Origin of the sequence: Gordonia sp. DT219 (assembly GCF_049847065.1) — a bacterium.
Taxonomy (GTDB): domain Bacteria; phylum Actinomycetota; class Actinomycetes; order Mycobacteriales; family Mycobacteriaceae; genus Gordonia.
Window position 1 is genome coordinate 173015 of record NZ_JBNCNR010000001.1, and the last position, 56694, is coordinate 229708.

At 68.0% G+C, this 56694-nt stretch carries 57 protein-coding genes and 1 pseudogene (2 of these 58 only partly in view); 45 read left to right on the forward strand and 13 right to left on the reverse strand.

What is annotated here, in order from left to right; genetic code table 11:
* The 14 genes from rimM to ACPXB3_RS00915 all read left to right on the forward strand — a co-directional run.
* Nucleotides 1-264, forward strand: partial view of a ribosome maturation factor RimM gene (rimM, locus tag ACPXB3_RS00850; protein WP_425703181.1) — the 3' portion only. 327 nt of this gene lie to the left of the window's left edge; 264 of the gene's 591 nt are visible here — the last part of the coding sequence; its start codon lies beyond the left edge, outside the window; the stop codon is at nt 262-264.
* A 2-nt stretch (nt 265-266) separates the two neighbouring features.
* Nucleotides 267-983: a tRNA (guanosine(37)-N1)-methyltransferase TrmD gene (trmD, locus tag ACPXB3_RS00855; protein ID WP_425725971.1), complete on the forward strand. Its 717-nt coding sequence runs from the start codon at nt 267-269 to the stop codon at nt 981-983.
* A 94-nt stretch (nt 984-1077) separates the two neighbouring features.
* Nucleotides 1078-1419 carry a YbaB/EbfC family nucleoid-associated protein gene (locus tag ACPXB3_RS00860; protein WP_425725972.1) on the forward strand — a complete coding sequence of 114 codons (342 nt, stop codon included), beginning with the start codon at nt 1078-1080 and terminating at the stop codon, nt 1417-1419.
* A complete protein-coding gene (locus tag ACPXB3_RS00865; RefSeq protein ID WP_425703187.1) occupies nt 1416-1766 on the forward strand; it encodes a hypothetical protein in 351 nt (116 codons plus the stop codon). Before ACPXB3_RS00860 ends, ACPXB3_RS00865 begins: the two co-directional genes overlap by 4 nt.
* A gap of 7 nt (nt 1767-1773) precedes the next feature.
* The gene (locus ACPXB3_RS00870; RefSeq protein WP_425725974.1) at nt 1774-2871 is read left to right on the forward strand and encodes a hypothetical protein; all 1098 of its coding nucleotides are present in this window, start codon (nt 1774-1776) and stop codon (nt 2869-2871) included.
* Nucleotides 2872-3085: 214 nt separating this feature from the next.
* Nucleotides 3086-3427 (forward strand): 50S ribosomal protein L19, encoded by a 342-nt coding sequence (gene rplS / locus ACPXB3_RS00875; RefSeq protein ID WP_425703191.1) that lies wholly within the window; start codon nt 3086-3088, stop codon nt 3425-3427.
* Between the two features lie 18 nt (nt 3428-3445).
* On the forward strand, nt 3446-4315 hold the full coding sequence (lepB, locus tag ACPXB3_RS00880) for a signal peptidase I (protein WP_425725975.1): 870 nt from the start codon (nt 3446-3448) through the stop codon (nt 4313-4315).
* A gap of 52 nt (nt 4316-4367) precedes the next feature.
* Nucleotides 4368-5105 carry a ribonuclease HII gene (locus ACPXB3_RS00885; protein WP_425703195.1) on the forward strand — a complete coding sequence of 246 codons (738 nt, stop codon included), beginning with the start codon at nt 4368-4370 and terminating at the stop codon, nt 5103-5105.
* Nucleotides 5102-5413 (forward strand): DUF2469 domain-containing protein, encoded by a 312-nt coding sequence (locus ACPXB3_RS00890; RefSeq protein WP_425703197.1) that lies wholly within the window; start codon nt 5102-5104, stop codon nt 5411-5413. The genes ACPXB3_RS00885 and ACPXB3_RS00890 overlap by 4 nt, the downstream gene beginning before the upstream one ends.
* 92 nt (nt 5414-5505) lie before the next feature.
* Nucleotides 5506-5913 (forward strand): YraN family protein, encoded by a 408-nt coding sequence (locus tag ACPXB3_RS00895; protein ID WP_425725977.1) that lies wholly within the window; start codon nt 5506-5508, stop codon nt 5911-5913.
* Nucleotides 5914-5932: 19 nt separating this feature from the next.
* Entirely contained in the window at nt 5933-7447 is a 1515-nt protein-coding gene (locus ACPXB3_RS00900; RefSeq protein WP_425726394.1) for a YifB family Mg chelatase-like AAA ATPase, read from the forward strand.
* The gene (gene dprA / locus ACPXB3_RS00905) at nt 7444-8568 is read left to right on the forward strand and encodes a DNA-processing protein DprA (RefSeq protein WP_425725979.1); all 1125 of its coding nucleotides are present in this window, start codon (nt 7444-7446) and stop codon (nt 8566-8568) included. Before ACPXB3_RS00900 ends, dprA begins: the two co-directional genes overlap by 4 nt.
* A gap of 85 nt (nt 8569-8653) precedes the next feature.
* Nucleotides 8654-9547, forward strand: a complete 894-nt coding sequence (locus ACPXB3_RS00910) for a siderophore-interacting protein (RefSeq protein ID WP_425725981.1) — start codon at nt 8654-8656, stop codon at nt 9545-9547.
* 98 nt (nt 9548-9645) lie between these two features.
* The gene (locus tag ACPXB3_RS00915) at nt 9646-10638 is read left to right on the forward strand and encodes a tyrosine recombinase XerC (RefSeq protein WP_425725983.1); all 993 of its coding nucleotides are present in this window, start codon (nt 9646-9648) and stop codon (nt 10636-10638) included.
* Between the two features lie 60 nt (nt 10639-10698).
* Here ACPXB3_RS00915 and ACPXB3_RS00920 read toward each other — a convergent pair whose 3' ends face one another.
* Complete coding sequence (locus tag ACPXB3_RS00920) at nt 10699-11295, reverse strand: M23 family metallopeptidase (protein ID WP_425725985.1); 597 nt, start codon at nt 11293-11295, stop codon at nt 10699-10701.
* 330 nt (nt 11296-11625) lie between these two features.
* On the opposite strand from ACPXB3_RS00920, the gene rpsB reads away from it, so the two are divergent.
* The 5 genes from rpsB to ACPXB3_RS00945 all read left to right on the forward strand — a co-directional run bounded on the left by rpsB (nt 11626) and on the right by ACPXB3_RS00945 (nt 15993).
* On the forward strand, nt 11626-12540 hold the full coding sequence (gene rpsB, locus ACPXB3_RS00925; protein ID WP_425725987.1) for a 30S ribosomal protein S2: 915 nt from the start codon (nt 11626-11628) through the stop codon (nt 12538-12540).
* A gap of 36 nt (nt 12541-12576) precedes the next feature.
* Nucleotides 12577-13401, forward strand: a complete 825-nt coding sequence (gene tsf / locus ACPXB3_RS00930; RefSeq protein WP_425703226.1) for a translation elongation factor Ts — start codon at nt 12577-12579, stop codon at nt 13399-13401.
* 222 nt (nt 13402-13623) lie between these two features.
* The gene (pyrH, locus tag ACPXB3_RS00935; RefSeq protein WP_425703228.1) at nt 13624-14364 is read left to right on the forward strand and encodes a UMP kinase; all 741 of its coding nucleotides are present in this window, start codon (nt 13624-13626) and stop codon (nt 14362-14364) included.
* Between the two features lie 82 nt (nt 14365-14446).
* On the forward strand, nt 14447-15004 hold the full coding sequence (gene frr, locus ACPXB3_RS00940) for a ribosome recycling factor (protein WP_425703230.1): 558 nt from the start codon (nt 14447-14449) through the stop codon (nt 15002-15004).
* A 53-nt stretch (nt 15005-15057) separates the two neighbouring features.
* Nucleotides 15058-15993: a phosphatidate cytidylyltransferase gene (locus tag ACPXB3_RS00945; RefSeq protein ID WP_425703232.1), complete on the forward strand. Its 936-nt coding sequence runs from the start codon at nt 15058-15060 to the stop codon at nt 15991-15993.
* 28 nt (nt 15994-16021) lie between these two features.
* On the opposite strand, the gene ACPXB3_RS00950 is transcribed toward ACPXB3_RS00945, so the two are convergent.
* Complete coding sequence (locus tag ACPXB3_RS00950; RefSeq protein WP_425725989.1) at nt 16022-16390, reverse strand: LapA family protein; 369 nt, start codon at nt 16388-16390, stop codon at nt 16022-16024.
* A gap of 30 nt (nt 16391-16420) precedes the next feature.
* On the opposite strand from ACPXB3_RS00950, the pseudogene rlmN reads away from it, so the two are divergent.
* A pseudogene (rlmN, locus tag ACPXB3_RS00955) lies at nt 16421-17521 on the forward strand (23S rRNA (adenine(2503)-C(2))-methyltransferase RlmN); the annotation flags it as partial.
* Between the two features lie 203 nt (nt 17522-17724).
* On the opposite strand, the gene ACPXB3_RS00960 reads toward rlmN, so the two are convergent.
* On the reverse strand, nt 17725-17991 hold the full coding sequence (locus tag ACPXB3_RS00960; RefSeq protein WP_425703236.1) for a DUF2631 domain-containing protein: 267 nt from the start codon (nt 17989-17991) through the stop codon (nt 17725-17727).
* A 146-nt stretch (nt 17992-18137) separates the two neighbouring features.
* Here ACPXB3_RS00960 and puuE point away from each other — a divergent pair, with 146 nt between their 5' ends.
* From puuE to ACPXB3_RS00990, 6 genes are all read left to right on the forward strand, one after another.
* Nucleotides 18138-19109 carry an allantoinase PuuE gene (gene puuE, locus ACPXB3_RS00965; protein WP_425703238.1) on the forward strand — a complete coding sequence of 324 codons (972 nt, stop codon included), beginning with the start codon at nt 18138-18140 and terminating at the stop codon, nt 19107-19109.
* Nucleotides 19110-19256: 147 nt separating this feature from the next.
* The gene (gene dxr / locus ACPXB3_RS00970; protein ID WP_425725991.1) at nt 19257-20429 is read left to right on the forward strand and encodes a 1-deoxy-D-xylulose-5-phosphate reductoisomerase; all 1173 of its coding nucleotides are present in this window, start codon (nt 19257-19259) and stop codon (nt 20427-20429) included.
* An 85-nt stretch (nt 20430-20514) separates the two neighbouring features.
* Nucleotides 20515-21747 (forward strand): M50 family metallopeptidase, encoded by a 1233-nt coding sequence (locus ACPXB3_RS00975; RefSeq protein WP_425703242.1) that lies wholly within the window; start codon nt 20515-20517, stop codon nt 21745-21747.
* Nucleotides 21748-21831: 84 nt separating this feature from the next.
* Nucleotides 21832-23010: a flavodoxin-dependent (E)-4-hydroxy-3-methylbut-2-enyl-diphosphate synthase gene (ispG, locus tag ACPXB3_RS00980; RefSeq protein WP_425703244.1), complete on the forward strand. Its 1179-nt coding sequence runs from the start codon at nt 21832-21834 to the stop codon at nt 23008-23010.
* A gap of 39 nt (nt 23011-23049) precedes the next feature.
* The gene (locus ACPXB3_RS00985) at nt 23050-23886 is read left to right on the forward strand and encodes a GNAT family N-acetyltransferase (protein ID WP_425703246.1); all 837 of its coding nucleotides are present in this window, start codon (nt 23050-23052) and stop codon (nt 23884-23886) included.
* Nucleotides 23887-23979: 93 nt separating this feature from the next.
* A complete protein-coding gene (locus ACPXB3_RS00990) occupies nt 23980-25809 on the forward strand; it encodes a penicillin-binding transpeptidase domain-containing protein (protein WP_425703248.1) in 1830 nt (609 codons plus the stop codon).
* A gap of 57 nt (nt 25810-25866) precedes the next feature.
* Here ACPXB3_RS00990 and ACPXB3_RS00995 read toward each other — a convergent pair whose 3' ends face one another.
* The 3 genes from ACPXB3_RS00995 to ACPXB3_RS01005 are packed head-to-tail and all read right to left on the reverse strand — an operon-like array spanning nt 25867 to nt 28825.
* Nucleotides 25867-26655, reverse strand: a complete 789-nt coding sequence (locus ACPXB3_RS00995; protein ID WP_425725993.1) for a heme ABC transporter ATP-binding protein — start codon at nt 26653-26655, stop codon at nt 25867-25869.
* Nucleotides 26656-26657: 2 nt separating this feature from the next.
* Nucleotides 26658-27740 carry a FecCD family ABC transporter permease gene (locus ACPXB3_RS01000; protein WP_425703251.1) on the reverse strand — a complete coding sequence of 361 codons (1083 nt, stop codon included), beginning with the start codon at nt 27738-27740 and terminating at the stop codon, nt 26658-26660.
* Nucleotides 27737-28825, reverse strand: coding sequence for a heme/hemin ABC transporter substrate-binding protein (locus ACPXB3_RS01005; RefSeq protein WP_425725995.1), 1089 nt, complete (start codon nt 28823-28825; stop codon nt 27737-27739). The genes ACPXB3_RS01000 and ACPXB3_RS01005 overlap by 4 nt, the downstream gene beginning before the upstream one ends.
* A gap of 82 nt (nt 28826-28907) precedes the next feature.
* On the opposite strand from ACPXB3_RS01005, the gene map reads away from it, so the two are divergent.
* Nucleotides 28908-29771 carry a type I methionyl aminopeptidase gene (gene map, locus ACPXB3_RS01010; RefSeq protein ID WP_425703255.1) on the forward strand — a complete coding sequence of 288 codons (864 nt, stop codon included), beginning with the start codon at nt 28908-28910 and terminating at the stop codon, nt 29769-29771.
* Between the two features lie 5 nt (nt 29772-29776).
* Here the strand turns inward: map and ACPXB3_RS01015 are convergent, their stop codons facing one another.
* Nucleotides 29777-30496 (reverse strand): SDR family oxidoreductase, encoded by a 720-nt coding sequence (locus tag ACPXB3_RS01015; protein ID WP_425703257.1) that lies wholly within the window; start codon nt 30494-30496, stop codon nt 29777-29779.
* A gap of 141 nt (nt 30497-30637) precedes the next feature.
* On the opposite strand from ACPXB3_RS01015, the gene ACPXB3_RS01020 reads away from it, so the two are divergent.
* Nucleotides 30638-32203 carry a cobyric acid synthase gene (locus tag ACPXB3_RS01020; protein WP_425725997.1) on the forward strand — a complete coding sequence of 522 codons (1566 nt, stop codon included), beginning with the start codon at nt 30638-30640 and terminating at the stop codon, nt 32201-32203.
* A gap of 58 nt (nt 32204-32261) precedes the next feature.
* Nucleotides 32262-33065: an alpha/beta fold hydrolase gene (locus tag ACPXB3_RS01025; RefSeq protein WP_425726396.1), complete on the forward strand. Its 804-nt coding sequence runs from the start codon at nt 32262-32264 to the stop codon at nt 33063-33065.
* A gap of 14 nt (nt 33066-33079) precedes the next feature.
* Here ACPXB3_RS01025 and ACPXB3_RS01030 read toward each other — a convergent pair whose 3' ends face one another.
* Nucleotides 33080-34486, reverse strand: coding sequence for a mycothione reductase (locus tag ACPXB3_RS01030; protein WP_425703261.1), 1407 nt, complete (start codon nt 34484-34486; stop codon nt 33080-33082).
* 5 nt (nt 34487-34491) lie between these two features.
* Complete coding sequence (locus ACPXB3_RS01035) at nt 34492-35604, reverse strand: alpha/beta hydrolase (RefSeq protein ID WP_425703263.1); 1113 nt, start codon at nt 35602-35604, stop codon at nt 34492-34494.
* Nucleotides 35605-35767: 163 nt separating this feature from the next.
* Between ACPXB3_RS01035 and mqo the strand changes: the two genes are divergently transcribed.
* The 7 genes from mqo (at nt 35768) to ACPXB3_RS01070 (ending at nt 44566) form a co-directional block, all read left to right on the forward strand.
* Nucleotides 35768-37291, forward strand: a complete 1524-nt coding sequence (gene mqo / locus ACPXB3_RS01040; RefSeq protein ID WP_425703265.1) for a malate dehydrogenase (quinone) — start codon at nt 35768-35770, stop codon at nt 37289-37291.
* A 50-nt stretch (nt 37292-37341) separates the two neighbouring features.
* Nucleotides 37342-37860 carry a GNAT family N-acetyltransferase gene (locus ACPXB3_RS01045; protein ID WP_425703267.1) on the forward strand — a complete coding sequence of 173 codons (519 nt, stop codon included), beginning with the start codon at nt 37342-37344 and terminating at the stop codon, nt 37858-37860.
* Entirely contained in the window at nt 37857-39869 is a 2013-nt protein-coding gene (locus ACPXB3_RS01050) for a VWA domain-containing protein (RefSeq protein ID WP_425703269.1), read from the forward strand. The genes ACPXB3_RS01045 and ACPXB3_RS01050 overlap by 4 nt, the downstream gene beginning before the upstream one ends.
* Nucleotides 39870-39905: 36 nt before the next feature.
* Complete coding sequence (gene cobO, locus ACPXB3_RS01055; RefSeq protein WP_425703270.1) at nt 39906-40523, forward strand: cob(I)yrinic acid a,c-diamide adenosyltransferase; 618 nt, start codon at nt 39906-39908, stop codon at nt 40521-40523.
* 4 nt (nt 40524-40527) lie between these two features.
* The gene (locus ACPXB3_RS01060) at nt 40528-42009 is read left to right on the forward strand and encodes a cobyrinate a,c-diamide synthase (protein ID WP_425703272.1); all 1482 of its coding nucleotides are present in this window, start codon (nt 40528-40530) and stop codon (nt 42007-42009) included.
* Nucleotides 41996-43651, forward strand: coding sequence for a GAF domain-containing protein (locus ACPXB3_RS01065; protein WP_425703274.1), 1656 nt, complete (start codon nt 41996-41998; stop codon nt 43649-43651). Before ACPXB3_RS01060 ends, ACPXB3_RS01065 begins: the two co-directional genes overlap by 14 nt.
* A 183-nt stretch (nt 43652-43834) precedes the next feature.
* Nucleotides 43835-44566, forward strand: a complete 732-nt coding sequence (locus tag ACPXB3_RS01070; protein ID WP_425703276.1) for an alpha/beta hydrolase — start codon at nt 43835-43837, stop codon at nt 44564-44566.
* Between the two features lie 97 nt (nt 44567-44663).
* Here the strand turns inward: ACPXB3_RS01070 and ACPXB3_RS01075 are convergent, their stop codons facing one another.
* Complete coding sequence (locus ACPXB3_RS01075; RefSeq protein WP_425703278.1) at nt 44664-45377, reverse strand: response regulator; 714 nt, start codon at nt 45375-45377, stop codon at nt 44664-44666.
* Between the two features lie 155 nt (nt 45378-45532).
* Between ACPXB3_RS01075 and ACPXB3_RS01080 the strand changes: the two genes are divergently transcribed.
* The 4 genes from ACPXB3_RS01080 to ACPXB3_RS01095 all read left to right on the forward strand — a co-directional run bounded on the left by ACPXB3_RS01080 (nt 45533) and on the right by ACPXB3_RS01095 (nt 49807).
* A complete protein-coding gene (locus ACPXB3_RS01080; RefSeq protein WP_425703280.1) occupies nt 45533-46531 on the forward strand; it encodes an acyl-ACP desaturase in 999 nt (332 codons plus the stop codon).
* Nucleotides 46528-46869, forward strand: coding sequence for a hypothetical protein (locus ACPXB3_RS01085; protein ID WP_425703282.1), 342 nt, complete (start codon nt 46528-46530; stop codon nt 46867-46869). Before ACPXB3_RS01080 ends, ACPXB3_RS01085 begins: the two co-directional genes overlap by 4 nt.
* A 40-nt stretch (nt 46870-46909) precedes the next feature.
* On the forward strand, nt 46910-48190 hold the full coding sequence (gene cobA, locus ACPXB3_RS01090) for a uroporphyrinogen-III C-methyltransferase (protein ID WP_425703284.1): 1281 nt from the start codon (nt 46910-46912) through the stop codon (nt 48188-48190).
* 84 nt (nt 48191-48274) lie between these two features.
* On the forward strand, nt 48275-49807 hold the full coding sequence (locus ACPXB3_RS01095; RefSeq protein ID WP_425703286.1) for a DHA2 family efflux MFS transporter permease subunit: 1533 nt from the start codon (nt 48275-48277) through the stop codon (nt 49805-49807).
* Nucleotides 49808-49825: 18 nt separating this feature from the next.
* Here ACPXB3_RS01095 and yaaA read toward each other — a convergent pair whose 3' ends face one another.
* Entirely contained in the window at nt 49826-50566 is a 741-nt protein-coding gene (yaaA, locus tag ACPXB3_RS01100; RefSeq protein WP_425703288.1) for a peroxide stress protein YaaA, read from the reverse strand.
* 82 nt (nt 50567-50648) lie between these two features.
* Here yaaA and ACPXB3_RS01105 point away from each other — a divergent pair, with 82 nt between their 5' ends.
* Nucleotides 50649-52379: a proline--tRNA ligase gene (locus ACPXB3_RS01105; RefSeq protein ID WP_425726398.1), complete on the forward strand. Its 1731-nt coding sequence runs from the start codon at nt 50649-50651 to the stop codon at nt 52377-52379.
* 18 nt (nt 52380-52397) lie between these two features.
* On the opposite strand, the gene ACPXB3_RS01110 is transcribed toward ACPXB3_RS01105, so the two are convergent.
* Both ACPXB3_RS01110 and ACPXB3_RS01115 read right to left on the reverse strand, forming a co-directional pair.
* On the reverse strand, nt 52398-52829 hold the full coding sequence (locus tag ACPXB3_RS01110) for a ferritin-like domain-containing protein (protein ID WP_425703290.1): 432 nt from the start codon (nt 52827-52829) through the stop codon (nt 52398-52400).
* Nucleotides 52826-53389, reverse strand: coding sequence for a hypothetical protein (locus tag ACPXB3_RS01115; protein ID WP_425726000.1), 564 nt, complete (start codon nt 53387-53389; stop codon nt 52826-52828). Before ACPXB3_RS01115 ends, ACPXB3_RS01110 begins: the two co-directional genes overlap by 4 nt.
* A 153-nt stretch (nt 53390-53542) precedes the next feature.
* Here ACPXB3_RS01115 and rimP point away from each other — a divergent pair, with 153 nt between their 5' ends.
* The 4 genes from rimP to infB all read left to right on the forward strand — a co-directional run.
* Nucleotides 53543-54103: a ribosome maturation factor RimP gene (gene rimP / locus ACPXB3_RS01120; RefSeq protein WP_425726002.1), complete on the forward strand. Its 561-nt coding sequence runs from the start codon at nt 53543-53545 to the stop codon at nt 54101-54103.
* A gap of 62 nt (nt 54104-54165) precedes the next feature.
* The gene (gene nusA / locus ACPXB3_RS01125) at nt 54166-55197 is read left to right on the forward strand and encodes a transcription termination factor NusA (protein WP_425703296.1); all 1032 of its coding nucleotides are present in this window, start codon (nt 54166-54168) and stop codon (nt 55195-55197) included.
* 27 nt (nt 55198-55224) lie between these two features.
* Nucleotides 55225-55611, forward strand: a complete 387-nt coding sequence (locus ACPXB3_RS01130) for a YlxR family protein (RefSeq protein WP_425703298.1) — start codon at nt 55225-55227, stop codon at nt 55609-55611.
* Nucleotides 55612-55690: 79 nt separating this feature from the next.
* Nucleotides 55691-56694, forward strand: the 5' portion of a protein-coding gene (gene infB / locus ACPXB3_RS01135; RefSeq protein ID WP_425703300.1) for a translation initiation factor IF-2. 1825 nt of this gene lie beyond the right edge of the window; only the first 1004 of its 2829 coding nucleotides appear in the window; the start codon lies at nt 55691-55693; its stop codon lies beyond the right edge, outside the window.

Sequence of the window (56694 nt, forward strand, 5' to 3'; positions counted from 1 at the left end):
ACCACGATCGACGGCGCCGACGTCGGGATCGTCGACTCCGTGCTGCATCTGCCGGCCAACGACATCCTGCTCGTCCGAACCCCTGATCAACGAGAGATCCTCGTACCGTTCGTGCGCGAGATCGTGCCGACGGTCGGTCTCGACGGGATCGTGATCGACCCACCGGAGGGGCTCATCGACGAACTAGGTGATCACGACGAACTAGGTGATGACTCCGATATCCCGACTGCCGGTACCCCGGCGCCCGACGGCGAGGCGCGCTGACGGTGCGGATCGACATCGTCACGATCTTTCCCGAGTATCTGCAGCCTCTGCGAGTGGCGTTGCTGGGCAAAGCCATTGAGCGTGAACTTCTCGACGTCGAGGTGCATGACCTGCGTGAGTGGACTCATGACGTCCACCGCAGAGTCGACGATTCGCCCTACGGCGGCGGCCCGGGCATGGTGATGAAGCCGGATGTGTGGGGCCCCTGCCTCGACGCGGTGTGTCCCGACGACGCCGTGCTTGTGGTCCCCACCCCGGCCGGCGTCCCGTTCCGGCAGGCCACCGCTGCGCGTTGGAGCGAGCAGACGCATCTGGTATTCGCCTGCGGCCGCTATGAAGGCATCGATCAGCGGGTCTTCGACGATGCCGCACGCCGGGTCCGGGTCGAGGAGGTCTCGCTCGGCGATTTCGTTCTCATCGGTGGTGAGGTCGCCGCGATGGCGATGATCGAGGCCACCGTCCGGTTGATGCCGGGCGTCCTCGGCAATCCCCGCTCCCATCAGGAGGATTCCTTTTCCGACGGACTGCTCGAGGGGCCCAGCTACACCCGGCCCGAGGTGTGGCGAGACCTGCCGGTCCCGCCGGTGCTGCTCTCGGGTGATCATGCGAAGGTCGCCCGCTGGCGCCACGATCAGTCGCTGCAGCGCACCCGCGCACGCCGCCCGGATCTGCTGCCCGATCACGACCCCGGAGAGCGCGGCGCCGGCCCCGACCTGTGAATCGATCTCCGGCGAACACCGCGTTCTGGGGATAAACTCGGGCAATTCGCGCACGCCGCCGACTCGCGGGGCGACGCGACCGGGGGAGGCGGCAGTGGGGAAATTCGATGGTGTTCGTTGGGCCGACATGCTCGACGAGGTCGACCGGCAGCGTGCCGAGATCCGGCGGACGGCCGACGCGCTTGCCGGCCTCACCGCCCGGGCGACGAGCGCGGACCGATCGGTGACGGTCACCGTGAACGCCCGGGGCATGCTCGTCGGGCTCGAGATGGCTCCGGTGGCAATGCGCCGGTACCGAAGTGAGCAACTGTCGGAGATGATCACCGGACTTGTCGCCGCCGCCGATCGCAGCCTGCGGGATCGTCGTGAGGTGCTCCTCAGCGCAGCCGCCGGCGCCGAACCCGGCCTCGCCGACGTGGAAGTCACCGCCCGATGAGCACTGAACTCGGCGGCGTCGATGTCGACGCCCATGCTCTGGACGTGCTCGCTCACCGGCTCCGGGGCCTCGCGCATCGGCTGAGTGATGCCCGTGCCGATCTCGAAGTGCTGCTGGCACAGCTGGATTCGGCGTTGGGGGACGATGTCGGTGCCCAACGGTTCCGCGGCGGTGTCATCGCCACCACCACGGCTCTGGCGGCGTCGGTGACCGCCGCTGCCGAACGTGTCGGCGACCATGCGGTCCTCGTCGGCGATGGTGCGCGTCGCCTCGACGACACCGATGCCCGGGCGGCCCGGCACCTATCGGGTCCCGGCGCAGGCGTCGATGCGTCCGGCACGAGCTGATCGACCCATGGCCGAGCAGAGCCCGAGGGCGCCCGGTGGTGAGGTGTCGGCGTCTCCCGATGCGCGAACGCGCGTCGAGCAATCGGTACCCGGCTGCTGGCCCACCAGCGACGACGAGGCCCTGCGCGCGGTCGCGGCCGGACTCGATGGGCTGGGCCGGCGGGTGCAGGAGATCGCACGCGACATCGAGGCGATGCACCGGGACGTCGAGTGTTCCGTGGGCCGATTCCCGCGGGCAGTCCTCGACGGCCGCGATCGCCTCCTCGGGGCCGGCGCCGAGGGGCTGAGCGGGCTGGTCGACGAGCTGACCGCCATGGCCGCGGGGACCGTCGCCTTCGCCGATCTGACCGTCACCGCCCGGCACCGGGTCGAACTCATCGCCGCCATCGTCGATCGAGACCGATTGCTCGGCGAGATCGGGGCCGCCCTCGGCGACGACACCCTTGCCGTTCGGGCGGCGAGCGCCGGACGACTCGCCTTGACCGCGGCCGGAGACGACTACGCCGAGCAATCCGCCGACACGGCGGCCGCCCACCAGAGCGCGGGCGATCACGACGGGCAGGTCGGCGCGCCGGCGGGGGCCGCGACGAGCGCCATGATGCCGATGGCCGGCTTCGCGGGGATGGGTGCGGCCGCGGCGGGCGCAGGCGCGGCAGGTGGCCGGGCGATCCGCGCCGCGTCTGCGGAGCGGACGCAGATGGGCATCGACGACGACGAACCGCCCGAGCTCACCCGCGCCGAGTGCGATGCGATCATGAGACGCGCCGCCGCGGTGCAGGCGTCGTTGCCCGATGACGTCGCTTCGTGGGTGCAGACCGCCGTCGGCGTCGGAGACGATCGGCAGAACGGGCGGATCGTGGTTGTTGCCACCAGTGATCCGGTGCCGTACCTGCGGGTCGGGATGGTGTTGCGGGCAGCAGAAGAACTCGTCGGTGACGGTCGTGACCCACAGGTCGCGGTCCTGGACCACATGATGCGCGCCGGACTGGTGCCGCTGGCCGTCGCGTCGACGCAGCCGCCGACCCCGGCGGCACGTGCCGCACTTGCCGATGCGGGAATTCGCCCGCTGCTCGCGCCGCGGCAGCGCAATGCCCCGGAGAGGTGATCGGTCGTGGTCCACCGACCGGCGATTTCGTCGCCCAGGGGTGCATCTGGCACAATAGTCGGGTTGCCTGGTGGCGGTCCGTACGGACGCGCCGTCAGTACACGCCATGACTCGGAGCACGAACCGGTCGAACCCCAACCCTGCCTGGGTCAGGCACCGGGTGGGGCCGCCAGGTTCCTCTGTTCACGCCAAGCCAGAACAAGGACCATGACACATGAACATCCTGGACTCTCTCGACAAGCAGTCGTTGCGCGACGATATCCCCGAATTCGGTCCCGGTGACACCCTTGACGTCCACGTCAAGGTCATCGAGGGTGCCAAGGAGCGCGTGCAGATATTCAAGGGCGTCGTGATCCGCCGCCAGGGCGGCGGCATCCGCGAGACCTTCACCGTCCGCAAGGTGTCCTTCGGTGTCGGCGTGGAGCGCACGTTCCCGATCCACAGCCCCAATATCGCCAAGATCGACGTCCTCACCCGTGGTGACGTGCGGCGCGCCAAGCTCTACTACCTGCGTGATCTGCGCGGTAAGGCCGCCAAGATCAAGGAAAAGCGCTGACGCGTCTACCCTGACGACGTGGCTGACACCAATCACGCCGACGCCGGCGACGAGCGTGCCCGCGCGGCCGCCGATGAGTCCGACGAGCCCTCGACGGCGCGACGGCCCTGGCGTACCAAGAGCGACAAACCCGAGAAGAAGAAGGGTTCGCTGCTGCGCGAGACGATCATCATCGTCGTCTGCGTCCTGCTGATCAGCTGGATTCTGCAGACCTTCATCGGTCGGCAGTACGTGATCCCGTCGGAGTCGATGGAATCGACGCTCATCGGCTGCTCCGGATGCACCAATGATCGGATCTTCGTCGACAAGCTGTCGTACACCTTCGGCGATCCCAAACCCGGTGACGTCGTCGTGTTCAAGGTGCCCGACGAGTGGGGTGAGAGCGGGTGGGCGTCACCACGTTCGTCGAATGTGGTGGTGCACCGTCTCCAGGACGCGTTGTCGTGGTTCGGCTTCGCGCCACCCAACGAGAACGACTACGTCAAGCGTGTGATCGCCGTGGGCGGGCAGACCATCGAATGCCGCAACGACGAGGGCGTCGGGGTGAAGGTCGACGGCAAGGCACTGCACGAGTCGTACATCAACATGGATCTACAGCGGCAGAACCTGGCCAACGGCTTCGTCCGGCCGGAGGCGATCACCTCGAGCGGCTCCCTCAACAGTTGTCTCGGAGCCGACTTCGGGCCGATCAAGGTGCCCGCAAATCAGGTCTTCGTGATGGGCGACAACCGTACGCGCTCCTCCGATTCGCGCTATCACATCCAAGATGCCAACGGCGCGAACTACGGTGGCACCGTCCCCGTCGACGACATCCGCGGCAAGACGCAATTCATCATCTATCCGTTCTCACGGATGGGCGGTGTGGACTCGGTCGATCCGCAGCCGTGACCGCCAGTCCGATGAACACCAGCGCCATGTGTATCGCCACCGGGTCGTCGCGATGAGTCGATGGCCCCCACGCGTGCAGGTTCGCCGCGCCGCCGGCTTGCGGACCTTCGAGTTCACCCTGCACCGCGGCGGATTGGGTCCGGTCGCGGGAGTCGACGAGGCCGGCCGTGGAGCCTGCGCCGGACCGTTGGTTGTCGCCGCATGTGTGCTCCGGCCGACGCAGCCGAGTTCCCTCGCCGATCTCGACGACTCCAAGAAGCTCACCGAGATCACCCGGGAGAGGCTCTATCGGGCAGTCACCCGCCACGCGCAGGCATGGTCGGTGGTCGTCGTCGAAGCCGAAGAGATCGATCGCATCGGAATCCACGTCGCCAATATCGAGGGCATGCGACGCGCAGTCGCCGGCCTGGAGGTGGCGCCGGGTTACGTGTTGTCCGACGGATTCGCGGTGCCCGGCCTGACCGTGCCCTCGCTGCCGGTGATCGGCGGCGACGGTGCGGCCGCGTGTATCGCCGCGGCCAGCATCCTCGCCAAGGTGACCCGCGATCGCATGATGGTCACGATGGACGGCGAGTTGCCCGGCTACTCCTTCGGCGTACACAAGGGGTACAGCACCGCGCTGCACATGTCCCGCCTCGACGAGCTGGGACCGTCACCGCAACACCGGATGTCCTACCGGAATGTCGCATCGAGGCGGCTGCGCGCCCCGGCCGAGCCACAAATATCCGTGGGCGGACCCGCCGCTCCCGACACCGACGAGCAGGTGTCCCGCGATAGGCTTACAGGATGAGCGCTGAGGATCTCGAGAAGTACGAAACCGAGATGGAGTTGTCCCTGTATCGCGAATACAAGGACATCGTCGGCCAGTTCACCTATGTGGTCGAGACCGAGCGCCGCTTCTACCTTGCCAACGCCGTCGAACTGGTGCCCCGCAACGCCGAGGGCGAGGTCTACTTCGAACTGCGCATGAACGATGCCTGGGTATGGGACATGTACCGGCCGGCGCGCTTCGTCAAGCAGGTGCGGGTGCTCACCTTCAAGGACGTCAACATCGAAGAACTCGAAAAGCCCGAGCTGCGACTGCCCGACGAACCCTGAGTTGTGCACAGTGTTCCTTGTGTCCACAGCATAGGTCTCCGCGCGGTCTGATCCCGGGTGGCGAGTCGGGGTGACAAGCGATTCTTGTCCCCATGACAGCGGAATCTGTGGGGGACGGGCGTACTCGCTCGCGGCGGGCGGATGTGGGTCGGTTGGGCGAGGATCTCGCGGCCGAGTTCGTCAGTGGTCTGGGTTGGTCGGTCCTGGAGCGCAATTGGCGTAATCGGTACGGAGAGCTCGATCTGATCGCTGTCGACGGTCGGCGGCTGGTCGTGATCGAGGTGAAGACCCGCGCGTCGCGGGTATTCGCCGATCCGGTGGCCGCGGTGACCCACGACAAATTGATGCGGATGCGTCGATTGACCCGGATGTGGTTGGCGCAGCAGCAGATGCGGTGGCCGGAGATCCGGTTCGACATCATCTCCGTCCAGCTCGACCCAGGGCGTCCGTCGGCGGTGGACCGGGCGGAGGTGCGCCACCATGTCGGTATCGTCGAGTGAGGAACTCGTGCCGGCGCGGATGTCGTTGGGACGTACGTACTCGGTGGGCCTGAACGCCTTCGAGGCACACGTGGTCGAAGTCCAGGCAAATGTGGGGCAGGGCCTTCCCGGCGTGACGATCGGTGGCAACGTCGACACGTCCCTGCGGGAGGCGAAGGAACGTCTGCGCGCGGCGATCACCAACTCCGGCTTCGCGTTTCCCGACATGAAGGTGACCGTGAGTCTGTCACCGGCGGATCTGCCCAAACGTGGCTCGTCGCACGACCTCGCGATGTCCGTGGCGATCCTCGCCGCGCGCGAATTGGTGTCACCGGCGAAGCTGCCGTCGACGGTATTGCTCGGTGAGCTCGCACTCGACGGTGGGATCAGACCGGTACACGGGGTGTTGCCCGCGGTGATCGCGGCGCGTAAGGCGGGTTTCACCCGGGCGGTGGTGCCGTTGGCCACGGTCGCCGAGGCGGCCTTGGTGACGGGTATGGAGGTCGGCGGAGCACGTAATCTGGCCGAGGTGGTCCGCTGGCTGGCCGGAGCGACCGTACTCGACACAGTCGACGACTCCGCGACGGGGCCACCGATTGTCGAGGTGCCCGACATGGCCGACGTGGTCGGTCAGAGTCAGGCGCGCCACGCCCTCGAAATCGCCGCTGCCGGAGGCCATCACTTACTGATGACAGGTCCGCCGGGCATCGGGAAGACGATGTTGGCGCGGCGGTTGCCGGGCATTCTGCCGCCCTTGGACAGCGAAGAATCGCTCGAGGTCACCGCCATCCATTCCATCGCGGGTGTACTCGCCCCTGGTGCGCCGCTGGTCACCGACCCGCCGTTCATCGATCCGCACCACACGACCTCGACCACCGCGCTCCTCGGCGGCGGAACCGGGATGGCACGGCCGGGTGCGGTGTCGCTGGCACACCGTGGGGTGCTGTTCCTCGACGAATGTGCCGAGATGGGTGCCAAGGTTCTCGACTCGCTGCGCCAGCCACTCGAGGAGGGCGAGGTGCGAGTCACGCGGCGCGACGGAGTCGCGAAATATCCTGCTCGGTTTCAACTGATCCTCGCCGCCAACCCGTGCCCGTGTGCCCCGGTCCGTGACGTGCAGTGCGTCTGCAGTGCGGTGGTGCGTCGCCGCTACCTGGGCAAGTTGTCGGGCCCGCTGATGGATCGGGTCGACATCCGGGTGCGGATGGATCCGCCAGGCAATGCCGCATTGGCCACCGAGACCGGCGAATCGAGTGTGACCGTTCGCGAACGGGTCACCGAGGCACGGGGTGCGGCGGCCGAACGATGGCGGGAGTACGGGTGGCGCACCAATTCCGAAGTGCCGGGTCCGGTGTTGCGCAGGCGCTTCCGGTTGCCCCCGCACGTCGTGGCGCCGGTGGAGGCGAGCCTGCGAGAAGGCCGGCTCACGGCGCGCGGCGCCGACCGCGCACTTCGGCTCGCGTGGACGCTGACCGACCTGGCCGGGGGCGTGGCACCCACCGAAACCGAAGTGGCCCAAGCACTTCTCTACCGCGACCGGGGGACCTATCGATGATGACCGACACCGAACGACGTGCGTGGGCATATCTCGCCCGCGTTGCCGAGCCACCGTGCGTTTCGCTGACCGCACTGATCGCCGAGATCGGGGCCGTCGATGCCGCCGCAGCCATCGCCCGGCAACAGGTGCCGCGTGGCCACGAGTCGGTGTTGCGGGCGACGCGGGCACGTGCCGCCGAGGACCGGTCGGCGTCGGATCTCGAGGTCGCGCACCGATGTGGAGCGCGTCTGATCACTCCCGACGACGACGAATGGCCGGGCTTTTCGCTGCTCGCACTGGCACAGGCCGACACCGGTGAGCGAGGCGGCGTGCCGCTGGCGTTGTGGGCTCGGGGCCCCGCGCGCGTCGATGATCTCGCGGCCGCCTCGATCGCACTCGTCGGCTCGCGGGCCGCCTCCTCGTACGGCGAACACGTGACCGGACTGCTCGCCGGAGAACTCGTCGACCACGGCTGGGGCATCGTCTCCGGTGCCGCGTTCGGCGTCGACGGCATCGCCCACCGCTCAGCTCTGGCGAGCGGCGGACCGACGATGGCGGTGCTGGCCTGCGGAATCGACCGGGACTACCCGGCCGCACACTCGCGCCTGCTTGCCGAGATCGCCGACCGTGGGGTCATCGTCTCGGAGTACCCACCGCACACCACCGCGGCCCGCCACCGGTTCCTGACACGCAATCGGCTCGTCGCGGCGCTGTCGAACGCGGTTGTCGTGGTCGAGGCAGGGGCCAGGTCCGGGGCGGTGAGCACCGCAGCCTGGGCGGTCAAGCTCGGTCGGCCGCTGGGTGCGGTGCCCGGACCGGTCACCTCGGCGACTTCGGTCGGCTGCCACGAGCTGATCACCGACGGGCGCGCCGCACTCGTCGCCGATGCCTCGGCCATCATGACGCTGGCCCGTCCAGACGGCGTGGCGGGCCCTGACCACGGCCCGGCGCGGGGCACCGATGGCCTCACCCCGGTGCAGCAACGCGTCCACGACGCTCTTCCCGGCCGCGGGGCGGTGACCATCGAGGAGATCGTGTTCTCCGCCGGTGTCGAGATCGGCGAGGTGCGCGCTGCGCTGGCGCTGATGGAGCTGGGCGGAATGGTCGCAATGGAGGGCAGCGGCTGGCGGCTGCCCTGAGCACCCGCGCCGCCCCGGTGGCCATCGAGCTCGCTAGATTAGGCTCACCTAATCCGGCGTACAGTGGTCGGGCGAAGGAGGTTCCATGGCCAAGCAAGTGAACACGATGACGGTTCTGCGACGTGAGCAGATCAGCCCACATATGGTGCGGCTGTACCTCGGCGGCGAAGGATTCGACGACTTCGTCCCCGCGGTCGGCAAGGACGGACGAGCCGAGACGGACATGTACGTCAAGCTCATCTTCATGCCCGAGGGTGTGGATTTTCCGGAAGACTTCGATCCGCGGACGTCGAGAACGCTTCCGCCCGAGCAACAACCGACTCTGCGGACCTACACCGTGCGCAGCCTCGATGCGCAGCGCCGCGAGCTGCTCGTCGACTTCGTCGTGCACGGCGACGAAGGCCTGGCCGGTCCGTGGGCTGCGAGCGTCGAGCCGGGCGCCACCGTCCGTTTCCTCGGTCCGGGCAGTGGTTACCACCCGAACCCTGATGCGCCCTGGCACCTGCTCGCCTGCGACGAGGCGGGGTTGCCCGCGGTCGCCGCTGCACTCGAGTCGATGCCCGCCGATGCAGTCGCCAAGGTATTCATCGAGGTCGCCGGGCCCGCCGACGAGATCGAGCTCCGGGCTCCCGCGGGCGCCGAGATCACCTGGGTGCACCGCGGCGGTGGGGCCGGGGAGGTCGGCGACGATCGCGCCGGTGACAACGCGCCGCTCGTCGCGGCGGTCCGCGACGCGTCGTGGCTCGACGGCGAGCCGCATGTCTTCATCCATGGTGAGGCCCAGGCCGTCATGCACAACCTGCGCCGCTACATCCGCAAGGAACGTGGTGTCGGCGCGGCCAATGCGTCGATCTCCGGGTACTGGCGCCGTGGGCGCACCGAGGAGGGCTTCCGGAAATGGAAGGCCGAACTTCGGGAGGCCGAGGATGGTGCCGATAAGCCCCGCGACGGCCGGCGGGTCGGCGACCTCGTCCGCTGACTCCTGGTCCTGCGTCCAGGGGCCTGCGAGGTACCGATCCGGCAACGCCGACGCGTGTGCGGTTGCGCGCAGAGAAGCGCTCGGGTGTGCTCAGGGGCATGCCTGACACCGAGAGCGATCTCCACAGCGGGGACACCGCACGGGGATCGTCGTCGGTGGCCGACTTCGCCGAGTTTCTTCGGTTCGAGAAGGGGAACAGCGAACACACCATCCGCGCATACGTCGGTGATGTTCGCGGACTGGTCGGCTTTGCCGGTGCACGCGGCACGCCGGTGCAGGCGATCGATCTCGGCCTGCTGCGTTCGTGGCTCGCCGAGCACACTCGCCGGGGAGCGGCTCGCACGAGTGTCGCCCGCCGGGTCTCGTCGGCAAAGACGTTCTGCGCGTGGGCGGTTCGTGAAGGCATCCTCGCGACCGATCCGTCGACCCGGCTGCAGGCCCCCAAAGCCCATCGCGTGTTGCCTGCGGTTCTCACCGCCGAGCAGGCGGCCGCAGCGGTCGCCACCGGTGCGCGCGGCGGCGTGGGCGGTGGAGACGGCGCTCATGGCGACGAGGCGGATCGTGCGGGCACCGACGCCGGCCCCAGCGCGGTTGCCCTGCGGGACCGGGTGATTCTCGAAGTCCTCTACGGCAGTGGTATCCGGGTGGGTGAACTGTGCGGCCTCGACCTCGACGACGTCGACGCCGGCAGGCGGGTGCTGCGGGTGATCGGCAAAGGCGACAAGCAGCGGGCCGTTCCCTACGGCGTCCCTGCTGCGCAGGCGCTCGACGCGTGGCTCGCGCACGGACGTCCACAGCTGGTGACCGGCGATTCGGGCCGGGCGCTGTTGCTCGGGGCGCGTGGTGGCCGGCTGAACCAGCGGATGGCCAGGACCGTGGTGGGTGCGGCTGTTGCCGCCGTCGGCGGGCCCGCGATGGGCCCGCACGGGCTGCGGCACAGCGCCGCCACCCATCTGCTCGAGGGCGGTGCCGACCTACGGGTGGTGCAGGAGCTCTTAGGGCACTCGTCGCTTGCGACCACCCAGCTCTACACCCATGTCAGCGTCGAACGGCTCCGTGCGGCGCATCGGCAGGCACACCCCCGCGCATAGCCTTCGCCAATGGGCGCGAGGCCGTCGCACCCCAGCATGCACGCGCACAGCGGCCGGGTCTCAGCCGGGCGCAGACGGATCGCCGACGGGTTTGAGTCGGACGCGTACGGCGCCGAGCAGCCCGAGCGGATTCAGATATTCGGCGTCGTGGCCAGTGCCACGACGGGCACCCCAATGCAGGCATGCCGGCGCCCGGCAACCGGGATGCCCCGGCTCGAGGGTGCCGATCCGTTCGCCGCGGCGCACCCGTGCACCTCGGGAGACGCCGGCCCGCACAGGCTCATACGTGGTGATCAGGCCGTCGCCGTGCGCGACCGACACCGCAGGTTTGCCTGCGACGACGCCGGCGAAGCGCACCACGCCGTCTGCAGTGGCGACCACCGCGGCCCCCGGTTCCGCGGCGAGATCCACGCCGCGGTGCCCGGGCTGCCAGCGCTGTGGCGGGTCGTCGTAGCCTCGGACGATCGTCGGCCGGGGTGGCAGCGGCACGGTGTAGCCGGCTCCTGCGGGGCCGGGGTGCGCGCCCACCAATACGGGAACGAATATCAACAACGAGGTGAGGAGAAGGAACTCGACGATGGCGAGCGCAAGTGCGCGTCGCAGAGGTCGTCGTGAACGGGCAGGACCCTCGATCGGGGACCGGATGGCGGTGATCATGTCAGATCAGACGCAGCCGGACGGCGATCGGCTCCACGGCACGCGTACTGATATCGACAGACCGGCGCGGCGCCCCGGTGCGTCGGGCGGCCGCGGGGTCAACGCACCACCGGGTTTTTGGATTACCGCAGGACACACGCGTAGACTGGCCGAGCACCTCGCCCTCGGTGAGGTGACTTCGCGCGCTCGCACACCGATCGTCACCAACGGTGACGATCGATCTTCATCCGCGTGGGCGGTCCCGGTCGATCCGGGTTCCGCGCGGACGCGGCGCCAGGGTTCGGACCGACCGGTTCCGAACGTCAACTGCGACAAAAGGAATGAGACCTCATGGCTGTTGTGACCATGAAGCAGCTGCTCGACAGCGGCGCACACTTCGGGCATCAGACCCGCCGTTGGAACCCGAAGATGAAGCGTTTCATCTTCACCGACCGTAACGGCATCTACATCATCGATTTGCAGCAGACGCTGACCTACATCGACAAGGCCTACGAATTCGTCAAGGAGACCGTTGCCCACGGTGGCACGATCCTGTTCGTCGGTACCAAGAAGCAGGCTCAGGAGTCGGTTGCCGCAGAAGCAACCCGCGTCGGCATGCCGTATGTCAATCAGCGCTGGCTCGGTGGCATGCTCACGAACTTCCAGACCGTCCACAAGCGCCTTCAGCGAATGAAGGAGCTCGAGGCCATGGAGCAGACCGGCGGGTTCGAGGGTCGCACCAAGAAGGAAATCCTGATGCTGACCCGCGAGAAGAACAAGCTCGAGCGGACACTCGGCGGTATCCGGGACATGGCGAAGGTGCCGTCGGCCATCTGGGTGGTGGACACCAACAAGGAGCACATTGCCGTCGGTGAGGCGCGCAAGCTCAACATCCCCGTCATCGCGATCCTGGACACCAACTGCGATCCCGACGTCGTCGACTACCCGATTCCGGGCAACGACGACGCGATCCGCAGCGCCGCCCTGCTCACCCGCGTGATCGCCTCCGCGGTTGCCGAGGGTGTTCAGGCCCGTGCCGGTCAGGCTTCCGGGGATACCAAGCCGGCCGCCGGTGGCGGCGAGCCCCTCGCCGAGTGGGAGCAGGAATTGCTGACGCAGGCCACTGCGCCCGCCGAGGGTTCCGCCACGGCGCCTGCCGAGGCCGACTCCGCCGCGGCGCCTGCCGAGGCCGGCTCCGCCACGGTGCCCGCCGAGGCCGGCTCCGCCACGGTGCCCGCCGACGGTGGCTCCGCCACCGCATCCTGACGAAACCGACACTCTCTCTAAGGAGGCTCGCCAACGATGGCGAACTACACCGCAGCCGATGTGAAGCGTCTCCGCGAACTCACCGGCTCTGGAATGCTCGATTGCAAGAAGGCACTGGAGAACAACGACGGTGACCTCGACAAGGCTGTCGAAGAATTGCGCATCAAGGGTGCCAAGGATGTCGGCAAGCGTGCTGAGCGTTCAACTGCCGAAGGCCTCGTCGCCGCCCGTGACGGCGTGATGGTCGAGATCAACTCCGAGACCGACTTCGTCGCGAAGAACGCCGAATTCCAGGCGTTGGCCGATCAGGTCGTCGATGCCGCGCTGGTCGCCAAGACCAGCGACGTCGAGGAGCTCAATGCCGCCAAGCTCGGTGACGGAACCGTCGCCGATGCCGTGGCCGCGCTGTCGGCGAAGATCGGTGAGAAGCTCGAACTGCGCCGCGTCGTCTACTACGACGGTCCGGTGGCGATCTACCTGCACAAGCGGGCATCGGATCTGCCGCCGGCCGTCGGGGTGCTGGTCTCCTACACCGGTGAGGGCGAGGCTGCGGCTGCGGCCGCACGCGGCGCGGCCATGCAGGTCGCGGCTCTCAAGGCGCGCTACGCCACTCGCGAGGAGGTGCCTGCCGACGTCGTCGACAACGAGCGACGCATTGCCGAGGAGACCGCCAAGGCCGAGGGCAAGCCGGAGAAGGCGCTGCCCAAGATCGTCGAAGGCCGCGTCAACGGCTTCTACAAGGATGTCGTGCTCATCGACCAGCCGTCGGTGCAGGACTCCAAGAAGACCGTCAAAGCGCTTCTCGACGAAGCCGGAGTGGCAGTCAAGGGCTTCACGCGCTTCGAGGTCGGCCAGGCCTGAGCGCCCGTCCCACCCGATATCTGACACCCACGACCCCGTTCCACCCGCAATCGGGTGGGACGGGGTCGTGGTGTGTGTGCCGGGCGCGTCCCGGGCGTCGGGGCAGCACCCTCGCATGGGTATCGGCGGACACGCCCTAAGATGTTGCGAGAAGGCAGGCAGGCGCCCCGATCGGTTCCCGGTGGCGCCGGCTCACCACCGTCGGCAAGAGCGAGGAAATAGATGAGCGAATCCTCTGACCCCACCAGGTCCGAACGAACCGGTTTCCATCGTGTGCTGCTCAAACTCGGTGGCGAGATGTTCGGCGGGGGAGAGGTCGGTCTCGATCCGGATGTGGTCGCCACGGTCGCCGACCAGATCGCCGAGGTCGTCGAATCCGGTGCGCAGGTCGCCGTCGTCATCGGCGGCGGAAACTTCTTCCGCGGGGCCGAGTTACAGCAGCGCGGCCTCGACCGGGCCCGGTCAGACTATATGGGCATGCTTGGCACCGTGATGAATTGTCTTGCGCTACAAGACTTCCTCGAAAAGCGTGGGATCTCCACACGAGTCCAGACCGCAATCACCATGGGGCAGGTCGCCGAGCCGTATCTGCCGTTACGCGCGCAGCGTCACCTCGAGAAGGGTCGGGTCGTCATCTTCGGTGCGGGCATGGGGATGCCGTACTTCTCCACTGACACGACCGCGGCGCAACGTGCGCTGGAGATCAAGGCGGAAGTGGTGCTGATGGCCAAGGCCGTCGACGGCGTCTACAGCGCCGACCCCCGAGTCGATCCCGACGCCACCCTGTTCCGGGAGATCACGCACCGTGAGGTGCTCGACCAGGAACTCAAGGTCGCCGACGCGACGGCTTTCAGTCTGTGCATGGACAACAAGATGCCGATGCTGGTGTTCAATCTGCTCGAGCGCGGCAACATCGCGCGTGCCATCGCGGGAGAACCCATCGGGACGTTGGTGAAGACCTGATCGGCCGTGCCCGCGCGTCCCGCCCGATCCGACGACCCGGCGAGCAGCACCCCGTCTCGCCACGACGAAACAGGAACCCAGAATGATCGATGACACGTTGCTCGATGCCGAGGAGAAGATGGAGAAGGCGGTGAGCGTCGCCCGTGAGGACATGGGCTCGATCCGGACCGGCCGGGCCAACCCCGCGATGTTCAGCAAGATCACCATCGACTATTACGGGGCGACCACACCGATCACCCAGGTCGCCGGCATCAACACCCCCGAACCACGACTGGTGGTGATCAAGCCCTATGAGGCCGCGATTCTCCGCGACATCGAAACCGCCATCCGTAACTCAGATCTCGGTGTCAATCCGACCAATGACGGCACCCTGATCCGGATCGCGGTGCCGCAGCTGACCGAGGAGCGCCGCAAGGACCTGGCCAAGCAGGCCAGGGGCAAGGGAGAGGACGCCAAGGTCTCGATCCGCAACATCCGGCGCAAGGCGGTCGAGGAACTCAAACGCATCCAGAAGGACGGCGAGGCCGGCGAGGACGAGGTCGTGCGTGCGGAGAAGGACCTCGACAAGGTGACCGCCACCTATGTGGCGCAGATCGACGACCTCGTCAAACACAAGGAGTCCGAGCTCCTCGAAGTGTGAGAAACCAGCACCACGGGCCGACGCGACGGAGACGACAGGCGGAAACGACAACGATGCCACACGAATCGTCGGCGCAGCCCTCGGGGAGCGAGGGAGGACACCCGAACCCCGATCCAGCCCAGACCGATCCCGCCCAGACCGATCCCGCCCAGACCGACTCGCCGCCACGGAAATCTCGGGCCGGACGGGACCTCCCGGCCGCCATCGGGGTGGGCGTCACACTCGGCGTCGGCATCATCGCGATCCTGCTGTTCGCGCCACGGGTGTGGTACATCGTCGTGGCGGTTGCTTTTGCGATCGCGACGTGGGAGGTCACCAAACGGCTGCGCGATCGCGAGTACGACGTGGCGTTCTGGCCGCTGCTGATCGGTGGACAGGCGATGATCTGGTGCAGTTGGCCGTGGGGCACCACCGGCATTCTCGTCGCGTTTGCCGCAACCGTGCTGGTGACGATGGTCTGGAAGCTGTTGGCGCAGGGCTTCGCCCACGCCCCGCAGAACTATCTGCGCAACCTCTCGGCATCGGTGTTCGTGCTGGCGTGGCTACCACTACCGGCGTCGTTCGGGGCGCTCATCGTCACCCAGGACAACGGCGCGGCCCGGGTGGCGACCCTGATGATCGTCGTCGTGTGCTCCGACGTCGGCGGTTATGCGGCCGGAGTGCTGTTCGGCAAACATCCCATGGCACCGGCCATCAGTCCGAAGAAGTCGTGGGAAGGACTGGTCGGCTCGCTGGTGGTGGGCACCGCGGGGGCGGTGGGTACCGTCACGTTCCTGCTCGACACCCAGTGGTGGATCGGAATGGTCCTGGGCCCTGTCCTGGTGGTCTGTGCAACGCTCGGCGACCTCGTCGAATCCCAGGTCAAACGCGATCTCGAGATCAAGGACATGGGTACGCTGCTGCCCGGGCACGGCGGCATCATGGACCGGCTCGACTCGCTGCTGCCGTCGGCGTTCATCGTGTGGGCGGTGCTGACGGCCTTGCTGTGACCTGGCAACGGCCAGTCGGGGCGGCCGGCTAGCGGTTCTTCTGCGTTCTCTTGAGTGCGCGGCTCAGCTGTAGGCTCCGCGCTCCGCCGATCAGTGCGGTGACCAGGGCACCGGCGACCGCGGCGATGAGCAAACTGACTCCGACCGGCAGGTTGACCGTCCAGAACACCAGGTTGATCTGCTGCGAGTTGAGGTTGAGCAGGATGAAGATCAGCAGCAGGATCAGGATGACCGCGCCGATCACCAGCCCGACGAAGGCGGCGCGGGTGCGGGTGTGCTTGACGTCACCGGCTGCCCGCTGCGGGTCACCGCGGCCCTCGTCCATCGGCGCGGGGTTGCGTGCCGGCGTGGACGAGCCGGCGACGGGATGCTCCGAGGGTGAATCCGGTGTGCTCATCCACCCATCATGACATGCGACAATCGAGAGATGACGTCATTGCCGCTCGTGTTCGACGCGCCCAAACGTGGGCGACCGCCGACACATTTCGCCGATCTTGATCCGGTGGCACGCGTCGCGGCGGTCGGTGAACTCGGCCTTCCGCGCTTTCGCGCCGACCAGCTCGCCCGTCAGTACTACGGCCGTCTGTCCGCCGATGTCGAGGAGATGACCGACCTGCCCGCCGGGGCTCGCGACAAGGTGGGTGCGGCATTGTTCCCGCAACTCCTCACGCCGGTGCGCCATATCGCCTGCGACGACGGCAGCACCCGCAAGACGCTGTGGCGGTTGCATGACGGCACTCTGCTCGAGAGTGTGCTGATGCGCTATCCCGATCGCAACACGCTGTGCATCTCCAGTCAGGCGGGATGCGGGATGGCATGTCCGTTCTGTGCGACCGGGCAGGGCGGTCTGGACCGCAACCTGTCCACGGGTGAGATCGTCGACCAGGTCCGGGCGGCCGCGCGAGCACTGCGCGATGGTGAGTTCGGAGACGCGGGCCGCCTTTCGAATGTCGTGTTCATGGGCATGGGGGAGCCGCTGGCCAACTACAAACGAGTCGTTTCGGCAGTTCGGCAGATCACCGCGCCCGCTCCCGGCGGATTGGGCATCTCGGCGCGCTCGGTGACGGTCTCGACGGTCGGGCTGGCGCCCGCGATCCGCCGGCTCGCCGACGAGAATCTCTCGGTCACCTTGGCTGTGTCGCTTCACACCCCTGACGACGAGTTGCGCGACACGCTGGTGCCGGTGAACAACCGGTGGTCGGTCACCGAGGTTCTCGACGCGGCCCGCTACTACGCCGACTCGACGGGGCGCCGGGTGTCCATCGAGTATGCGCTGATCCGTGATGTCAACGATCAGCCCTGGCGTGCCGACATGCTCGCGCAGAAGCTGCGCCGGGCGCTCGGTTCGTTGGTGCACGTGAATCTGATTCCGCTGAATCCGACGCCCGGATCGGAATGGGACGCAAGTCCCAAGGACGTCGAGCGCGAATTCGTGCGGCGGGTCCGCGCGCAAGGCGTGTCGTGCACGGTGCGCGACACCCGCGGTCAGGAGATCGCCGCGGCGTGCGGTCAACTCGCCGCAGAGGAGACGGGCGCAGGGGAGACGGGCGCAGAAGAGACGGGCGCAGAAGAGACGGGCGCAGAAGAGACGGGCGCAGGGGAGACCGGCGCAGAGCGCTGAACCGCGGGGTCGTCCTACGAGCGAGCCCCGGCGTGAACGAATCGCGCCGGGGCTCTCGAGGCAAAATGCCTGTCGAGGTCAGTACCTGTCGAGGTCGGTGGGTTGTGCGTTCAACTCCACTTTTTCTTCGTGAGCATGCCGCGCAGCAGGATCACGGCGACGAAGATTGCGGCCGCGATGAGCCAGATGTCTTCGACGTGGCCCTTCTGGTTGCCGTACATCATCGCGAGCAGCAGGAGGACGCAGACCCATCCGGCGATGTAGAACGTGCGGCTCGCCACACCGTGCCAGCCGAAGCGCGCCGAGGGCGCGTCGGCGGGTTCGTGCACCCATCCGGTGTCGACTTCGTCGCTGTGCTCCACGTCGGTGCTTGCCACGCTGACTCCTCGCTGCGGACGCCAGAAAGTCTCTGACGGTCGGTAGTAGTTCTTTGGAGAGCATAGCGGGCGCCTGGTGGTGCTGTCTCACTCCCCATGGTGTGTGCCGCCGGGCGGCCGCTGCACATCGGTGCGATACTGCGGCAATGCATGTGCCGACTCGGTCGCTTGCCGACTATCGAACTGAATTCTATCCGCGCGACATGGTGGGATATGGTGCGGCGCCGCCGGATCCGCGGTGGCCGTCGGGTGCGAAGATCGCCGTGCAGTTCGTCCTCAACTACGAGGAGGGCAGCGAGAACAACGTCCTGGAGAACGACCGCGGGAGCGAGACGTTCCTCTCCGAGATGATCGGTGCCCAGTCGTTCCCCAACCGGCACATGAGCATGGAGTCGCTCTACGAATACGGTTCGCGGGCCGGGGTCTGGCGGATCCTGCGGGCCTTCGAACGCAGAGGTCTGCCGTTGACCATTTTCGCGGTCGCCCAGGCCATGGCCCGCAATCCGGAGGTCGCCGCGGCTTTCGTCGAACGCGGTGACGAGATCGCCTGCCACGGGTATCGGTGGCTGAGCTATCAGATGGTCGACGAGCACGTGGAACGCGAACACATGCGAGCAGGTATCGATCTGCTCACCGAGATCACCGGTACGCGCCCACTGGGCTGGTACACGGGGCGCGATTCACCGAACACGCGGTCGCTGGTCGTCGAGCAGGGCGGCTTCGTCTATGACTCCGACAGCTACGCCGACGATCTGCCGTACTGGGTGAAGGTGCCGCGGTCGGTCGATGGTGCGGCCTCCGAGGTCGACCACCTGGTGGTGCCCTACACCCTGGACACCAACGACATGCGGTTTGCCTCTCCTGGCGGATTCCCTTCTGGTGAACAGTTTTTCGCGCATCTGCGAGACGCGTTCGACGTTCTGTACCGGGAGGGTGTCGAGGGCGCCCCGAAGATGTTGTCGGTCGGGCTGCACTGCCGGCTGACGGGCCGGCCGGCTCGCTTGGCGAGCCTGGAACGGTTTCTCGATCACATCGGCAAGCACGACGACGTGTGGGTTGCGCGGCGTATCGACATCGCCGAGCACTGGCGCAGGGTTCACCCGGCGCCGGGAGCGTAGCGAGCGGGCCGAATGGGGCCGGCGCCGGGAGCGTAGCGAGCGGGCCGAATGGGGCCGGCGCCGGGAGCGTAGCGAGCGGGCCGGGTATTGCCGGCGCCGGGAGCGTAGCGAGCGGGTTGCGCTTCTTGGCTGCGGCGATGGGCGACAATGGTCGGCGTGACGACGCGTGTGCTGATTCTCGGTTCGACCGGCTCGATCGGGGTACAGGCCCTTGAGGTGATCTCGGAGCATCCGGAGCTGTTCTCGGTGGTCGGGTTGGGCGCTGGCGGCGGCAATCCGGGGTTGCTGGTCCGCCAGGCTCGTGAGTTCGATGTTCCGGCAGCTCGGGTGGCCGTCGCCGACGCGTCGGCGGCCGACAAGGTCGCAGGCGAACTCGACGACGGGGTGCTGGGCGGACCGGAGGCGATGTGCCGGCTGGTCGAGTCCGTCGAGTCCGATGTGGTGCTGAACGCGGTCGTCGGTTCGATCGGCCTGCGCCCGAGCCTGGCCGCGCTTGCGTCCGGCGCACGTTTGGCGCTGGCGAACAAGGAGTCCCTGGTGGCCGGGGGTGCGTTGGTGCTGCGCGCGGCGGCGCCCGGGCAGCTCGTGCCGGTCGATTCGGAGCATTCGGCGATTGCTCAGTGCCTGCGGGGTGGCAGTGCCGACGAGGTCGACCGGCTGGTGCTGACCGCGTCGGGCGGACCGTTTCGGGGGTGGAGTGCGGCGCAGCTCGAAGCGGTGACCCCCGAGCAGGCGGGTCACCATCCGACGTGGTCGATGGGTCCGGTGATCACGTTGAATTCGGCGACTTTGGTGAACAAGGCGCTCGAGGTGATCGAGGCACATCTGCTGTTCGACGTGCCCTACGACCGCATCGACGTGACGGTGCATCCGCAGTCGATCGTGCACTCGATGGTCACCTTCGTCGACGGCGCCACCATCGCGAAGGCGTCACCGCCGTCGATGAAGTTGCCGATCGCCTTGGCGCTCGGCTGGCCGCATCGGGTGCCGGGCGCGTCGCGGGCGTGCGATTTCTCCACCGCGTCGTCGTGGACATTCGAGCCGGTCGACCACACGGTCTTTCCGGCGATCGAACTCGCGCGCCGTGCAGGCGTGGCCGGCGGCAGCCTGACCGCGGTGTACAACGCCGCAAACGAGGCCGCCGCCGAGGGATTCTTCGGCGGTGCGATCGCGTTCCCACGGATCGTCGAGATCATCGGTCGTGTGCTCGACGACGCAGATCAGTGGCATGGGCCCCCGGGTACTGTGGAGGAGATCCTCGCCGCGGACGCGTGGGCGCGTGCGCGTGCCACCGAGCTGGTGGGCGCGCTGCAGCGATGACCTACGCTGCGGTCCCGCGGGGATGAGCACGTGGGTGCGGTGAGTGTGATCCGCGCAGCGGTGAGGGAAACGGAGAATCGGAGAAGTGGTTTTCGCGATCGGCGTCGTGCTGTTCGCCCTGTCACTGTTGGCGTCGATCGCCTGGCACGAGTGCGGGCACATGTGGGCGGCGCAGGCGACCGGCATGAAGGTGCGTCGCTATTTCGTCGGCTTCGGACCGACATTGTGGTCGACTCGTCGGGGTGAGACCGAATACGGGGTGAAGCTGCTGCCGTTCGGTGGATTCTGCGACATCGCGGGGATGACGCCGCATGAGGAGCTCGCCGCCGACGAGCTGGATCGGGCGATGTACCGGCAGAAGGCGTGGAAAAGGCTGGTGGTGCTGTTCGCCGGTCCGGCCCAGAACTTCATCCTGGGCTTCCTGCTGATCGTCGTCGCCGGCCTGGTCTGGGGTCTGCCCGATCTGTCGCCGCCGGCCGCCGGCACCACCGTCGCCGAGATCTCCTGCGTGAATCCGTCGATCGCGGTGGCCGCCGACGACACGGCGAAGCCGGCCCCGTGCTCGGGAGCCGGTCCGGCGCAGGCCGCCGGGCTGCGCGATGGTGACCAGATCGTCGCGGTCGACGGGGTGGCTGTCACGACGGCGTCGGATCTGACACCGCGAGTCCAGAAGAGCACCGGCCCGGTCGAGCTGACGGTGCGGCGTGACGGCCACGAGTTCAACGCGACCATGACGCCGCAGCCGGTGACCATCACCACCACCGACCAGTCCGGCGTCAAGAAGTCCGAGACCATCAATCGGGTCGGGATCACGTTCGAGCAGCCGCCGCTGTGGAAGCACTACAACGCGTTGACGGTGCTGCCCGGGTCGGCGGTCTTCACTGGCGAACTGGCACATCAGACGTGGAACGCCCTGGTCTCGATGCCCACCAAGGTGCACAACCTGTGGATTGCGGTCACCGGTGGTGAACGCTCGGCCGACACGCCCGTCAGCGTCTACGGGGCCAGCGTGCTCGGCGGGCAGGCCGCCGAACGTGGGCTCTGGGACACTTTCCTGTTGCTGCTGATCAGCATCAACTTCTTTCTCGGCCTGTTCAATCTCGTTCCGCTATTACCCTTGGATGGTGGGCATATGGCCATCGTCGGGTACGAGAAGGGACGCGACACCGTGCGTCGATGGTTCGGCCGGGCCGCCGGCGGGCCGATCGACTACTACAAACTGCTACCCGTCACGTACGCGGTGGTGATCGTCATGGCCGGGTTCATGGTGCTGACGTTGACTGCCGACATCGTCAACCCGATCAAGATCCCGAATTGATGGCCATGCCCGACGCCGCCCAACTGTGGCGCACAACCGCTTACGAGCTACAACTCGACACCCGAAATTCCGCAGGAGAACGAGATGTCCGCACCTGACCCGACGCTGATCGGCCTCGGCATGCCCGCGGCCCCACTTCCGGTGCTCGCACCGCGCCGCACCACCCGACAGATCCAGGTCGGCTCGGTCGGTGTGGGCAGCGACCACCCGATCTCGGTCCAGTCGATGACGACCACGAAGACCCATGACATCAATGCGACGCTCCAGCAGATCGCGGAGCTCACCGCATCGGGGTGTGACATCGTCCGTGTCGCCTGCCCCCGGCAGGAGGACGCCGACGCGCTGCCGATCATCGCCAAGAAATCGAAGATCCCGGTGATCGCCGACATCCACTTCCAGCCCAAGTACATTTTCGCCGCGATCGACGCCGGGTGTGCCGCGGTGCGCGTCAACCCCGGCAACATCAAGGAATTCGACGGCCGCGTCAAGGAGGTCGCCAAGGCCGCCGGCGACGCCGGCATCCCCATCCGCATCGGTGTCAACGCCGGTTCCCTGGATAGGCGGCTGCTGGAGAAGTACGGCAAGGCCACCCCCGAGGCGCTGGTGGAGTCGGCGCTGTGGGAGGCCGGCTTGTTCGAGGAGCACGGCTTCGGCGACATCAAGATCTCGGTCAAACACAATGATCCGGTCATCATGGTCGAGGCGTATCGGCAACTCGCCGCGCAGTGTGACTACCCGTTGCATCTCGGTGTCACCGAGGCCGGACCGGCTTTCCAGGGCACCATCAAATCGGCGGTGGCATTCGGCGCACTGCTCTCGGAAGGTATCGGCGACACCATCCGGGTGTCGTTGTCGGCGCCACCGGCCGAGGAGATCAAGGTCGGCGATCAGATCCTGCAGTCGCTGAATCTGCGACCCCGCAAGCTCGAGATCGTGTCGTGCCCGTCATGTGGCCGCGCCCAGGTCGACGTCTACAAGCTGGCCGACGCGGTCACAGCCGGCCTCGAGGGCATGGAGGTCCCGTTGCGCGTGGCCGTCATGGGCTGTGTGGTCAATGGGCCAGGGGAGGCCCGCGAGGCCGACCTCGGCGTCGCCTCGGGCAACGGCAGAGGCCAGATCTTCGTCAAGGGCGAAGTCATCAAGACGGTACCGGAGGCCGAGATCGTGGAGACCTTGATCGAGGAAGCGCTGCGGATTGCCGGGGAATCGGGAGACACTGGAGAGGGCGCGACTGCGGGTCCGCCCATCGTGACCGTCTCCTGAGGTCACACGGCCCGAGCACACGGACGAAGGAGCATCGCGGTGCTGAAGCTGCTGGGCGAGAAGCCGCTCGGGGCGCGGGATGCACCCGCGGTGGGTCGGGTCCTGGGTTCCGACCCGGTGCCCATGTGCATGGTCGCCGCCCGTTTCGAGTCCCACGGGATCGAACCGCGCATGCTCGGCGGGGAGATGTGGAGTGCGGGCAGCCCGGAGACGTCGCTGTGTTTCTCCGGTGCCAACCTGATCCCGTTGCGGGGGTCGGTCGCCGACATGGAGTACTTCGCCGACCGGGCCACCGCCGGGGCGCGGGTGTGCTCGTCGGTTGTCGGTGACGCCGACCTGACGATGGCGCTGTGGGACCGGATCAACCCCGTCTGGGGGCCGGCGCGTGAGGTCCGCCCGGTGCAGCCGCTGATGGTTCTGCAGGGGCCGCCGGCCGTCGATCCCGACCCGCAGGTGCGTCTGGTGACCCCGGACGACCTCGACGCGTATCTGCCCGCGGCCGTAGACATGTTCATCGGTGAGGTCGGTGTGGATCCGTGCGCCGGCGACGGCGGTCGTTCGTATCGCCGACGGCTGGCGTCGCTGGTCGCGGCACGGCGGGTGTTCGCCCGATTCGAGCACGGCGAGGTGGTGTTCAAGGCCGAGATCGGATCGATGTCGCGCGCCGTCGGCCAGATACAGGGTGTCTGGGTCGACCCGCGGGTGCGCGGGCGCGGGTACGGCGCGGCCGGAACCGCCGCGGTGGCTGCGGCGGTCACCTCGCTCGGCCGCATCCCGAGCTTGTATGTCAACAGTTTCAACTTGGCGGCGCAGGCCGCTTATCGTCGGATCGGTTTCACCCAGGTCGGCACTTTCGCCACCATCCTGATCGATTGACGCGCCCGATACCGGCGTCGTGCCGAGATCCTCGGCGATCATGCCGCGTGGCAACCGTATTCGGCGTCCTGGCCGTCCTAGGATCGGCAGTCGATGAACGTCTCGATGCGCCGCGCCGCCGGCCTGGTGGCCGTGTTGGTCAGCGCTACCCTCGCACTGGGTGCGGTGAGTGGGTGCGCGTCGGGCGACGACGGCCCACGTCAGGCGGTACAGGCATTCCTGGACGCATATGGGCACGGTGACGCAGCCAAGGCCGCAGAAATGACCGACAATCCGCAAACCGCGGAGAAGGTGCTGCGCTCGGCGTGGAACGGCCTGTCCGCCGAGTCGGTGTCGGCACGGACCGGCAAGGCGTCGATCGATCAGGACACCGCCGACATCGACGTCACCTACTCGTGGCGCTTGCCGGGGGCGCGGCAGTGGGGCTATGACGGCACCGTCAAGGCTGTCCGCTCTGATTCCCGCGGCTGGCAGGTGCGCTGGACCAGCACCGATATTCATCCCAAACTCGGTGTCGATCAACGTCTCTCGATGCGGACCACCGAGGCGCCGCGGGCAACGGTCAATGAGGCCGACGGCTCGGAGGTGATGGTCAACGGCACCGTGATCGGCATCAACTTCGATGCCAAGGCGGCCGCCGCACAGGGGTCGGTGGGCGATTCGGTGACGCGGATGGTCGATGTTCTGCGGCCACTGCACCCCGATCTCGATCCACAACGCATCGCCGAAGAATCGACGTCATCCGGGCGGCCTTATCCGATCGCCCGTCTCTCCGAAGCCGACTTCAACCGGCTGCGCGACCAATTGGCGATTCCCGGTGTCGTGCACAACGAACAGTCCGAACTCGTTCCCACGGACGCAGGATTTGCGCCGGTTCTGCTGAACGGGGTGCGTCCGGTGGTCGAGGACGAGGTGGCCGGCCGTGCGGGCTGGCGGGTGGTGACGCTCAACCCGAATGGACTCGACGCCGACGTGCTCGCCGATCACGCCTCGTCGCCCGCCGCTGCGGTCCCGCTGAGCCTGTCGCGTCAGGTCCAGGATGCCGCACAGCGAGCGGTCAACGCCGGCAATACTTTTCAGGTCGCAATGGTGGTGATCCAGCCATCCTCCGGTCGCATCCTGGCGGTGGCGCAGAATCCCGCCGCCGATGCGCATGGGCCGATTGCGACCACCGGTCTCTATCCGCCGGGTTCGACATTCAAGATGGTGACGGCGGCAGCGGCGTTCAATGCGGCGATGGTGCACCCGGATTCGACCGTCGGGTGTCCTGGTGAGGTCACGATCGGGCCGCGCACCATTCCGAACTACGACAGCTTTTCGCTCGGATCGGTGAGCTTGCAGCGGGCGTTCGCGCAGTCGTGCAACACCACCTTCGCCAAGCTGGCGAGCGAGATGGGGCCGTCGGATCTCGCCCATGCGGCGGCCGCCATGGGGATCGGCCGCACCTTCGACATCCCGGGCCTGCAGACCATGACCGGTTCGGTACCGATCGAAAGCGATCTCGTCGCCCGCACCGAGGACGGCTTCGGCCAGGGTAAGGATCTGGTGAGTCCGTTCGGCATGGCGCTGGTTGCCGCCACGGTCGCCAACAACGGCAAGATGCCGGTGCCGCAACTATTGCTGGACCGACCGACCACGGTGACCGGGCCGTCGGCGACCCTGAATCCCGACGTCGTCGGCCAACTGCGTCCGATGATGCGCGAGGTGGTGACCACCGGTACCGGCACTGCGATCGCCGCGCAGGGCGAGGTGTTCGGCAAGACCGGCGAGGCGGAATTCGACGGCGGTTCGCATGCCTGGTTCGCGGGGTACCGGGGCGATCTGGCGTTCGCGACGCTGGTGGTGAGCGGCGGGGATTCCAACAATGCCGTCGGTGTGACCCGCGACTTCTTCTCGTTCCTGCCCGCAGGTTTCGGGGTCTGAGTCGGTTTGGGGCCAAGAGCCGCCGGCATCGTCGGGCCGGCCGGGGCAGTGCACCTGCTATTTCCGGACGGGCATCACTATCAGCCGGCCATCGCGTTCGAAGATGTCCACGGGATGGTCGTAGGTCTGCGAGAGCAATTCGCTCGTCAGCACCTCGCGCGTCGGCCCGAAGGCGAGCAGCCGCCCGTCCGTCATCAGCGCGACCCGATCGGCATACGCCGCGGCCAAGCTCAGATCATGGACCACGAGCAGTATCGCGGAGCCGGAATCACGGAGTTCGCACAGGATCTGCAGAACCTGCTCCTGATGGCGGATGTCGAGCGCGGCGGTCGGTTCGTCGAGCATCATCACCGGCGTGTGTTGCGCCAGCGCCCGGGCCAGTGACACCCGCGCCTGCTGTCCGCCGGATAGTTGTGAAAACGGCTGGTGCACAATGGCATCGAGATCGCAGCGGGCGATGGCGTCGGCGATCAGGGCCGGCGACCGGGCCGCCTGCGGGGAGCGCAGCCACGGATAGCGGCCCATCTCGACGACCTCGCCGACGGTGAACGGGGTGTCCACCCGATTGTGCTGGGTCACCACCGAACGTCGTCGCGCCAGCTCCCGATGCGAGATGCGGGCGACGTCTCGCCCGTCGACGACGACCGCTCCGCTCTGTGGCGCCCGAGCACCCGACAATGCCGACAAGAGCGTGGACTTGCCACATCCGTTGGGGCCGACGAGCGCGACGAGCTCGCCGGGTGCCACGTCGAGCGATACGTGGTCGACGACGTCGCGGCCGCCGAGGTTCACGACGACGTCGTGCGCGTGGATACCCGTGCGGGTACCGGAATCCGGTTCGGTCATCGTCACCACCCGGCACCGGCGTGCCGACTGCGGCGGAGCAGCACGAAGAAGGCGGGCCCGCCGACCAGTGAGGTGAACACGCCCAGCGGGAGGTCGGCGCCGCCGAGGACGGTGCGTGCGGCGAGGTCGGCCACCCCCAACACCAGCGCGCCGCCGATTACGCTCGCCGGCAACAGGATCGCATGGCGTGGTCCCACGATCAGCCGCATCACGTGCGGCACGACCAATCCGACGAACATCACGATGCCGGCGAAGGCAACGGCAGCCGCGGTGAGGATCGCCACCAGCACGATCACCTGCCGGCGCACGGTCTCGACGTCGACACCCAGAGAAGCGGCCTGGACCTCACCCAGGGCCAATAGATCGAGCTTGTGTACCAACAACATCGCCGCGGCCACCCCGGCCACCACCAGCGGCAGCGTCACCCACACCGCATTCCAGTTCGCCCCCGCCAGGGAACCCAATTGCCAGAACACGATCTGTTCGCGCGCAGCAGTGGTGGCGGTGAAGGTCAGGTACGCGATGATGCCGAGGGCGAACGCATTGACCGCGATTCCGGTGAGTACCAACATGATCGCCGACGACGAACCGTCGCGCAGTGACAGCACATAGACGGCGGCGGTCGTGATCAGGGCGGCGACGAACGCCGCGCCGGCCAGCGCCCAGCCGTTGACGCCGACCCCGCCGATCACGATCATCAGGCACGCACCGACTGCCGAGCCCGACGAGACGCCGATCACGCCGGGCTCGGCCAGTGGGTTGGCGAGCATGCCCTGCAGCAGACATCCGCCGGCGCCGAGTGCGGCACCGACGATCAGGCCCAACACGATTCGCGGGAACCGCACCACCCAGAGTGCGTGTTCACCCTGCGGGTGCGTCGGCAGCGAGCCGATGTTCAGCCCGAAGTGGTGGGCAAGGCTACCGAGCACCTGGGCCGGCGGGACCGGGATCTGGCCGATGGCCGCCGATGCGATCGCCACGACGGCGGTCGCGATCAGCAGGGTGACGATCACGACGGGTGCCGAGATCCGCCCGGATGCCGGTGTTCTGGCGCGCTGGGTGGTGGGGGAGCCGGACGCGCTCATGTGTAGATCGCGTGGCCGAGGGCGCCGAGAACCCTGCCGACATCGGGCCCGAAGGCCAGCACCTCGGACTCGTCCATCGCCACGACGCGCCGGTTGCGCCCGGCAGTGGTGTCGGCGACACCGGGTAGCGCGAGCACCCCGTCGAGCCCGCCCACCGAGTCGGCACCCTGCGTCATCACCAGGATCACGTCGGGGTTCGCACGCAACAGCGCCTCGGCGGTGACGGCGGTGAACTGTGCGCTGAATCCGGCTGCGCTGCCCGCGTCGGTGCCGCCGAGCGCGCTGATGAGGTCATCGGCCCCCGACTTCGGGCCCGCGAGCAGCACCAGTCGGGGCCCACGGATGTAGAGGAACGCGATCTTCGGATCTCCCGACGGGTCCGGGACCGCAGATCTCGCGGTGGCGATGTCGGCCTCGGTGCGGGCGACGAGCTGCTCACCTGCGGGTGTGACACCGAGGGATGCGGCGACGGCGCGGATCAGCGCTGGTGTGGCCGCGACAGTTCGCGTGGAATCGAAGCCGACCACCGCGATCCCTGACGCACGGATCGCATCCACCGCCTGCGGCGGCGTGGTGCCCGCATCGATGAGCACGACGCTCGGATCGAGCGCGAGGACCGATTCGGCATTGAGCTGGTGGCCGTTTCCGGTCACCAACGGCAACTTCGCCGCCGAGGGAAAGGTGGTCGATTGATCCCGTCCCACCACCCGGGTCCCGAGGCCGAGGGAGAACACGATGTTGCCGAGGGTGCCGTTGCGGTCGACGGCGATGATCCGGCCGGCGTCGGTGACGGTGACCTTGCCACCCGCCGCCGAGTCGACGGTCGTCGGCAGCGTGACCGCCGGATTCGAGGTGATCGGCACCACGTCGGGGTCGGGCAGGGTCGCGGTCTGCGGACCATCGCGCAGGTGTGCGGCGGAGTCCGACGCCGGGGACTGCGCGATCGGCGCGGTGCTGCATGCGGTGACCGCAGCCAGAAGCGCCAACGTGGATAGCGCCAATGCGACGAGGCGCCGATGGTTGCGCCGTGGTGGTCGGTCGACCTGTCGCCGTCGTTGCACCGATACCTCCGTCTCGACTCGCATTGCCAAGCCTCACCTTAGTCATGTCGAGATGGTGCGGATGTCCGCGGTGGCCCCGGTCCGGGCACGCCTTATGGTGGATGACATGACTGTGCGTGCCCCACTGCGTCCCGGAAAGCTCTCGCCGATCCGGGAGGTCCCCCCGTCCATCGAGCGGCCGGAGTACGTGTGGAAGCCGACGGTCGACGAGGGCCACGAGCCGTGGGTGCAGACCCCGGAGGTCATCGAGAAGGTCCGAGTTGCGAGCAAGATCGCCGCCAATGCGCTGGCCGAGGCGGGCAAGGCGGTCGCGCCGGGCGTGACGACCGATGAACTCGATCGCATCGCGCACGAGTACATGATCGATCACGGTGCCTACCCGTCGACGTTGGGCTACAAGGACTTTCCCAAGTCGTGCTGCACCTCGCTGAATGAGGTGATCTGTCATGGCATCCCCGATTCCACGGTCATCGCCGACGGCGACATCGTGAACATCGACGTCACCGCCTACATCGACGGCGCACACGGCGACACCAACGCGACCTTTCTGGCCGGTGAGGTGTCACAGGAGGCGCGGGACCTCGTCGAGCGCACCCGCATCGCCACCGAGCGCGCCATCAAGGCCGTCAAACCCGGCCGTGAACTCAACGTGATCGGTCGCGTCATCGAGTCCTATGCGAACCGTTTCGGGTACACGGTGGTGCGCGACTTCACCGGCCACGGCATCGGCGAGACCTTTCACAACGGTCTGGTCGTGCTGCACTACGACCAGCCGAATGTGGACACCATCATCGAACCGGGGATGGTGTTCACGATCGAGCCGATGATCAATCTCGGCGGGCTGCCGTGGGAGATGTGGGACGACGGCTGGACGGTGGTCACCGTCGACAAGAGGTGGACCGCCCAGTTCGAGCACACGCTGGTGGTGACGGCCGACGGCGCGGAGATCCTCACCATCCCCGACATCTGAGGCGACTACGCGCTGCGGGCCCCGCCCTCGACGTGGATCGTCTCGCCGGAGACGAAGCCGGCGGTGAGCAGCCACTGCACGGCGTCGACGATGTCGTCCACCGCGCCGACGCGACCGGCCGGAATGCCGTCGGCGACCCCGGCGAAGAAGGCGTCACGGTCTGCGGCGGACATCTCGTCCCAGGTCCCCGAGTCGATGATGCCGGGGGAGACCGCGTTCACGCGCAGCGGTGCGAGTTCGCGCGCGAGGTGACTGACGGCAAAGGCGACCGCACCGTTGGTGATGCCCATGATCGCGAAGCCCGGTGCCGGCTTCCACGCGGCGACGCCGGAGAACAGCACGATCGACCCACCCGGCGGCATCGACGGCGCGAAATGCTTCGCGAGCAGCAACGGTCCGATCACCTTGGCCTCGAATGCCGTGACGGTCGCGTCGTGGTCGAGGTCGGTCACCGCCACGTTGTGATGAGCGGCGGCCGTCGACACGATGTGGTCGACGGCGCCGGTCGCCGCCGCGGCCGTGGCGATCGACTTCTCGTCGGTGACGTCGATCGTGATCGCCCGGCCGTTGCGCAGTTGCGCCGCGGCTCGCTCGGCTGCCTGCCGATCGCGTGCGCCGACGATCACCGATGCGCCGTTCGCGTCCGCGCGGCGGGCAATGGCCAGGCCGAGGTTCTTGGCACCACCGACCACCAGGACGGTCTTGCCCGACAACGATTCACTCATGAGATGTTCCTTTGCGTTCGCGGTCGATCAGGTACCGGCCGACGTTCTTCCTGCCGGGCGTTGTCCAGAGTATTGCCGCGACATCGGAGTTCCGGCCCGACCGGTCGGGCCACCGGCCGCGGGCGCCGATAGGGTGGCCAGGTGAGTGGGGTGCGCGGTGCTGTGTTGATCGGCGGCACCAGCTCGGATGCAGGTAAGAGCCTCGTGGTGGCGGGTCTGTGCCGGGCGCTGGTGCGTGCGGGTGTGCGCGTGGCGCCGTTCAAGGCGCAGAACATGTCCAACAACTCGGTGGTCACCCTCGACGGTGGGGAGATCGGGCGCGCGCAGGCACTGCAGGCCTATGCGTGCGGGCTGGAACCGTCGACCCGATTCAATCCGGTCTTGTTGAAACCGGGCGGCGACCGGCGTTCGCACGTGATCGTGCGGGGCCGCCCCGCCGGGGATGTCGGAGCCGCCGACTACATCCGTCGCCGGGCCCGGTTGCTCGAGGTCGTCACCGACGAATTACGTTCGCTGCGCGAAGATTTCGACGTCGTCATCTGTGAGGGCGCCGGGTCGGTGGCCGAGGTCAACCTGCGTGACACCGACATCGCCAACATGGGTCTCGCGCAGGCCGCCGATCTGCCGGTGCTCCTGGTCACCGACATCGATCGTGGGGGATCGCTGGCACATCTCTTCGGGACCACTGCGATTCTCGATGCCACCGACCAGGCGCGGATCGCCGGCTACGTCGTCAACAAGTTCCGCGGCGACCCCTCGATCCTCGCGCCCGGGCTCGATCAGCTGTACGCCATCAGCGGGCGACCGACCCTCGGCGTGGTGCCGTTCGACGGGGACCTGTGGATCGACGCGGAGGATTCGCTCGCGAGTCCGGTCGGACGGCGGGTCGGGCCCCCGGCAGCAGGCCGGAACGCCGATGACGGGACCGGTGCCATACGGCTGCGGGTCGCGGCGATCCGGCTGCCCCGACTGTCCAACTCGACCGACGTCGAGGCGCTGGCCTGCGAACCGGGCGTGGAGGTGACCTGGGTCGACGACCCGGCCTCGGTCGTCGCCGCCGACCTGGCGGTGTTGCCAGGTACACGTGCCACGGTGGCCGACCTGGCCTGGCTGCGAACGGCCGGCCTCGACGCCGCCCTGCGCACCCGCGCCGCCGAGGACCGTCCGACCCTGGCCATCTGCGGCGGATTCCAGATGTTCGGACGACGCATTCGTGATGGCGTCGAGTCCACCACGGGCCCAGCACAAGTCGACGGACTCGGAATCTTCGACCTCGACGTCGAATTCCGGGCGGATAAGGTCGTTCGGCGAGTCGCCGGACTCGCCGACGGGCATCGGGTCGGTGGGTATGAGATACATCACGGGACGGTAGTTCGGTCCGGCGAAGAATCCTGGCTCGTCGACGACGAGCGCGGCGGCGAGGGCGCGCGCCGCGGTGCCCTGTTCGGCACCCACTGGCACGGATTGCTGGCCTCCGACGCATTCCGCCGGGACTTCTTGCGGGAGATCGCCCGTCGATCCGGCAAACCCGAATTCGAGCCCGCCTCCGACACCCGTGTGGACGACGTGCGCGCCGCGCAGGTCGATCGCATCGCCGACCTGCTCGCCGCCCACGTGGACCTCGACGCGGTCGTCGCCATCCTCACGTCCGGGGGGACCGCTGGGTTGCCGACGATCACCCACTCTCTTGAACAGAGGACCTCTTGAGCCGCGCGACGTCTCGACGATCACCTAGTCTGGGCGCGTGGAGATTGAACAGCGCGCGGTGGAAGTCGGCGATCTGACCTTCGATGTCACCGTCGGGGGGCCGGACAACGGGCCGTGGGTGTTGCTGCTGCACGGCTTCCCGGTGAACGGAAGTTGTTACGACGCGGTGGTGCCCCGGCTGCACGAGGCGGGATTGCGGACGATCGTGCCCAATCAGCGCGGCTACAGTCCGGGGGCCCGGCCGGCGAATGTCGAGGACTATCGGATCGATCACCTCGTCGCCGACGCCATCGGCATCCTCGACGGCCTGGGAGTGCACTACGCACTGCTCGTCGGACACGATTGGGGCGGTCTGGTGGCGTGGCGCCTGGCGGCCGAACATCCGGACCGGTTCACCGGATTCGTCGCCGTCTCGACCGGCCATCCGTCGGCGACGCGGGACTCCCTCGATTCGAGTGACCAGCGTGAACGGTCTTCCTACATCAAGGATTTCATCGCCGAAGGTGCCGAGGAGAAGCTCTTGGCCCGCGATGGGGTGCTGCTGCGCCGGGCGGGGGTGAGCGCCGAGGAACTCGCCCCGCTGAAGCAGCCGGGCGGGCTGACGGCCGGGCTCAACTGGTACCGCGCGAACCTCACGGGCGACATCGCCACGACGATGGCATGTGGTCCGGTGGAGATCCCGACCACGATGGTCTGGAGCGACGGCGATTCGGCGCTCGGGCGTGAGCAGGCCGAGCGCAGTGGGCGATACGCCTACTCCGACTTCAGGTTCTGTGAGCTCTCGGGTATCGACCACTGGGTTCCGCAGAAGGCGGCCGCCGCATTGGCCAGCGAGATCAGTCTCCGCTCCGCGTTGTTCTGAGCGGTGACGATGCGTTAGGAGTCGATGTCGAGGCCGAGTAGGGCGTTCTCGAGCACCTCGGGCATCGCCGGGTGGATCCAGTATTGCCCGCGGGCCATCTGACCCGCGGACAACCCGAACGACATCGCCTGGATCACGGGCTGGATGACGGTCGGGGCCTGTGGGCCGATGATGTGGGCGCCCAACAGTTTTCCGGTGCCGCGTTCGGCGACCAGTTTGCAGAACCCGGTGGCATCCTCCATCGCCCAGCCGTAGGCGACGTCGGCATAGGTCTGCACTTTGACGGTGACGTCCCATCCGGCCTCGCGGGCCGCCGCCTCGCTGAGCCCGACGGCCGCGATCTGCGGATGGGTGAACACTGCGGCCGGGACGTATCGATGGTCGAACGACGCCAGATCGCCGGCCTGCCAGCCCTTCAGCAGATTCGCCTGGACGATTCGTTCTTCGTGATTGGCGACGTGCTTGAGCTGATACGGCGAGCTGACATCGCCGAGCGCCCACACCCGGGGCGCCTGCGTCCGGCCGTGTTCGTCGACGACGACCCGTCCGTCGGTCGCCAGTTCCAACCCGATTGTCTTGAGCCCCAGACGGTCTCCGTTGGGGGCGCGGCCGACGGCGACGAGCAGGACGTCGGTGTCGAGGGTTCGGCCGTCGGCGAGGTGTACACGCACACTCCCGTCCGGCAGGGTTTCGGCATCGGTGACGGTGGTGTTCAGGTGAACGTCCCAGCGTTCCTGTGCGATCGTGGTGAAGCGTTCGGAGACGTCGTCGTCGAGTTTGCGCAACAGCCGGGGCCCGCGGGCGACGATGGACACATCGGTGCCCAGGGCGCCGAAGACGTGGGCGAATTCGGCTGCGATGTAACCGCTGCCGAGGATGAGCATGCGACGCGGCAATTCCTCGAGCCGCATCACATCGTTGTTGGTGTAGTACCGCACCCCGCTGTCGGCGATCACATCGGGCACCACCGCGCGCGAACCGGCCGCGAGCACGACCTCATCGGCCAGCACCACCGCGTCACCGGTGACCAGGCGATAACGTCCGTCGTCATCGCGCCCATCGAATTCGACATGCGCATCGTAGACGGTGATGTTGTCGCAATCCTCGACGCGATAACGCTTTCCGCCCGCCGAGATGGGATCGATGCGGCCGAAGACCCGTGAAACGATCGCGGGCCAGTCGACCCCGTCGACCCGCGAATCGATCCCGAATCTGCGGCCGTGCGCCGCGATCTCGGCCACCTCGGAGGCGTAGACGAACATTTTGGTCGGGATACAGCCGACGTTCAGGCACGTACCGCCGTAGACGCCCTCTTCGAAGATCGCGATACTGCGGTCGGCAAACCTGTCGTCCGGCAACGAGTTTCCGCTTCCGGAACCGACGATCGCCAGGTCGACGCGGGTGGTGGGGGGCGTGGGCACGATGGTCAGGGCCTTTCGGTGGAGGGGACGTCCGCGCTGGGACGATCAGCGCTGGGAGTATCGCGGTCGGGAGTATCGGGGACGGAAACGCCCAGGACGGACGAGAGCCAGGCGTCGACCTCGCGGTAGGCCTGCTCCCGGGCATGGGGAACCGAGAGGAACACGTCGTGGCGCGCGTCGCCGATGGGAACGGTGGTCACGCGATTGCCGAGACAACCACTCCACCGGGCGATCTGTGCGACGTCGAGGACCGCATCGGCGGCATCTGCGGCAGCGGAATAGTGGCGGCTGAAATGTGTTTTGTCCGAACGCAATACGAGTGAGGGGACGCCGACGTCGATACCATGATGGAGATGTCGTTGGGCGGTGCGTACCGCGTTGAGGAAGCCGAAGGTGACCGGAAATCCGCCGAGCGGTTTCTTGTCGAGGTCGTAGCTCCACTCGCCGTTGGCGCTCTCGTGAATACTCTCGCCGTAGGCGGCCGAGAGCTCCTGCGGAATCACCGTCATCGGCCGCGCGGCGGCGACGGCCGCGATCAGCAGGGTCACCGGGAAGGTACGCAGCAGCGCCTCTCCCTGTAGATCCAGCCACGGGCTGTTCAGCAGCAATCCGACGACGCGGCGGTGGCGGTCGGGATCGTCGCGGCGCAGTCGATCCAGCCACAACGCGGTGATCAGACCACCGGTGGAATGCGCGCTGATGATGACCGGGGTCTGCGGGCCGAGGTCGTCGATGATGATGTCGAGGGCCGCGCCGAGCTCCTCGTCGTAGACCCTCAGATCGGTCGCGTAGTGCGGGGTGTGCTGCGGTTCGAGCGACCGGCCGCACTTGCGCAGGTCGATCGCGTAGAACGCATAGCCCAGATCGGCGAAGTGGTCGGCGAGCGGCTCGTGGAAGAAGTAGTCGGTGAAGCCGTGCACATAGAGGACGGCGCCGTTTTCCGCGTGATGATCGCCGGCCGGGCGACGGACGAGGGTCGCGGTGATCGGGTCCTGCCGATCGGGGTCGGGGCGGAGTCCGATCGTGGCGACCTCGTAGCGATCGAGGAATTTGTCGGGTTGCCAGCGCACGGCCGACTCGTCGGTGCCGCGCTCGGCCGGGCCCTGAGAAGACGTCACGATCACCACTGTAGTTCTGCCACGAGCTGCCCCTCGGCGCCGCTGTCGGTGTCGCCCAGCCCACAGTTGCCCGGAGTGCTTGCGGTGGGGCGCGGCGGATGGGGGAGAATGGGTTATCGAAAAAGGGGCGAGGGTCGTCCCGGTTGCGTGAATTGGGGTCCAGGTGTCTCAAACGGTGATCAAGACAGATGTGGCGCTGGTGGGCGCGGGCATCATGAGTGCGACGCTCGGAGCGCTGTTGCGCCAACTGGAACCCAGCTGGTCGATCAGCCTGTTCGAGCGGCTCGATGCCGCCGCCGCCGAGAGCAGCGATCCCTGGAACAACGCCGGGACCGGCCACTCGGCTCTGTGTGAGCTGAACTACACCCCCAAGACCGCCGACGGTGACGTCAACATCGACAAGGCGCTCAACATCAACGAGCAGTTCCAGGTGTCACGGCAGTTCTGGTCGCATGCCGTCGACAACGGCATCCTGGGTTCGCCGAACGAGTTCATCAACCCGATCCCGCACGTGAGCTTCACCCACGGTGCAGCCGGCGTCGATTACCTGCGCAAACGCCATGAAAAGCTCGCCGGGCAGGTGCTGTTCGAGGGCATGGAGTTCATCGACGACCCGGCCGAGTTCAGCAAACGCCTGCCGCTGATGTCGACCGGGCGGGACTTCTCCGATCCCATCGCGCTCAACTGGTTCACCGAGGGCACCGACGTCGATTTCGGCGCGCTGACCCAGCAACTGCTGAACTTCGTCAGTCAGGGCGGCGACATCCACTTCGGTCATTCGGTGACCAACCTGAACAAGCAGTCCGACGGGTCCTGGATCGTCAAACTGAAGAATCGCCGCACCGGCGGGAAGTGGGCGGTGCACGCGAAGTTCGTCTTCGTCGGCGCCGGTGGCGGAGCCCTGAACCTGCTGCAGAAGTCCGGGATCGCCGAGGCCAAGGGATTCGGCGGCTTCCCGGTGTCGGGTGAGTTCTTCCGATGCACCAACCCGGACCTGATCGAGCAGCATGCGGCCAAGGTCTACGGGCAGGCGGCGGTCGGTGCGCCGCCGATGTCGGTGCCGCACCTCGACACCCGCGTCATCAATCACAAGAAGGGTCTGCTGTTCGGACCGTACGCGGGGTGGTCGCCGAAGTTCCTCAAGAGCGGCAAGATCACCGATCTGCCCGCCACCATCAAAGCCGGCAACCTCGTGCCGATGATGTCGATCGCGCCGAAGGAATTCGGGCTGCTCAAGTACCTCATCGGGGAACTCGCCGCCAGCCCCGCCGACCGGGTGAAAACCCTTTCGGAGTTCGTGCCGCGAGCCGTCGGTCAGGATTGGGAGCTGATCACCGCAGGTCAGCGTGTACAGGTCATCCGCAAGACGGGCGTCGGCGGAACACTCGAGTTCGGAACGGCGGTGGTGGCCGCGGGTGACGGCACCATCGCGGGCCTGCTCGGCGCGTCGCCGGGTGCCTCGACGGCCGTCCCGGCGATGCTCAATGTGCTCGAACAGTGCTTCCCGGAGCAGTACCGGTCCTGGACCTCCAAGCTGACCGAGATGATCCCGTCGTTCGGGCAGAAGCTCTCGGGCAACCGCGACCTGTTCCGGCAGGTGTGGGACTGGACGAGCGCGAGCCTGCAACTCACCGGTGATGCGCCGCTGGTCACCGGTGACGATCCGGTGGCGACGACGGCCCGATGAAACCCGGCCTGATGACCGGAGCGGCCGCGGTCTGAGATAGTGACGACATCATGACGTCATCGACCCCACACACCTTTCGCCTGCACCACAGCCGCGCCGCCGATCTCGATGCGGCCACGCTGTACCGGATTCTGCGTCTGCGCGTCGACGTGTTCGTCGTCGAGCAGGCGTGCCCGTACCCCGAACTGGACGGCCGTGATCTGGAGGCGTCGACGCAGCACTTCTGGTGTGTTGCCGACGATGTGGCGGATGGGAACGAGGTGGGCGAGGCGGCTCCGGTCGCGGCGACGCTACGGCTGATGCAGGAGGCCGCCGATGTGGACGGCCGGCCGGAGTTCCGGATCGGCCGCGTGTGCACAGAGCGTTCCCACCGCGGCCAAGGACTGGCGGCCGGACTGCTGTCGGCGGCGCTCGAGCGCATCGGCGACCACGTGTGCCGTATCGAGGCACAGACATATCTGACACAGCTGTATGCCGCCTTCGGGTTTCGCACCGAGAGCGAGGAATACCTCGAGGACGGCATCCCGCACGTGTCGATGATCCGCTCTGCCGGGCAGCGCGCCCGATGAGCGCCGACACCGGAGTCTGGGCGGCCGACGTCTCCCGCCCACCGACCCGCTACCCCTTCACCGCGGTGGTCGGACAGGATCGGCTCAAACTCGCGCTGATCCTCAGTGCGGTGTCCCCTGGGATCGGTGGCGTGCTGATCCGCGGGGAGAAGGGCACCGCCAAGTCGACGATCGTGCGCGGTCTCGGACCGCTGATCGATGGGGGCGCACACGCCGGACGCGTCGTCGAATTGCCGATCGGCGCCACCGAGGACCGCGTGATCGGTTCGCTGGACCTCACGCGGGTCCTACGCGACGGACATGCGGAATTCACCCCGGGCCTGCTCGCACAGGCCGACGGTGGAGTCCTCTACATCGACGAGGTCAATCTGCTTGCCGATCACCTCGTCGACGTCCTGCTCGACGCTGCGGCCAGCGGTCGCGTCACCATCGAGCGGGACGCGGTCTCGCACACCCAGGCGGCCGATTTCGTCCTGGTGGGCACGATGAACCCCGAAGAGGGCGAGTTGCGTCCGCAGTTGCTCGATCGGTTCGGGCTCGCCGTCGACGTGAGTGCCGGTCGCGAGGTCGACGAGCGGGTGGAGATCGTGCGTCGCGCAATGGCTTTCGACGCCGACCCCGAAGCATTCGCCGAACGTTATGCGCAAGCAGAAGCGGCACTCGCACAACAGATCTCCCAAGCGCGGCACACAGTGAAAAGCGTGGTCCTGCCGACCGCGCAACTGCGTCGGATCGCCGGTGTCTGCGCCCACCTTCAGGTCGACGGTCTGCGCGGCGACATCGTGGTTGCCCGCGCCGCGACGGCCCATGCGGCGTTGCGCGGGGCGGCCGAGGTCGAGACCGAGGACGTCCGGGTAGCAGTCGAACTGGCATTGCCACATCGCCGCCGCCGCAACCCGTTCGACGAGTCCGGACTGAGCGAGCAAGAACTCGAAGACGCGATGGCAGCCGGCGACGACGCCGCCGGACCGGATACACCACCCGACGGACCCGAACCGCCGGAACCCGGGCCCGACGGTGACACCGACCGCCCGACCCCGCCGTCGGCAGCGGGTCCGGAGACAGCGGGTCCGCCGACCGATTCGTCAGATCCGACGCCACCACCCACGCGGCCCGGCCCGGCCGAGAACGATTCCGCCGGTGGTCCGGCCGGACCGGCGCCCGGCGGACTCTTCGGTACGGTCGGGAACCCCCAGCGGGCACCGCGACTGCATCGACTGAGCGTCTCCGGTATCGGCGACGGCGACCCGGGGCGCCGGTCGGCGGCCCGTAGTCGACGCGGACACACGGTCGGCGCAACGGAATTCGACGCGAGCACACCCGTTCACCTCTTCGGGACGGTGCTCTCGGCCGCCGGCCGCGGTATCGACGAGCAGGGGCGGGTACGGGTGACCCGGCCGGACCTGCGCGGCGCCGCGCGGATCGGGCAGGAAAGCAACCTGGTGGTGTTCGTCGTCGACCTGAGTGGGTCGATGACCGCGCGCCGACGCCTCACCGCGGTCAGCGAACTGTGCGTCGAACTGTTGCGGGACTCCTATACCCGCCGCGACCGGGTCGCGGTGGTTGTTGCGCGTGGATCGGACGCCGAGGTTGCGGTGCCGCCGACGAAGTCGGTCGACATCGCGGTGCGCCGACTCGCGCAGGTGCGTACCGGCGGCCGTACCCCGCTGGCCGAGGGTTTGATGGCGGCCGACGAGTTGATCACGCGGGCGCGCCGCACCGACCCGCATCGCCGCCCGCTGTTGGTGGTGCTGACCGACGGGCGGGCCACGGCGGGAGCCGACGCCGCCGCCCGGGCCCGGGGCGCGGCGGCGACGATCGGCCGCAAGGGAATCGACGCCGTCGTCGTCGATTGCGAGCAGGGCATGGTGCGATTGGGTCTGGCCGCCGACCTCGCCGAGCACCTGAGCGCCGAATTGCTGTCCATGGCGAACCTCGGCCTCGACGCGATCGGCCGATCCGCTGCGCCACGTGCCGGCCGTGCCCGCGCCCCGTATTCGGCGGCCTGACCGCGACCTGGGTAAGTCAAGTCAAGGAGAAATGCAGTGCCGCAGGGTATTCCGACAGAGATCCCCGACGATGGGCTCACCACCCGGCAGCGCCGGAACATGCCGGTGCTCGCGGTGCACACCGGGGACGGCAAGGGAAAGTCGACCGCGGCCTTCGGCATGGCGATGCGTGCCTGGAACGCGGGGATGAACGTCGCGGTGTTCCAGTTCGTCAAGAGCGCCAAGTGGCGGGTCGGGGAGGAGTCCGCCCTCGCCGCGCTCGACGAGGTACATCGCAGCACCGGCCGGGGCGGTCCGGTCGAGTGGCACAAGATGGGGCAGGGCTGGTCGTGGCTGCGCGCCAACGCCGATGCGGACGAAGACCACGCGGCCGCGGCGCGGTCGGGGTGGTCGGAGATCGCCCGGCGGCTGACCGCCGAGGAGCATGACTTCTACATCCTCGACGAATTCACCTATCCGCTCGACTGGGGATGGATCGACACCGACGAGGTTCTCGAGGTGCTGGCGGCCCGGCCGGGCCGCCAGCACGTGGTGATCACCGGTCGCCGTGCGCCCCAGGCACTGATCGACGCCGCCGATCTGGTGACCGAGATGGGTAAGGTCGCTCACCCGATGGACGCCGGCCGCAAGGGCCAGAAGGGAATCGAGTGGTGAGGCCATGAGCGCTGCGCCGGCCGTGGTCATCGCCGCACCCTCCTCGGGTAGCGGTAAGACCACGGTGACCACCGGATTGATCGGCGCATTACGCGCGGCCGGTCATCGGGTGGCGCCGTTCAAGGTCGGTCCGGATTACATCGATCCGGGCTATCACGCGCTCGCGGCCGGCCGGACCGGCCGCAATCTCGATCCCAATCTCGTTGGCGCCGAACTGATCGCACCATTGTTCGCCTGGGGTGCCGCGGGTGCCGACATCGCCGTGGTCGAGGGGGTGATGGGCCTGTTCGACGGCCGGATCACCGGCATCGGCGCCGGCTTCGCCCAGGATTCCGGCGGCGGTGATCCGGATGGGATCGGTTCGACCGCGCATGTGGCAAAGCTCATCGGTGCACCGATCATCCTGGTGGTCGACGCGGCCGGGCACAGCCAGTCGCTGGCCGCTCTGCTGCACGGGTTCCTCGGGTACTCGCCGTCGGTACGGATCGCGGGCGTCATCCTCAATCGGGTCGGCTCGCCCCGGCACGAGGCCGTGCTGCGGCAGGCCTGCGATCGCGTGGGTCTATCGGTTTTCGGTGTGCTGCAACGAGATCCCGAGCTCATGGTGCCCTCACGCCACCTGGGGCTCATTCCGGCCGCCGAGCGGCGCACCGACGCGGTGGCGGCCGTGGCGGCGATGACGGCCACCGTGTCGGCCGCTCTCGACGTCGAGGCGATCGTCGATGCCGCGCGCGGCGGAACGGCGGCACCTGGCGGAAATACGGCGTCGGGCCGGAGCTGGTCGCCCGACGACGCGATCGCGCAGGCCGCCGGGGCGGGCTCCGCCGGGCAGAATCAACCGGTGGCCGGCCGGCCGGTCGTGGCCGTGGCCGCGGGTGCCGCCTTCACCTTCGGATATGCCGAGCACGCCGAGATGCTCCGCGCCGCGGGCGCCGAGGTTGCCGCCTTCGATCCACTGGGCGAACGCCTGCCCGAAGGGGCGGCCGCAGTTGTGCTGGGCGGGGGTTTTCCCGAGGAACACGCAGCGGAGTTGTCGGCGAACGTGCAGTTGCGCAACGACATCGTCGCCCACGCCCGCGCCGGAGGTCCCATTCACGCCGAGTGTGCCGGACTGCTGTACCTGTGTCGTGAACTCGATGGCCACCCGATGGCCGGGGTCATCGACGGCGTCGGCCGCTTCGGGCCGCGATTGACGCTCGGATACCGTGACGCGGTCGCCGTCGGTGATTCGGGGCTCCATCCGGCGGGCACCCGCGTCACCGGCCACGAATTCCACCGATCGTATGTGGAACTGGCTGCGGCACAACCTGCGTGGGCGTGGCGTGACGGTCGAGGCCGGCCGGTGTCAGACGGCATCGGCGGCGGGGCCGTCCATGCGTCCTATCTGCACGTCCATCCGGTGGCGGTGCCCCGGGCGGTCGTCCGGTTCGTGCAGGCGGCGGCGGGCATCGAAACCCGGGAGGAGAACGCGCATGCCAGGCCGTGAGGTGGCCAAGGCGCTCGCGGCGCTGACCGCGCACGGGGTCGACAACCCCGACACACTGCGTGATCTGCTGGAGGCGGTGCTGCTGGTCGGACAAGGACTCGAGCTCGACCACGCGTTGCAGCGCATCGTCGAGGTGGCCGTCGACGTGCTCGATTCCCGGTACGGCGCGCTCGGCGTCCGCGGACCCGACGGCGGTCTGAGCGCCTTCGTCTATACCGGTATCACACCAGAGCAGCGGGCGCTGATGGGTCCGCTGCCGGTGGGACGCGGGGTGCTCGGCGTCCTGATGGACGATCCGCACGTCTTGCGCGTTCCGGATCTTTCGAAACATCCTGCCTCGGTGGGTTTTCCGCCGAATCATCCGCCGATGACGACGTTCCTGGGCGCGCCGGTGATCATCCGCGGTGCGATATTCGGCCGTATCTATCTGACCGAGAAACGTGGAGGCGCGGAATTCTCCGAACTCGACGAGGCACTCATCTCGGTGCTCGCGGTGGCCGCCGGGATCGCCGTCGACAATGCGCGACTGTTCGAGCGGGCCCGCGCCCGGCATCGCTGGATGCAGATACTCGTGCACCGCGGCTCCGAGCCGCTGGCCGGAATAGCATTGTCCGACACGCTGTCCCGGATGTGTTCCGACGTTCGTGATCTGGTCGGGGCGCTCGAGGTATACCTGGTCACCGGGGAAGCAGGAGACCTGTCGGTGCAGGGTGCCACGAGAGATGGACTCGACGCGCGTGATCTGACGGTGCCGTCGGCGAGTGGGATGTCGGTATTGCCGGCCGAGGAGTTCGGTGGGGCATTCGGGCCACTCGGGGCGCACGGGGCGCAGTGGGTGACCGTCCAGCCGCTGCACCGGGCTTCCGGGGCTTTCGGCTGGGTGCTGATCACCCACCGCGCCAAGCCATTCTGGGAGGAAGAGGAGATCTCCGGGCTGGCCGGTGTCGCCGAGATCATCTCGCTGGCCGTCGTCTACGCCGAACAGCAAGACATGGCACGCGATCTCGAGGTTCTCGAGGATCGGCACCGGATCGCTCGGGATCTGCACGACCATGTCATCCAACGGCTGTTCGCGATCGGCATGTCGGTACAGACGCTGCAGGCCGCGCGCAGCAACGACGGCCACGTCGACGACGCCGCCACGGCGCGACTGGATCAGGTGATGACCGACATCGACCGGACCATCGCCCAGATCCGCACCTCGATCTTCGATCTGCAGACCGTCCCCGGGCACCACGACACGTCCACTCTGCGCCGGCGCGTACTCGACATCGTCTCCGAACTGTCCGCACACGCCCCGATCTCGCCGAGTGTGCGGTTCGTCGGCCCGGTCGACACCATCGTTCCCGACGTCCTCGGCCCGCACATCGACGCCGTGCTGCGCGAGGGACTGTCGAATGCGTTGCGCCACTCCGGCGCCGAGCACATCTCGGTGTCGGTGAGCGCCGACGATGTGCTCAGCGTCGAGATCAGCGACGACGGTGTGGGTATCGACGCCACCGTGACCTACCGAGGGCTCGACAATCTCACCCGCCGGGCTGAGGAGTGCGACGGCGTCTTCGACATCGACACCAGTCCGCGCCACCGTGACGGCCGTGGTGGCGGAACCACTCTCACGTGGTCGGTGCCGCTGCAGGCATAGAAGGCGAAAACCGATCGCGGGTCGCGGGTGACCTCTGCTAGGTTTCACCTCAGCCGTGCCAGACGACGAGGAGGTGGTATCCGTGAGCGCAGTATCGACATGGGTGCTCCCCGTTGGGGCCACGGTCGGGCGATAGGTCGTCCGGAGCGCCTTTCCGCAACGGCACTCCGAAAGGCCGCAGGCATGCATTTCATTTCCGAACAACACATCGGGGACGACATCCTCGAACGACACTTCGTCCTCGGTGACATCCCCGGCATCATCTGGATGCCCCACTCGGCAAGCGGACCGGCGCCGATCGTCCTGCTCGGTCATCCCGGCGGACTGGACATGATGTACCCGCGGCTCGCGGCCCGGGCCGCAAGCGCTGCCGCCGACGGCTTCGCGGCGGTCACCATCGAGCTTCCGGGAAGCGGGAACCGGCCCCGATGGGACACGCTCGAACATGCTCGCGCCCGGCTGCGGCGCGCTCTGGCCGCCGGTGAGCCGGTCGGCGACGAGATCATCGACGCACTCATCGTCCCGCTGGTGGACAAGTCGGTCCCGGAATGGCAGGGCGTCCTCGACGCGCTATTCGCCTTGCCCGAGTTCGGTGGTCCGGTCGGATACTCCGGGGGAGTGATCTCCATCGGGGTGCGGCTGGCGGCGAGCGAGCCGCGGATAGCGGCCGCGGTGCTGTTCGCCGGCAGTTTCGTGCCCCGGGCCATGTACCAGGAGGCCCGGCAGGTCACGATTCCGCTGCACGTCCTGCTGCAGTGGGACGACGAGGGCAACGATCGGCAGGCCGCGCTTGATCTCTTCGATGCGTTCGGTTCCGCGGAGAAGACGTTGAACGCCAACATGGGCGGGCACACCGGGGTGCCACAGTTCGCCGGGGAGGCGGCCGCGAGGTTCCTCGGCCGGCACCTGACCTAGGGTCGGGCCTGACAGCGCTCGCCGCCGGGAGAGTGCTGTCGGCGGTGTCTCGAGCGGTGGCGACGGAATCTCGGGCGCCCTCGGCGCCGGGATCCGGCTATGCCTTGCCGTCGCGGATCCTGGTCGCCATCACCGCCACCTGGGTGCGCCGCTGCATGTCGAGCTTCGCCAGAATCCGGGAGACGTAGTTCTTGATCGTCTTCTCCGCCAGGAACATGTTCTGGGCGATCTGCCGGTTGGTGAGACCGTCGCCGATGAAGTTGAACACCTCACGTTCCTGATGGGTCAGCCCGGCCAGCGGATCGGTCTGCTTTTTGCCGTCGCGCAGCCTGGCCAGCAGGGCCGCGGTGCTGCGGTCGTCCAGCAGTGACCCGCCACGACCGACCGTGCGCACCGCGGCCACCAGGTTGTGGCCGAGGATCTGCTTGAGGACGAAGCCCGACGCGCCGGCCAGGACCGCGGCGAGCAAGGCGTCGTCGTCGGCATAGCTGGTCAGCATCAGGCAGTGCACCGACGGCTCGGCGGACCGCACGTCGCGGCACAACTCGACCCCGTTGCCGTCGGGCAGGCGGACGTCGAGCACTGCCACATCCGGACGTGCGGCGAGGATCGCGGTTCGCGCCTCGGCGACCGTGGCGGCCTCGCCGACGACCTCGATGTCGCCGGCCGTGCCGAGTAGATCACGCAGTCCCCGCCGGACGAGCTCGTGGTCGTCGACCAGGAAAACCCGCACAGGCGTACCAGAATCGGCAGCCGCGAGATCTGAGGGGGCCGGAGTGGCCTCGGGTGCACGCGCATCGGTGGTGGCCATGGGACGAAATTACCCCACCTCCGCCCGCAGATCGCGACGTCGGTCCCGGGCTATTCGGGACCTTCGGCTCACGTGGACGCGGCGCGGTTTCGCGAGAGTGGAGGCGAGCCCCGCAGTAACCCCGGCGGTACGGCCCCGATACCTAGGAGCGACGAGTGACAAGCCTCATCGGACCAGCAATCAACGACACCGGTATGACCGGATCGGATCTCCTGCGCGAACTGCTGCCGGTCTGCGAAACCGAAGTCGAACGTCACATGCAGATGACCAAGGACTGGCATCCACACGACTACGTGCCGTGGGATGACGGGCGGAACTTCGCCGCGCTCGGCGGGGTGGACTGGGATCCCGAACAGTCGCAGCTGTCCGAGGTCGCCAAGGCCGCGATGATCACCAACCTGCTCACCGAGGACAACCTGCCGTCCTATCACCGGGTCATCGCCGAGCACTTCACGCTCGACGATGCCTGGGGATTCTGGGTCGGACGGTGGACCGCCGAGGAGATGCGGCACTCCACGGTGATGCGCGACTACCTCGTGGTCACCCGCGGCGTGGATCCGGTGGAGCTCGAGGAGCTGCGCATGCTGCACATGACCCACGGGTTCGATCCACTGCCCGAGGACGACGGTCAGCGCGACCACGGCTTCGACATGCTCTTCGCGGTCAGCTACGTGAGCTTTCAGGAACTCGCGACCCGGGTGAGTCACCGCAACACCGGCAAGGCGTGCGGCGACCCGATCGCCGACCGCATGCTGCAACGCGTGGCCGCCGACGAGAACCTGCACATGCTCTTCTACCGCAACATCGTCGCCGGGGCCCTCGACCTCGTTCCCGATCAGGCGATGGTCGCCATCCATGCGATCGTGACCAACTTCCAGATGCCCGGCGCGACGATGCCGAACTTCCGGCGCAATGCGGTACTCATCGCCAAGGGTGGGATTTATGATCTGCCACAACATCTTTCGGAAGTCGTGATGCCGGTGCTACGCAAGTGGCGCATCTTCGAGCGCAACGATTTCGGCCCGCTGGGCGAGTTGTATCGCGACAAGCTCGCCGGCTACCTCGAGGAGATGAACGTCAAGGTCGAGAAGTTCGAACAGGCGCGAGCGCGCGCGCTCGAGCGCGCGGCCAAGAAGGCGAGCGCAGGCGCGTGACGATCATCGACCTCGGCGGCGATCTCCGCACCGGTCCGGAGTCCGAAGGCGCTGGATGTACCGAGGCCTGCGAGCGCTGCGAATCGCCGCCCACGCCGGGCGAGAGTGCACTGGTGCCACGTGGCTTCGCGACGGCGATCGCCATGGCCGAAGCAGCCGCCAGCCACAACCGGACGTGGTGGAACGAGATCCGCACGCACGCCGACGATCCCTCGGCCGGCGAATATTGCAGTTCACTGTTACTCGGCACGCTGCTGGAGGCGTCGGCGCATCGCCTGGGCGTCCCGGCCGCCGACGTATGGGCCAATATCCGCCACACCGGTGAGCTGCCCCTCTGATCGGATCACCCCACCGAGCGGGCCGGTAGGCTCCCGAGTCATGTCCGACACCCCCGCCAACACCGGTCGCGATGCTCCATCGACGCGTGGCCACGACAGTCCCGATCCCGGGCACTATCTCGCCGGCCTGGACCTGCGTGGCCGCAAGGTCGTCGTCGTCGGCGGCGGATCGGTGGCCCAGCGGCGCCTGCCCAATCTCGTGGCCGCAGGTGCCGAGGTCCATGTGATCGCCGTGGACCCGACCCCGGCGGTCGAGTCGTTCGCCGGTGTCACCGTGCATTCGCGTGCCTACGCCGACGGCGACCTCGATGGCGCGTGGTATGCGATGGCCTGTACCGACGATCCGCAGGTCAACGCAGCGGTCGTCGAGGAGGCCGAGCGACGGCACACGTTTTGTGTGCGTGCCGATGACGCCCGGTTCGGCACCGCGGTCACCCCGGCATCCGGGCGGCACCGCGACATTCAGTTCGGTGTGCTCGCCGGCGGTGACCACAAGCTCTCGGCGGCGTTGCGCGCGGCGATCAGCCGGGCGCTGGCCGACGGCGAACTGCGCGTCGACGATGCCGCACATCCGCCCGGTGTGGCCCTGGTCGGCGGCGGACCCGGCGACCCCGACCTGATCACCGTGCGTGGTCTACGGCTGCTGATGGCCGCCGACGTCGTGGTGGCCGACCGGCTGGCCCCGCCGGCGCTGCTCGCTGCGCTGGGCCCGCAGGTGGAGATCATCGACGCCGCCAAGGTTCCCTACGGACGGGCGATGAAGCAGGAGGCGATCAACGACGTCCTGATCGCCAAGGCCAAGGAAGGCCGGTTCGTGGTCCGCTTCAAAGGCGGCGACCCCTACGTCTACGGTCGCGGATTCGAAGAACTGCAGGCGTGTGTCGCAGCCGGTGTGCCGGTGACGGTGGTGCCCGGCATCACCAGCCCGATCTCGGTGCCCGAGGTGGCCGGAATCCCGGTCACCCACCGGGGCGTGACCCATGAGGTCGTCATCGTGTCCGGTCACGTGGCCCCCGACCATCCCGATTCCCTGGTCGACTGGTCGGCGCTGGCACGGCTGCGTGGCACGCTGGTGTTGATGATGTCGGTGGAACGGATCGACGTCTTCGCGCAGGCCTTGCTCGACGGCGGCCGCGCCGCCGACACCCCGGTCGCGATGATCGAGAACGGTTCGCTGCCCTCGCAGCGGGTGATCCGCACCGACCTCGCGCACGCCGCGCAGACCGCCGCGACCCAGGGACTGCGCCCCCCGGCCATCGTCGTCGTCGGCGCGGTCGCCGGATTCACCGACGCCGACGACGTCGTCCCGTTCCTCGGCTGACCCCATCACGCACACCAACCGCACGCGCCGATACGCCAACAGGGATTGGCATCGTCGCGACCGTGGGCGGTAGCGTCGACCGGTATGTCGACCTCCTCGGCGTCGAGCCATGCCACGACGGCACCGACGGATCACTACCGCCCGGTGTTCGGTCTGGCGATCCTGGTTCTGTCGGGAATGCAGCTGCTGATGGTGCTCGACGGCACCGTCGCCGCGCTCGCCCTGCCCAGCATCCGCGACTCCCTGTCCCTCAGCGAATCGGCTGCGAACTGGGTGATCACCAGCTATGTGCTGGCCTTCGGTGGACTCATGTTGCTCGGCGGGCGCCTCGGCGACACCTTCGGCCGCAAACGCATGTTCATCTTCGGCGTGGCGGCATTCACCGCGACGTCACTGCTGTGCGGACTGGCCTGGAACGAGCCTTCTCTGGTGATCGGCCGCGCGCTGCAGGGAGCCTCGGCCGCGGTCGCCGCGCCGACGGCGATGGCACTGGTCGCAACCACCTTTGCGCCCGGTAAGCCGCGCAGCCAGGCGTTCGCCATCTACGCGGCGATGTCGGGCGTCGGCTCGGTCGCCGGCCTCATCCTCGGGGGCGTCCTCACCCAGATCTCGTGGCGACTGGTGTTCCTGATCAACGTGCCGATCGGCCTGGCCGTCGTGATCGGCGCACTCTTCGCGCTGCGCGAGTCGCAAGGCGAGCGCATGCCGCTCGACGTGCCCGGCGCGGTGCTGGCAACTCTTGGTTGCACCCTGCTGGTGCTGGCGGTCAGCGACGGACCGAACGGCTGGGGCCGGCCGATCGTCATCGGCTCCTTCGTCCTGGGCGGCCTGGCCCTGGTGGCCTTCGTGCTGTGGGAGCGACACGCCGCCAACCCGATCCTGCCGCTGCGGCTGTTCGACAGTCGCAGCCGCGTCGCCGCCCTCGTGGCGATCCTGCTGGCCAGCATGATCATGATGTGCATGGCGGTGTTCATCTCGCTGTACCTGCAGGGCATCCTGAAATACACGCCGATCCAGAGCGGCCTGGCCGTGGTGCCGTTCGCGGTCGGTCTCGGGGTCGCCGCGGCCATCGCGTCCAAGCTCGCATTGATGATCCAGCCCCGCTGGCTGGTCCTGGCCGGCGGCGCGGTCATCCTCGCCGGCTGCCTGTATGCCGCGTCGATCGCCACCAATATGCCCGACTACTTCCCGAGCATCGCGATACCGGTGGTGGTCATCGGTTTCGGCGTCGGCCTGGCCGTCATCCCGCTGACCCTGTCGGTGGTCGCCGGTGTCGCGCCCACCGAGATCGGGCCGCTGACCGCACTCGCGCAGGTGGCCCAGAACCTCGGTGGCGCAGTCGGACTGGTGGTCGTCGGTGCGATGGTCACCTCACGCGCACTCTCCCAGGGCGGTACCACCGCACCGGTGGAGACGATGAACGCCACACAACTGGCCGCCCAGGCCGACGGCTACGGCCTCGGGTTCGCGTGCTGTGCCGGGATCGCCGTCATCGCGGCGGTCGTGGTGATGTTCATGCGGTTCACCCCCGAGGAGGTCGCCGAAGGGCAGGCCGCCCAGGAGGCGGCCAACGCCACCCTCGACGTCAACGACGTGAGTGCGCGCGACCACGCCTGAGCACATCGGCCGAGTGGCTCAGCCGGTCAGGACGACGATCTCGTCGGCCCGGGTGATCTCCACCCGTTGTCCCGCGTCGGCGAGCACCGAGGCCAGGACGTTGATGTCGCGGATCGTCCGTCGGGTGCGTACGAGTTCACGCGCCATCAGACCCTTGTAGTGCTTGTTGAAGTGGCTCACCACCTTTCGGCTGCCGTCGGCACTTTCGGTCATCACCGTCGCGGTCACCGCACCGGTGACCGGACCCAACTGCTGGTAGATCCCCGAACGCAGGTCCACGACGAAGTCGTCGACCGCGTCGAGTGCGCGCGAGAGCTCGGGCTTCCACACCGACGCCAGCGTCGGCAGGCCGGGCAGCTTGGAGCCGCCGGAGAGTCGGTAGGCGGGGATGGGATCGGTGGCCCGCACGACACCGAACAGCGCCGAGCCGATGGCGAGCCGATCGGCCGCCTTGTTCTTGCCCGCGCGCGTGAGTCCGGAGTGGTCGAGGGCGTCGTAGAGCACGCCGGTGTAGCGCTCGATGGCCGGGCGGGTGGGGGAGAGCCACAGCTCGGCGTTGCGGTCGACCTCACCGAGCTGGGTCCTGCCGAGGCCGAGTGCGCGGCGGCTCGCATCGAGATCGGCGGCGAGTTCGACGAGCACCCCGGCGATGCGGCAGCGGGTCGGACCGAGATCGGGAAAGGACAGGGCAGGCAGGCTCAGTGGTGGACCGACGCCACCGTCGGATTTGGTCTCAGAGGGAGGCAGGATCACGAGCACCGCAACACGATACCGAGCGCGGCGGATGCGTCGAGAAACCCGGTCGACGCCCCGACTAGACTCGCCACCTGTGATCACTCGCATGTCGAATCTGTTTCTGCGGACCCTGCGCGACGACCCGGCCGACGCCGAGGTTCCCAGCCACAAACTGCTGGTGCGCGCCGGCTACGTCCGGCGTGCGGCGCCCGGTGTCTACAGCTGGCTGCCACTGGGATTGCGGGTACTCAAGGCTGTCGAACGGGTCGTGCGCGAGGAGATGAACGCGATCGGGGGACAGGAGATCCTGCTGCCCGCGCTGCTGCCGCGCGACCCCTACGAGGAGACCGGCCGGTGGACCGAATACGGCGACGCGCTGTTCCGGCTCAAGGACCGCAAGGGCGCCGACATGCTGCTCGGTCCCACCCACGAGGAGCTGTTCGCCCAGCTGGTCAAGGGCGAGTACTCGTCGTACAAGGATCTGCCGGTGATCCTCTACCAGATCCAGACCAAGTACCGCGACGAGGAACGTCCCCGCGCGGGCATCCTGCGCGGCCGCGAGTTCGTGATGAAGGACTCGTATTCCTTCGATCTCGACGACGACGGCCTCAAGGTCAGCTACCACGCGCACCGCGAGGCCTATCAGAGGATCTTCGAGCGTCTCGGGGTTCGCTACGTCGTCGTTGCCGCCACCTCGGGGGCGATGGGTGGCAGCGCGTCCGAAGAGTTCCTCGCCGAGAGCGAGGTCGGTGAGGACACCTTCGTGCGGTGCCTCGAATCCGGCTATGCGGCGAACGTCGAAGCCGTTGTCACGCCGGCAGCGCAACCGGTTGGGTTCGACGGCCTGCCCGCGGCGACGGTGCACCAGACCCCCGATACCCGCACCATCGACGCCCTGGTCGCCTGGGCCAACGCGAATCTCGACGGAACATTCACCGCCGCAGACACTCTCAAGAACGTGCTGGTGAAAGTTCGGGAGCCCGGCGGCGATTGGGAACTACTGGGAATCGGCCTCCCCGGTGACCGGGAGGTCGACGTCAAGCGGCTCGAGGCGTCGCTGGAACCGGCCGAGTTCGAATTGCTCACCGACGCCGACTTTGCTGCCAACCCCTTCCTCGTCAAGGGATACATTGGTCCGAAAGGGCTGGCCGAGAACGGTGTTCGCTACCTTGTGGATCCGCGCGTCGGTGATGGCTCGTCCTGGATCACCGGTGCAGACGAGCCGAACCGGCACGTCGTCGGGCTGGTGGCCGGGCGCGACTTCACCGCCGACGGCACCATCGAGGCGGCGGAGGTGCGCGATGGCGATCGGTCACCGGACGGCAAGGGGCCGTTGGTCAGCGCCAAGGGTATCGAGATCGGGCACATCTTCCAGTTGGGCCAGAAGTACACCAACGCCTTTGAGGTCGACGTCCTCGGGGAAAGTGGCAAGCCCGTGCGGTTGACCATGGGGTCGTACGGGGTCGGCGTCTCCCGGCTGGTGGCGGTGCTTGCCGAGCAGTGGCACGACGACAAGGGGCTGCGCTGGCCGCAGGCGGTGTCGCCGTTCGATGTCCACCTGGTGATCGCGAACAAGGACCAGGCGGCGATCGACGGTGCCGCCACCCTCGCCGCCGACCTCGACTCGGCAGGCCTCGAAGTGCTGCTCGACGACCGCAAGGCGTCGCCGGGGGTCAAGTTCAAGGACGCTGAATTGCTAGGTGTACCAACAGTTGTCGTCGTCGGTCGGGGGTATGCCGGTGGAGTGGTCGAGGTTCGTGACCGCTTCTCCGGCGACTCGATCGAGGTGCCCGTGGCCGAGGCCGCAGACGCGATCACCGCGAGCGTCCGGGGCTGAGCCGACGCCGGGGAGGATTCAGCGCCGGCCGGGAAAGGGCACAGTGGCGGGCTTGTCGCCCAAGGCGATCCGCCACTGCGCGGCTCGCCGCGCCGACGCGGTCAGCTGGTCGACGCCGAGGATTCGGGCGGATTCGGAGTCTGCCTTCTCGATCACCGACCGGTATGCGACGGCGCAATCGTCCTCGGCGGCCTCCGCGGCCTTGGCCGCGCCGACCGGATCATTCACGGTCAACGGCAGGGTGTAGCCGGCGGCCGGTTCCGGCGGTGTGCCACCGGCTTTCGTGATCGCCTCGTTGACGGCGTCCCGGGCGGTGCGGTGCGCGGCGATGTTGTCGTCGACCATCGGGCGCCGGGACGCCGAGACGAATGCGGTGATCACGCCGTAGGTGAAGATGGCGGCGTTCTCGGCGCCGGCCGCGTTCGCCAGTGCATCGGTGGTGCTGCTCATCCCAGCTGGACCTCCATGAGAGTCGTCGTCGATGCGCTGATCGACCCGGCCAGCCCGGCTGAATATCCCGACAGGCCGATGGCCGCGGCACGGGCCGCCTTCGTCGACGCTGCCAGGGCCGAACGCATCTCGTCGACCGAGGTGACCGGACGGGCAGACGTCGGGGCCGTGGTGTCGGGGGCGGGGCTGTTGGGGGCCGGGCCGCTCGAGGGATCGAGCTGGGCGGTCGCGCCCGGGTCGAGCCGGGTGATCTCTTCGCGGAGGGCCTGTGCGTGTTGGCGACGCTGAGCGGCGACCACACCGAGCGCCGCCGAGTATTCGGTCACCTGCGGCGCCAGGGCGCCGGCAGCAGCGGCATCGGCAAGTGCTGAACGCGCCAGCGGCAGGAGTGCCTGCGCCGTCGTCTGGTTGGGATCGGGGCCGCGGTCGCAGCCCGCGGCAGCGGTCACCATGACGACTCCGGCCGCCACTGCCGCACTACCGCGAAGGAGGGTTCGCCGGGAGAAGCCGGCGGGATCGGCGTTCGTCACAACGGGGTGCGGGGCGCTCACCCGACACATGATGCCAGCCTCGTGAACCGCCGGATGCACGGCGGCGCACGAGCCGGTGAGCGAACTTCGCCGAGCGGGCGCGGTCCTCTACGATGGATGGGCATCACAGCCGGTGCGCAACCCGGACCGGTAGCCAGGACAACTGAAGACGAGGAGAGCACGGTGGCCATCGACCAGACGAAGGTCCGCGAACTCGTCGAACGGTTCGTCCGCGATCGTGGGCTCGACCTCGAGGATGTGATCATCTCTACCTCCTCCGGTCCTGACAAGTCCGGTGCCGACGAGATTCAGCTGATCGTCGACCGGGACGGCGGTACCGATCTCGATCTTCTCGGCGCGCTGACCCGCGATGTCTCCGATGAACTCGACGCCCATGACGAGTACTCCGACGCCCCGTACACACTCGAGGTCACTTCGCCGGGAATCGGACGCCCGTTGACCCTGCCGCGGCACTGGCGACGCTCGCGCGGGCGCCGGGTGCACGTTCGCCGTGACAGCGGTCCGGACCTCACCGGCCGGATCGGGGCGCTCACCGATGCCGCGGTGGAGATCGTCGTCAACAATCGCGGCCGGATCACCACGGAGACGATTCCCTTCGACACCGTCGAGCGCGCGGTTGTCGAGGTCGACTTCTCCCGGCCGAGTGCCGCCGAACTCCAGCGTTGCGGACTCGACGACGAGGAGATAGCGCAGCGCCGGGATCCCGGTCCCACCGAATTGTGAACACGACAAGTGAATAGGCCCGACAGGCGAATAGGCCGACAAGTGAATAGGAGTCACCGACCATGAACATCGACATCAATGCCCTGCGCATGATCGAGGCAGACAAGGGAATCTCGATCGACACGGTCATCACGGCGATCGAGACCGCACTGCTGACGGCGTACCGCCACACCGACGGATTCGCGCCGCACGCACGCATCGACGTGAACCGCCGCACCGGCGCGGTGCTGGTGATGGCACAGGAACTCGACGAACACGGAGAGGTCGTCCACGAGTACGACGACACTCCCGAGGGATTCGGCCGCATCGCCGCCACCACGGCCCGCCAGGTGATCCTGCAACGGTTGCGCGACGCGGAGAACGAGAAGAGCTTCGGTGACCTCGTCACCCATGAAGGTGAGATCGTCGGTGGCGTCGTCCAGCAGGATGCCCGCGCGAACGCGCGCGGCATGGTCATCGTGCAGATCGGTAACGAGGCCAACGCCACCGAGGGAGTGATCCCGTCGGCCGAACAGGTCCCGGGGGAGACCTACCACCACGGCGACCGCATCAAGTGCTACGTCGTCGGGGTGAGCCGGGGGCAGCGCGGACCGCAGATCACGCTCTCGCGAACCCATCCCACACTCGTGCGCAAGTTGTTCGCGCTCGAGGTGCCGGAGATCGCGGACGGTTCGGTGGAGATCGTCGCGGTCGCCCGAGAGGCCGGGCATCGGTCGAAGATCGCCGTGCACACCGGGGTCAGCGGACTCAACGCGAAGGGTGCGTGTATCGGTCCGATGGGGCAGCGGGTGCGCAATGTGATGAGCGAGCTCGCCGGCGAGAAGATCGACATCATCGACTTCGACACCGACCCGGCGACGTTCGTGGGGAATGCATTGTCCCCGGCGAAAGTTGTCTCTGTCGAGGTGGTCGACCTCGCAGCCAAGGCGGCTCGGGTCGTCGTACCGGACTATCAGCTTTCCCTGGCGATCGGCAAAGAAGGGCAGAACGCGCGGCTCGCCGCTCGTCTGACCGGATGGCGCATCGACATCCGTTCCGATGCCGATGATGCGCAGTCTGCTGATTCGGACACCACCCGCAGCCGATTGTCCTAGTCGCGGCCGCGCGCGCTAGACTGAGCGATGGTTCAGCGAAAGCCGTCGACCTCGCCATCTGGCGATGGTCGCCGGGATCGTCCGGTTCGTACGTGCATCGGGTGTCGGCATCGCGCCGAGGCTCCGGCACTGGTTCGTCTGGTCGCCCGTCAGGGTGCCGACGGGTCCGCGATCGTCGTCGATCTCGCGAAGACCATGCCAGGGCGAGGTGCGTGGTTGCATCCGCGGGCGGACTGCGTGTCCGCCGCGATGCGGCGACGCGCATTCGGACCGGCATTGAGGGCACCGGGCCTGGTAGTGGGCCCGGATGACCTCGCAGATGTGATCGGTGCGGCAGCGCCATCACCGACCACGGACGACAGCAGGCCCGAGAACGGGCCGGAACAGGTAGCAGAAGACATGAGCACAGCGTGAAGTCACCACGATGAGCACGTATCGGACGTAATCCGAGGCCGTAGCGGGCAGCCCGCTCGGCCTCCAAGTGAGGAGAGCAGTGGCAGGCAAGGCCCGCGTGCACGAACTGGCCAAGGATCTGGGCGTGACGAGCAAGCAAGTGCTCGAACGCCTCAAGGAACAGGGCGAGTTCGTCAAGTCCGCGTCGTCGACGGTCGAGGCCCCCGTGGCCCGTCGACTTCGTGAATCATTTCCCAAGAAAGACGGCGGCTCGCCGGCACCCAAGTCCGGTGCCAACGGCTCCGCCCCCAAACCCGGCGCGGGTCCGCGTCCGGGTCCCAAGCCCGGCGGAAACGGTGCTGCCCCCAGGCCGGCCGCCGAGCCGGCCGCTCCGGCGCAGGCGCGTCCCGCGCAGCCCCGTCCGGAGCGTCCCGCGGCAGCGCCGGCCGCCTCACCGGCAGCGGCGTCCTCGGATGGCCTGAAGCCGGCGGCAGCCGCCCCGGCACCGACGGCTGCTCCGGCACCGGCGGCCGCCGAGAAGGCAGCCTCTCCACAGGCGCCGTCGGCCCCGACCCCGGGACCGCGTCCCGGCGGACCCAAGCCCGGCCCGCGTGCACCACGTGTCGGGAACAACCCGTACTCGTCGGCTCCCGCTCCGCGGCCGCCGGCCGCTCGTCCCGGCCCCGGTCAGGGTGGTCCCCGCCCCGGCGGTGGCCGACCCGGGGCCCAGAACCGGCCCGGTCCGGGCGGAGCGCGTCCCGGTCCCGGTCAGGGCGGTCCTCGTCCCAGCCCCGGTAACATGCCCCCGCGCCCGAATCCGGGTGCGATGCCAAGTCGTGCGGCCCGGCCGGATGCCCGTCCCGGCGGTCGCCCCGGCGGCCCCGGTGGCAACCGCGGCGGTGCCGGTGGCGGCGGTGGCTATCGCGGTGGCGGCGGCGGTGCGCCCGGTGGTGCTCCCGCCGGTGGTGGCTTCCGCGGTCGCCCAGGTGGTGGCGGACGTGGCCGCGGTGGTGCCGCGGGTGCGTTCGGCCGTCCCGGTGGTGCGCCCCGACGGGGCCGCAAGTCCAAGCGGCAGAAGCGTCAGGAATACGACTCGATGCAGGC

Bases quoted from the DNA above. Each gene is read 5' to 3' on its own strand.
- ACPXB3_RS00865 (WP_425703187.1), top strand. From the start codon at position 1,416: ATGAGCACTGAACTCGGCGGCGTCGATGTCGACGCCCATGCTCTGGAC.
- ACPXB3_RS00870 (WP_425725974.1), top strand. From the start codon at position 1,774: ATGGCCGAGCAGAGCCCGAGGGCGCCCGGTGGTGAGGTGTCGGCGTCT.
- rplS (WP_425703191.1), top strand. From the start codon at position 3,086: ATGAACATCCTGGACTCTCTCGACAAGCAGTCGTTGCGCGACGATATC.
- ACPXB3_RS00885 (WP_425703195.1), top strand. From the start codon at position 4,368: ATGAGTCGATGGCCCCCACGCGTGCAGGTTCGCCGCGCCGCCGGCTTG.
- ACPXB3_RS00890 (WP_425703197.1), top strand. From the start codon at position 5,102: ATGAGCGCTGAGGATCTCGAGAAGTACGAAACCGAGATGGAGTTGTCC.
- ACPXB3_RS00895 (WP_425725977.1), top strand. From the start codon at position 5,506: ATGACAGCGGAATCTGTGGGGGACGGGCGTACTCGCTCGCGGCGGGCG.
- ACPXB3_RS00900 (WP_425726394.1), top strand. From the start codon at position 5,933: ATGTCGTTGGGACGTACGTACTCGGTGGGCCTGAACGCCTTCGAGGCA.
- dprA (WP_425725979.1), top strand. From the start codon at position 7,444: ATGATGACCGACACCGAACGACGTGCGTGGGCATATCTCGCCCGCGTT.
- ACPXB3_RS00910 (WP_425725981.1), top strand. From the start codon at position 8,654: ATGGCCAAGCAAGTGAACACGATGACGGTTCTGCGACGTGAGCAGATC.
- ACPXB3_RS00915 (WP_425725983.1), top strand. From the start codon at position 9,646: ATGCCTGACACCGAGAGCGATCTCCACAGCGGGGACACCGCACGGGGA.
- ACPXB3_RS00920 (WP_425725985.1), bottom strand. From the start codon at position 11,295: ATGATCACCGCCATCCGGTCCCCGATCGAGGGTCCTGCCCGTTCACGA.
- rpsB (WP_425725987.1), top strand. From the start codon at position 11,626: ATGGCTGTTGTGACCATGAAGCAGCTGCTCGACAGCGGCGCACACTTC.
- tsf (WP_425703226.1), top strand. From the start codon at position 12,577: ATGGCGAACTACACCGCAGCCGATGTGAAGCGTCTCCGCGAACTCACC.
- pyrH (WP_425703228.1), top strand. From the start codon at position 13,624: ATGAGCGAATCCTCTGACCCCACCAGGTCCGAACGAACCGGTTTCCAT.
- frr (WP_425703230.1), top strand. From the start codon at position 14,447: ATGATCGATGACACGTTGCTCGATGCCGAGGAGAAGATGGAGAAGGCG.
- ACPXB3_RS00945 (WP_425703232.1), top strand. From the start codon at position 15,058: ATGCCACACGAATCGTCGGCGCAGCCCTCGGGGAGCGAGGGAGGACAC.
- ACPXB3_RS00950 (WP_425725989.1), bottom strand. From the start codon at position 16,390: ATGAGCACACCGGATTCACCCTCGGAGCATCCCGTCGCCGGCTCGTCC.
- puuE (WP_425703238.1), top strand. From the start codon at position 18,138: ATGCATGTGCCGACTCGGTCGCTTGCCGACTATCGAACTGAATTCTAT.
- dxr (WP_425725991.1), top strand. From the start codon at position 19,257: ATGGTCGGCGTGACGACGCGTGTGCTGATTCTCGGTTCGACCGGCTCG.
- ispG (WP_425703244.1), top strand. From the start codon at position 21,832: ATGTCCGCACCTGACCCGACGCTGATCGGCCTCGGCATGCCCGCGGCC.
- ACPXB3_RS00990 (WP_425703248.1), top strand. From the start codon at position 23,980: ATGAACGTCTCGATGCGCCGCGCCGCCGGCCTGGTGGCCGTGTTGGTC.
- ACPXB3_RS00995 (WP_425725993.1), bottom strand. From the start codon at position 26,655: ATGACCGAACCGGATTCCGGTACCCGCACGGGTATCCACGCGCACGAC.
- ACPXB3_RS01000 (WP_425703251.1), bottom strand. From the start codon at position 27,740: ATGAGCGCGTCCGGCTCCCCCACCACCCAGCGCGCCAGAACACCGGCA.
- ACPXB3_RS01005 (WP_425725995.1), bottom strand. From the start codon at position 28,825: ATGCGAGTCGAGACGGAGGTATCGGTGCAACGACGGCGACAGGTCGAC.
- map (WP_425703255.1), top strand. From the start codon at position 28,908: ATGACTGTGCGTGCCCCACTGCGTCCCGGAAAGCTCTCGCCGATCCGG.
- ACPXB3_RS01015 (WP_425703257.1), bottom strand. From the start codon at position 30,496: ATGAGTGAATCGTTGTCGGGCAAGACCGTCCTGGTGGTCGGTGGTGCC.
- ACPXB3_RS01045 (WP_425703267.1), top strand. From the start codon at position 37,342: ATGACGTCATCGACCCCACACACCTTTCGCCTGCACCACAGCCGCGCC.
- ACPXB3_RS01050 (WP_425703269.1), top strand. From the start codon at position 37,857: ATGAGCGCCGACACCGGAGTCTGGGCGGCCGACGTCTCCCGCCCACCG.
- ACPXB3_RS01060 (WP_425703272.1), top strand. From the start codon at position 40,528: ATGAGCGCTGCGCCGGCCGTGGTCATCGCCGCACCCTCCTCGGGTAGC.
- ACPXB3_RS01065 (WP_425703274.1), top strand. From the start codon at position 41,996: ATGCCAGGCCGTGAGGTGGCCAAGGCGCTCGCGGCGCTGACCGCGCAC.
- ACPXB3_RS01070 (WP_425703276.1), top strand. From the start codon at position 43,835: ATGCATTTCATTTCCGAACAACACATCGGGGACGACATCCTCGAACGA.
- ACPXB3_RS01075 (WP_425703278.1), bottom strand. From the start codon at position 45,377: ATGGCCACCACCGATGCGCGTGCACCCGAGGCCACTCCGGCCCCCTCA.
- cobA (WP_425703284.1), top strand. From the start codon at position 46,910: ATGTCCGACACCCCCGCCAACACCGGTCGCGATGCTCCATCGACGCGT.
- ACPXB3_RS01095 (WP_425703286.1), top strand. From the start codon at position 48,275: ATGTCGACCTCCTCGGCGTCGAGCCATGCCACGACGGCACCGACGGAT.
- ACPXB3_RS01105 (WP_425726398.1), top strand. From the start codon at position 50,649: ATGTCGAATCTGTTTCTGCGGACCCTGCGCGACGACCCGGCCGACGCC.
- ACPXB3_RS01110 (WP_425703290.1), bottom strand. From the start codon at position 52,829: ATGAGCAGCACCACCGATGCACTGGCGAACGCGGCCGGCGCCGAGAAC.
- ACPXB3_RS01115 (WP_425726000.1), bottom strand. From the start codon at position 53,389: ATGTGTCGGGTGAGCGCCCCGCACCCCGTTGTGACGAACGCCGATCCC.
- nusA (WP_425703296.1), top strand. From the start codon at position 54,166: ATGAACATCGACATCAATGCCCTGCGCATGATCGAGGCAGACAAGGGA.
- ACPXB3_RS01130 (WP_425703298.1), top strand. From the start codon at position 55,225: ATGGTTCAGCGAAAGCCGTCGACCTCGCCATCTGGCGATGGTCGCCGG.